This is a genomic window from Nonomuraea corallina (assembly GCF_027620315.1).
Taxonomy (GTDB): Bacteria; Actinomycetota; Actinomycetes; order Streptosporangiales; family Streptosporangiaceae; genus Nonomuraea; species Nonomuraea corallina.
On the sequence record NZ_JAPNNL010000032.1, the window covers coordinates 1 to 50,293 of the forward strand.

The following is a 50,293-nucleotide window of genomic DNA, read 5'->3' on the forward strand; positions in this document are numbered from 1 at the left end:
CGTGCCCCGCGAACTCGTCCAGGCGGCGCAGCATGACGGCCAGCATGGCCGGGAACATCGCCACGTGCGCCGCCATCATCACCCCGTGGCCGTCGATGAGCCCCAGCCACAGCAGCGGGAAGAGCGGCACGGCCGGCGCGAACATGGCCGCGCACATCTCCAGCGTCGATCCCCAGCCGTGCCCGCGGAAGAGCATCCACGCGGCCATGCCGATCGACATGTTGAGCGCCATCAGCAGGTAGGCGGCCTCCGGCTGCGTGTCGTACGAGAAGCTCAGGCCCGCCAGGGATTCGAGCCAAGCCAGCAGGAACATGCCGGCGAACATCGCGATGACCATCTCCACGTAGTGGAGAGTGAATCTGCCCCAGTTGCGGCCCCTGGTGCGTGCTGTCGTCTGTGTCATGTCCACGACTGTGACGGCGCCCGGACGGCAGCACGAGGACGGGCGGCGGGCACGTCCGGAAACTTGGGATGCTCGTCTCCCGGGACGTCGGCCAGGCCCGAGCGGGACATGGCTGAGGTGTCCGCGTGTGAGCGGCGGGTACGCGCCGAGTCGCTGCCCGCCCTGTGCCGTTCAGTCCGTCTGGAGCTCGCTCAGGGTGACGGTGACCTTCTGCCGTTCGCCGTCGCGCGCGCTGGCGCGTACGAACTCGACCTCGACCTTGTCACCCGGCTTGTAGCCGGTGAGGAGTTCGGTGAGCGCGGCGATGGTGGGGGTCTCCTTGCCGCCGACCGAGATGATGACGTCGCCTTCGCGGATGCCCGCCTTGGCGGCGCCGCCACCGCTCTGGACCGAGCGGACGCCGACGCCGGCGGGCTGGCCGGTGTCGCCGATCACCGTGGATCCCGTGATGCCCAGCGCCGCCCGGTGGCTGTTGATCACGCGGCCGTGCTTGACGATCTGGGCGGAGATGTCCGTGGCGGTGTTGCTGGGGATCGCGAAGCCGATGCCCGGCGCCGCGCCGCCGCCGAGCGACGGGTCGGTGGCGGCGAGGGTCGGGATGCCGATCACCTGGCCGGCCATGTCGACGAGGGCGCCGCCGCTGTTGCCCGGGTTGATCGCGGCCGAGGTCTGGATGGCTCCGGCGATCGTCGCGCCGGGGGAGCCGGAGTCCTGGGGCTCGGTGACCGTGCGGCCGACGGCGGAGACGATGCCGTCGGTGACGCTGCCGGACAGGCCCAGCGGATTGCCCATGGCGAGCACGAGCTGGCCCACGCGCAGCTTGGACGAGTCGCCGAACCTCGCCGGGCGCAGGCCCTGCGGGTCGTCCACCTTGATCACCGCGAGGTCGCCGGCCGGGAAGGACTGGACCACCTTGGCGACGCGCGAACCGCCGCCGGTGGCGAGCGTGACCTCCACCTCGGTGGCCTCGCCGATGACGTGGGCGTTGGTCACGATGTGGCCCTGGTCGTCGTAGACCACGCCGGAGCCGAGGCCCGTGGCCGTGGTGATCTGCACGATCGAGGGCAACACCTGGGAGATCACGCGCTCGTACGTCTGCTCCAGCGGCAGAGGGGGAGCGGTGGCGCCGGGTGTGGCGGGGGTGGCCTGAGCGGTCGGCGAGGTGGTCGGCGAGGCGGTGGGTGAGGTCGCGCCAGGAGCGCCGGACACGCCGGCGCATCCGGTGACCAGGACGGCGGCGGCCAGCCCTCCAGCGATCTTGCGCATGTCTCGTAGTCTGCCCAGCTCAAGGCGAAAGATACGCCTTCCCGTACGTCGCCGGTCGGCCGGGCCGTCGGGTGCGGGGGACCGGCGTGGATGGAGGGGACGATACAGAATGTAGTTCTGCTGGGGTTCTGGGGGAAATGTCGCCCCTCGGGGTGACGTAGCCTCGACTCCATGGCGGACGTCGGCGATCAGAACAACGACAACGATGCTCCCACCGCTCCCTTTCGCAAGATCGTCGTGCCTGCGGAGGAGGAAACGATCGTCTTCCGCCGGGACAGTTCCGAAGGAGCCGCACCAGCCCCCGACGCCGGACCGAAGAGCGCGGGTCCCGAACCCGCGACCAGGAGCGGCTCCACGGCCAGCGGCGCCAAGGGCGGTCCCACGGCCAGCGGCTCCAAAGGCGGCTCCACGGCGGGTGGCTCCAAAGGCGGCTCCACGGCGGGGGCCGCGTCGCCGTCCGGTGACCCGTTGCCCGCCGGTCCGCGGGCGCGGGTCGGGCCCGTGCGGGTCGGGTCGGGGCCGGTCAGGGACGGCGGGCTCTCCGGGGCGGGGACGGCCGGCGGGCCGTTCCGGCCGGCCGAGACGTTGCCCGCGACGCCGGGACCACCGCCTCCGCCGAAGGGCGGGCTGCTCAGCCGGATCGGCGACATCCCGATCAAGGTCGTCTACCTGCTGGGCGCGATCGTCGCCACGGTGGCCGCCGTCCTCCTGGTGTTCGTGATCTTCTCCGGCGACGTGCCCACCCGGCCGGCGAACGAGGAGGACGTCGTCCCGGTCGCCCCGGTCCCGTCGGTGTCGGACAGTCCCACGCCCGGCGCCGCCGGCGGAGGGGCGACGCTGCCGGCGGTGCCCTCGCGGCTGGCGTTCGCGGACCTGCCCGGCACGGCCACCGCCGTCACCGGCACCGTCAGCGACGCCAGGACCGGCATCAGCTATCCCCGGCTGGGCGGCCCGTGGCGGGCCAGGTCGTTCGCTCCGTTCGCGTACGCGCAGCGGGTCGGCGAGGTCGAGGTGCCGCAGACCGTGATCGCATCGGCGATGCTGCCGGGCGCGACCCCGGAGACGAAGCCCGCGTCCGACGCCGACTACCGCGCGATCGCGGCCAGGGCCGCCCGCTGGGCGCTGCGTACGCAGTATCCGGAGGGCGCCACCCTGACCTGGACCGGCTCCCGGAAGGCGGCCGGGGGCGAGGGCTGGACACTCGCCTTCCGGGTGGCCTACCCCGACGGCGGCGAGCGGCGTACCGGGCACGCGCTGGTGTCCGTCCTGGAGGTGGGCAAGGCCAAGCCGGCGATGCTGCTGGCCTCGATCCCGGAGAGCGGACGGGCTTACTGGGCGGATCTGAACACGTTGGCGGAGAAAGTTCGTCCCCTCTAGGCCAGAAGCGTCCTCTAGAATATGGTTCTGGCATCTACGGAAACCGCCTGGAGGATGAGCGATGGCGATCGGGTTGAGCGAGGAGCACGAGGCGCTCCACGAGTCGGTGAGCCGCTGGGCGGAGCGCAGCATTCCCACCGACGCGCTGCGCTCCGCCGCCGACGAGCGGCCGGCCTTCTGGCCGGGACTGGCGGAGCAGGGTCTGCTCGGCCTCCACCTGCCGGAGGAGGCGGGCGGCTCGGGATACGGGCTGCTTGAGGCGGCCGTCGCCGTCGAGGCGCTGGCCGAGCGGATGGTGCCCGGCCCGTACGTGCCGACCGTGCTGGCCGGCGCGGTCATCCACGCCTCCAAGCACCACGAGCTGCTGGCCGGCCTGGCCGACGGCACCCGCACCGGCGCGCTGGCCCTGTCCGGCGCCCTCACCGGCACGCGGGCGGGCGACGGCTCGCTGACCGTGTCCGGCGCCGCGGAGCCCGTCCTCGGCGGCGCGACGGCCGACGTGATCGTGCTGCCGGTCGCCACCGACGACGGCGAGCTGTGGGTCGCGGTCGACGCCGCCGCGGCGACCGTCACCTCGCTCCAGTCGCTCGACCTCACCAGGTCCGTGGCCAAGGTCGAGCTGGACGGCGTCACCGTGCCCGCCGACCGGGTGCTCGACGGGGTGGAGAGCGCCGACGTCCGCAACATCGCCGCCGTCCTGCTCGGCGCCGAGGCCGCGGGCCTCGCCTCCTGGTGCGTCAGCTCCGCCGCCGCCTACGCCAAGGTACGGGTGCAGTTCGGCCGGCCGATCGGCCAGTTCCAGGGCATCAAGCACAAGCTGTCGCGCATGCTGGTCGCGCTGGAGCAGGCCCGCGCCACGGTCTGGGACGCCACCCGCGCCGACGGCCAGGAGCTCGACTACGCGGCCGCGATCGCCGGGGTCATGGCTCCGGACGCCGCCGTGCAGTGCGCCAAGGACGCCATCCAGACCTTCGGCGGCATCGGCTACACCTTCGAGCACGACGCCCACCTCTACTACCGGCGCGCGCTCACCCTGCGCGCGCTGCTCGGCCCGTCCGCCGAGTGGGCCGCCCGCGTCAGCGAGCTGGCCCTGCGCGGCGTCGGCCGCGAGATGGAGCTCGACCTGCCGGAGGACGCCGAGCCGCTGCGCGAGGCCCTGCGCGCCGAGATCGCGGAGATCGCCCGGCTGGAGGGCAAGGAGCAGAGGCGGGCGCTGGCCGCCCGCGGCTTCGTCATGCCGCACCTGCCCAGGCCCTGGGGCCGCGGCGCGAGCCCGCTGGAGCAGGTGCTCATCGCCCAGGAGCTGAAGGCCGCCAAGGTCAAGCTCCCCGCGCTGATCATCGGCGCCTGGGTGGTGCCCTCCGTCGCCGTCTACGGCACGCCCGAGCAGCAGGAGCGGTTCCTGCCCAAGACGCTCAGCGGCGAGATCATCTGGTGCCAGCTCTTCTCCGAGCCCGGCGCCGGCTCCGACCTGGCCTCCCTGCAGATGAAGGCGGAGAAGGTCGAGGGCGGCTGGCGGCTCAACGGCCAGAAGATCTGGACGTCGGTCGCGCACGTCGCCGAGTGGGGCATCTGCATCGCCCGCAACTCCAGCGAGGGCTCCAAGCACGAGGGCATCACGTACTTCCTCGTCGACATGAAGTCCCCTGGCGTCACCGTCCGCCCGCTCACCGAGATGACCGGCGAGAACCTGTTCAACGAGGTCTTCCTGGACGACGTGTTCGTCCCCGACGACCTCGTGGTCGGCGAGGTCGGCGACGGCTGGAAGGTCGCCAGGAACACGCTCTCGAACGAGCGCGTCTCGCTCTCGTCCGGCTCCGGCGGCACCGGCGCGTCCGTGCCCGACCTGCTCGGGCTGGTCGGCCGGCTCGGCCGCGAGCTCACGCCCGTCGAGGCGGACCAGCTCGCGGGCGTCATCTGCGAGAGCCACTCGATCAACGCGCTGTCGCTGCGGGTGACGCTCAAGCAGCTCGCCGGCAACGAGCCGGGCGCCGACGCCTCGGTGCGCAAGCTGCTGTCCACCTCGCACGCCCAGCACGTCTCCGAGACCGCCGTGAGCCTGATCGGCGCGCAGGCCACGCTGGCCGCCGACATGAAGCTCGGCGACCCCGGTTACTGGAACCGCGCCGTGCTCGCCACCCGGGCGATGACCATCTACGGCGGCACGACCGAGGTGCAGCTGAACATCATCGGCGAGCGCCTGCTCGGCCTGCCCAGGGACCCCGAGCCGGGCAAGTGACCCCACCCGGTCCCCTCACGGCAGCACCGGCCGTGCGGGGACCGGCGTGCCGTTCTCGGCCGGCGCCGGCTTGCCGACCTTGATCTCGCCGACGCACGCGCCCGCCCCGCCGATCGTCCTGAGGGCCAGTTCGGAGCCCGCGCCGCTGACGGTGGCGTAGGTGACGCCGAGGTCCCGGCCCGCCCGGACCTCGGCCTGGGAGCCGCCCAGCCGGACGACGAGCGTGGTCTCCGCCCCGTTCAGGTACGCGACCCGTACCGTCCACTCGTCACCCGGCAGCGGCTCGGGCAGCGGGAAGACCACCTCGCCGGCGCCGACGGGCGTGCAGGAGGCGCCCGCGGGCACGGTGACGCCGTCGAGGTCGACCAGGTTGAGCCGGCCTCGGGCGTCGAACATGAGCGGGGCGCCGACCGGCCCGGACAGCCGTTCCGTCCAGCTCACGGGGTGGGGGGCGAGCGGGCCGAGGACGGTGGAGACCCGGGCGTACTGGTAGAAGAAGATCGGTTCGGCCACCTTGGCGGGCACGTACGTGTCCAGCACGACCGAGCCGGAGGGCGCCCGGGCCAGCGCGACGCGGGCGGTCTCCACGTAGCCCTCGACGTTCCTGCCCAGAGGGAGCGCGCCGAAGGCGGTCACCGACCAGACCGAGCCCGCCGCGACCACGGCCGCAGCCGGCGCCCAGGCCCGCCGCGACCACGACGGCGGAGGCCGCAGCCAGGGCCGTTCCTCGCCCGCCACCGGGATGAACGCCAGCCCGATCACCACGGTCACCAGGGCCGCCGTCGAGGAGACGTACCGCAGCTCGAACCCGGCCAGGTCGGCTCCCAGCGCGGAGGCCCGCCCCAGCCAGATCGGCACCACGTCGGCCAGCAGCACGTAGCCGAGCAGCATCGTCCAGGCGAGCCAGGCCCGCCGCCGGTGGCGCACGGAGAGCGCGACCGCGACGGCCGCGGCGGCGCAGGCCGCCCACATGAGCGCGGCCGGCGGGGCGCCCAGCGCGTAGTCGTCGCCGATCGGCTGCCAGTCCCACGGCCCGCCCAGCGACGCCGGCACCAGCGACCCGGTCAGCAGCTTCCACGCCGTGCCGGCCGCCACCTCGGCCGACGGCAGCGCGGGCTCGAACGTCACGTTCGTGAGCTGCACCGTCGTGAACAGCTGCCGGAAGAAGATCACCGTGTACGGGACCAGGACCGCCGCGTACAGCAGCCAGACCCGCCTGGTCCCCGACCGGTTCAGCCAGCCGAGGGTGAGCACCAGGGCCAGCACCGGGATGAACGGGGCCTTGACGAAGAAGGCCATCCCGACCACGGTCCATCCCGCCGCCGCGAGCGCGTGCCGGAAGCGCTGGGTGCGGGTGTAGAGGACGTGCGAGCTGAGCGCCATCGCCAGTGCCGTCTGGAACGGCAGGATCTCCACCACCACCGCCCACCACACGGTCGAGGGCAGCGTCATCGGCGTGAGCAGATAGAACCCGAGCGGCAGCAGGATCGCCGGCCGGGACCCGAACAGCACGCGCAGCAGCCGCAGCACCGCCAGCCCGGCCGCGGCCAGGAGGCACACGGTCACGGCGTGGGCCAGCACCTCGTTGTAGACGCCCAGGCGGCCCATCGCCCAGTGGATCGCGAACGGGGCCGGCATCAGGTGGCCCCAGTCGATCCGCATCAGGTAGTCCCAGGTCAGCCCCTGTTCGAGGCCGCGGGCGATGAACATGAAGTCGTCCTGGCGGAAGTACGTGCGGCGGATCAGCTCGAACTTCCACACCAGCGCGGCGGCCACCATGGCCAGCCCCGCGGCGAGCACCATGTCGCCGCGGCCCGTTCTCGCGGTCACCGCCGTCCTCCCCTGGTCCCGGCCCCCACCGCCAGCATGGCGGACCCATCTCCCATATGGCGACATGCTGGGAAAAGCAGTCATCGAGGTGTGATGTCATAGCAGAATGCCTCACCAGGCCAGAGCCGCCCTGGCCGGGGCCGTCCTCGGTCTCACCCTCGCGACCCTCGCGCTCGGACCTGCCCTGAGCTGGGGTTTCGTGCTGATCCACGACATGGTCTTCGTCCCCGACCCGGCCTTCTCCCGCTTCACCTTCGGGCTCGCGGGCGGCGCGCCCCGGGTGGTGCCCAGCGACGCCGTGGTCACGGCGCTCTCCCAGGTCCTGCCGGGGGAGCTGGTGCAGAAGCTGATCCTGCTGGCCGTCTTCGTCCTGGGGGCTTCCGGGGTGGCCGTCCTCGTCCCCTCGCCCGGCCTGGCGCCCCGGCTCGCCGCCGCCGCCTTCTACGTCTGGAACCCGTACGTGGCCGAGCGGCTGCTGATCGGCCAGTGGGCCCTCCTGCTGGGGTACGCGGGCCTGCCGTGGGTGGTCCACGCCCTGTGCCGGGGCCGCCGCCTGGCCGTCTCCCTCCTGCCGGCGGCGACCGGCGGCTTCGCGGCGATGCTGGTCACCGCCGTCACGGCCCTCCCGGTCGCCGCGCTCTTGCGGAGGCCGGCGCGGGCGGGCGCGGCGGACGGCGATCACCGCGGCCCGTGGGCGCGGGTGCTGCGGACCGGGGTCGTGCTGGGCGCCTTCTGCCTGCCCTGGCTGGTCCCGGCGGCCCTCCGGCCGCACGGCCTGGCGGGGGACCCGGTCGGGGTGGAGGCGTTCGCGTCGCGGGCCGACACGCCGTTCGGGACCCTGGGGAGCCTGCTGTCCCTGGGCGGCATCTGGAACGCCAACGCCGTGCCCGTGGGATACGGGGAGGTCGTGGGGGCGGTGGCGCGGCTGCTGCTCACGGTGGTGGGGATCGCCGCGTTCGTCCGGCTGGGGCGCGGGCTGCCGTACCGGAACGGGCTGGCGCTGGCGGGCGTCATCGGGTTCGCGATCGCCGGCGCGGGCGTCACCGAGGCAGGACGGTCGGCGCTGAAGTGGCTGGTCGGCGTCTGGGGCGGGTTCGCCGTCTTCCGGGACGCGCAGCAGTACGTGGCGCCGGTCGCGCTGCTCGCGGCCGTGGGGATCGGACTGCTGGCGGCGGCGGCCGCGCGGGTTCCCGGAGCGGTCGCGGAGGCCGGGCGGGTTCCCGAGGCGGAGCCTGAGCGGGTCCCGGCGGCCGGGCGGGACCGCGGGCGGCGGGCGCCGGCGGGTGTGCTGGCGGGTCTGCTGGTGGCGGTGCCGGTGGCCGTGCTGCCGACGATGGCGTGGGGGGCGCTGGGGGCGCTCGACGCGGTCCCTTACCCCCGGGCGTGGTACGAGGCGAGAGTGACGCTGCGTGACGATCCGGCTCCAGGTGACGTGCTGGTGCTGCCGTTCGAGTCGTACCGCAGATTTGATTGGAACGGCGGCCGGCCGGTGCTCGACCCGGCGCAGCGGTTCTTCGCGGTGCCGGGGCGGCGGGTGGTGACGAACGACGTGGTGCGCGTGGGCGAGCTGGTCGTGCGGAGCGAGGACCCTCGCGCCACAGAGGTAGAACGCGTACTAGAAGGCCGTTCTCCTGACCTGGCCGGTCTGGGATTCAGGTACGTCATAGTTGATGCGGGGACAGTTGAGGAGTGCAAGCGGTTCGCCGACTGGCTCCGGGATGCCGAGGTCGTGGTCGATGCCCCCGAGCTGCGTCTCTACAGGTTGGAGCCGTCGCGTACGCCCTAGTAAGGGGTGCTACCAGCGCTTTGGTAAAAATCCGGTCTAGCTACTAGCGAGTAGCAGTAATTGGTTCTAGGTTTGTGCCCAGTCCCGGACTCTGTCATTTCAGGAGGAACCCCCGTGATCAAGGTCTTTTTAGCGGCGATCATCGGCGTCGCCGTGGCCGCCCTCGTGATGACGATCACCACCGTCTCCCTGACCGGGTCCACCGCCACGCCTGTCAACCAGCCGCTCTACAACTACGGCGTGCGGTAACAGAGCGCCGCCATGTCGCCCTCCTCCGCCAGGGACGCGAGGGCGAGCCGGCGACCACTGCTCGAGATCGTCGTTCCCGCCCACAATGAGGAACGCCGACTTCCCGGGGGGCTCCTGCAGCTGTGCGCGAAGCTTGCCCGCATGCCGTTTCCGACCGCCGTCATCGTCGTCGACAACAACAGCACGGACGGCACCGCCGAGATCGTCCGTACCTGGCCCGAGGGCCAGGTACCGGTCCGGCTGGTGAGCTGCCCCGAGCCCGGGAAGGGGGCGGCGGTCCGTGCGGGACTGATCGAGACCCGTGCTCCGTTCGTTGGGTTCTGCGATGCCGACATGGCCACCGACCTGGCCGCCGTCGACGTCGCGCTCAGCCTTCTCCTTTCCGGTGAACGGGTCGTGATCGGCTCCCGGGCGCACACGTCCTCGAGCGTCGAGAACCGTCACAGCCGGGTCCGCGAGATCGGCGCGGTCGGCTTCCGCGCACTGGCCAGGGCGCTGGTGCGCGGGGTGAGCGACACCCAGTGCGGGTTCAAGTTCTTCGACGGGCCGCTGGCCCGCGAGGTGGCCGCCGAACTCCGCACCCCCGGGTTCGCGTTCGACGTGGAACTCCTCGCGCGCTGCACCGGTCGCGGCTCGCGGGTGCGGGAGATCCCGGTCGACTGGCGTGACATGCCGGGATCGCGGTTCTCGCCGGCCCGGCACAGCTTCGGCATCCTGCTGGAGCTGGGCCGGATCTGGCTGCGGCTGCGGGCCTTCCCGCCCGCGTCCGTCTCGCCCGCCTGGGAACCTCCCCTCGACCCCGTCGGATATCCGTGAACGATTCATGAAAGTGGCCGTCGTCAACTGGCGCGACCCCTGGCACCCCGACTCCGGTGGCGCCGAGACCTACGCCTGGCAGATGGCGAGCCGGATGGCCCGCGCGGGCCACGAGGTGTGCTTCGTGACCGCGCGGGCCCCCGGCCAGTCACGGGCCCAGACCCGCGACGGGGTACGGGTGCGCCGGATGGGCGGGGTGTTCACCGTCTACCCGCTGGTGCTGCTCTGGCTGCTGGCCAGGCGCGGCAGGTTCGACGCGGTGCTCGACTGCCAGAACGGCATCCCGTTCTTCACGCCGTGGGTGCTGCCGCGCCGCACCCGGATCCTGCTGGTCGTGCACCACGTGCACGACCGGCAGTTCGGTCTGCACCTGCCGTGGTGGCTGGCCGCGGTGGGACGGTTCCTGGAGGGGCCGGTATCGCGCTGGACCTATCGCGGGCACGCGAGCGTGGCCGTGTCGCCGTCCACCGTCCGCGCCATGCGGGAGCGGCTGGGCTGGAGCGGCCCGATCCACGTGGTGCACAACGGCGTGACCGCCGGCCCGCCGCCCGAGGTCGTCAGGAGCCCGGTCCCGAGGGTCGTCTGCGTCGGCAGGCTGGTCGCGCACAAGCGGGTGGACGTGCTGCTGGACGCGGTGGCGGAGCTGCGCGAGCGGTGGCCGGACCTGACGGTCGACGTCGTCGGCCGCGGCCCGGAGGAGGCCGCGCTGCGCGCCCGGCTGCCCGAGGGCGTCACGCTCCACGGCTACCTGCCCGAGGAGGAGAAGGAACGCCTGATCGCCTCGGCGTGGGTGCACGTCAGCGCCTCGCAGGGCGAGGGCTGGGGGCTGTCGGTGGTGGAGGCTGCCGCCCTCGGCGTGCCGACCGTCGCGTTCGACGTGGACGGGCTGCGGGACGCGGTACGGGACGGGGAGACGGGCTGGCTGGTGCCCGAGACGGGTTCGCCGGCGACGGACCTGGCCAAGGGCCTCGCCGCCGCCCTGGACGAGCTGACTCGTGAGGGCCCCGACGCCTATAACATGAAATGTCGTGAATGGGCTGGCCGGTTCTCCTGGGACGCCGGCGCCGATCGCCTGATGGCGCTGATCAGCGGTGCGAACCTGGAGGAGCGGTGACGGACAGAGCCCGGCACCGGTTCTGGCTGCTGTTGTGCTGCGTCGGCTTCGCGATCCTGGCGTTCACCACCAAGCCCGGCCACCTGATCTCCGACACCAAGCTCGACCTGGCGCTGAACCCGCTCGGCTGGCTGGAGCGCGCCACCCACCTGTGGGACCTGCAGCACTTCGGTCAGCTCCAGAACCAGGCGGCCGGCTACCTGTTCCCGATGGGCCCGTTCTTCGCCCTCGGCGACCTGGCCGGCGTCGAACCGTGGATCACCCAGCGGCTCTGGCTGACGCTGCTGTTCTGCGCGGCGTTCCTGGGCGCGGAACGGCTGGCCGGCAAGCTCGGCATCGGCACGCCCGGCACCCGGATCGCCGGCGCGCTGGCGTACGCGCTGGCCCCCCGCGCGCTGTCGATCGTCGGCGAGATCTCGATCGAGTGGCTGCCCGCCGCGATGCTGCCGTGGATCCTGATCCCGCTGCTCACCGCCGCCGAGACGGGGCAGCGGGCCAGGGCGGCGGTCCGGTCGGGGCTGGCCGTCGCGCTGTGCGGCGGGGTGAACGCGGTCGCGGTGCTGGCCGTGCTGGTCGCCCCCGTCGTCTACATCCTCACCCGGCCGCGCCCGGTGCCGCGCTGGCGCATGCTCGGCTGGTGGACCGCCGCCGTCTCGGTGGCCACCCTCTTCTGGACGCTGCCGCTGCTGCTGGTGGGCCGGTACGCGTTCTCGTTCCTGCCCTACACCGAGACCTCCGCCGCGACCACGCAGGTCACGTCGCTGACGAACGCGCTGCGCGGCGCCTCCGACTGGGTGCGCTTCCTGCCGCTCAGCGGCGTGTTCGAGCAGCCGCCCGGTTACGCGATCGCCACCTCCGGCGCGATGGTCGCCGTCACCGGTGTCATCGCCGCGCTGGGCCTGGCCGGGCTGGCCCGCCGCGACCTGCCCGCCAAGGGCTTCCTCGTCACGCTCCTCCTGGTCGGGACGGCCGCGGTGACCGCCGGGCACATCAGCGCGCTGGAGCCGGCGATCGCCGAGCCGATCCGGTGGCTGCTCGACGGCCCGCTCGCGCCGCTGCGCAACCTGCGCAAGTTCGACCCGCTGATCCGGCTCGCGCTCGCGTTCGGCCTGGCCCACCTGCTGGCGAGCGTGCTCGGCCGGGCCAGGCTGCCGTTGCGGACGGTGGCGGTGGCCGCGTTCGCCGCGCTGGTCCTGCCGGTCTTCAACCAGGGTCTGGCGTACCCGGGCGTCTTCAAGCAGGTCCCCGACCACTGGCAGGAGGCCGCCGCCTGGCTGGACGAGAACGCGGGCGAGTCCGGCGTGCTGGTCGTGCCCGGCGCCGCGTTCGGCGAGTACGTGTGGGGCCGGCCGATGGACGAGCCGCTCCAGCCCCTGTCCAGCGTCCGGTGGACGGCCCGGCAGATCACCCCGCCGGGCTCGGTGGGGATGAGCAGGCTGCTGGACGCCGTCGACCAGCGGTTGACCGCCGGGCACGGCTCGGCCGGGCTGACCGAGGTGCTCAAGCGCATGGGCGTGCGCTACGTGCTCGCCCGCAACGACCTGCTCAGGGAGCAGCTCAAGGGCGCCTGGCCGGCCCGGATCCACGAGGCGATGAGCGAGTCGCCCGGCATCACCAAGGTGCGCTCGTTCGGCGAGCCGATCGGCGACGTGTTCGGCGACGACGCCGTGGACGCGCTCGACGCCGCGTTCCCCGCGCTCGACCTCTACGAGGTGGCGGAACCGGCCGACCTGGTCACGGTGCGGCCGGCCGGGGAGGCGCTGCGGGTGCGCGGCGGCCCCGACTCGCTGCTCAGCATGGGCGACCTCGGCCTGCTCGGCGACGGGCCGGTCCTGGTGAACGACGACGCCGGCGGGGTCGACGCCCCCGAGGTGGTGACCGACTCGCTGCGGCTGCGCGAACGGCACTTCGGCGAGCTGCGCTCGAACGTCAGCCCGACCCTCACCGAGGACGCGCGGGCCGGCTTCACCGGCGTGCTGGCCAAGGACCTGCTGGAGAAGGGCTGGCTGGAGAACACCGCGACCGCCGAGTACGACGGCATCGCGGACATCACCGCCTCCTCCTCGGCCGCGGACGCCGGCGCGCCCGCCGGGGTCAGCGACCCGTCGCGCGGCCCCTGGTCGGCGATGGACGGCGACGTCGGCACCGGCTGGGAGACCGACGGCGCGCGCTCGCCCGCGGGCCAGTGGCTCCAGGTCGACCTGCCGTCCCGCCGCCAGGTCTCCCGCGTCCAGGTCATGTTCGGGGGCGAGGTCCTGCTCGGCCAGTCGGTGGGCCGGGTGGCCGTGGAGACCGAGGCCGGCCGCCTGGAACAGGAGGTCGAACGGACGACCGACCCGCAGTGGCTGACCCTGCCCGAGGGGCAGACCTCGTGGATCCGGATCACGATCACCTCGATCCTGCCCGGTGACTGGGTCTACGGCCAGCGCGCCGGGATCGTCGAGCTCAGCGTGCCGGGGGTGACCGCCGGGCGGACGATCCGGCTGCCCGGCTCCGGCGAGGTGTTCGTCATGGACCGCGGCCTGGACGCCAGGTCCGGGTGCATGCGCGGCGTGAACCGGTGGGTGTGCAATCCGGCGCGGCTGGCCCGTACCGGGGAGGAGAGCAGCGGCTTCGACCGGACGTTCACCGCTGAGGAGAAGGGGCCGGTCACGCTGCGCGGCACGGCCGTGCTGCGCGACAGCGCGCTCGTGGACCGGTTCACCCGGGTCAGCGGCGCGGTGACCCGCGTGTCCGGCACCTCGCAGCTCAGCGACGACGCGGTGGTCGCGCCCCGGTCCGCGTTCGACGGCGACCTGACCACCACCTGGGTCCCGGCCGACGGCGACCGCGAGCCCGCGCTCACCGTCGCCTGGAAGGGCAAGAAGAAGATCTCCCGCATCCAGGTCGGCAGGCCGGGCGGCGACACCCAGTCGCTCGACGTCGTGGTCACCGGCGACGACGGCGTCTCGCGCGGCGGCCGGGTCGACGAGCAGGGGTACGTGCGCTTCGACCCGATCACCACCACCGAGCTGAAGATCCGGTTCTTCCCCCTCTCGCAGCGCGTGCAGGTCACCGAGCTGGCCATCCCCGGCGTCGCCAAGGCCGGCACCCCGGGCGACATCCCGCTCCGCCTCGCCTGCGGCATCGGGCCGCGGATCGAGGTGAACGGCCGGGTCATCGAGACCCGCGTCGCCGGCAGCCACCGGGACCTGCTGGAGCAGCGGCCGGTGCAGATCACCGGCTGCGAGGAGGCCGAGCTGCTGGAGGGCGACAACCGGGTCAAGGTGGCCGGGTGGGAGCCGTTCCAGGTGGAGAACCTGGCCGTGGGGACCCTGCCGGGGACGTCCCGTCAGGTGGACACGGCGGCGTGGGCCGGCACCTGGACGCAGTCCGTGCGCGAGGTGCGCGTGAGCGCGCCCGAGGACGCCTTCCTGGTGATCGGCGAGAACTTCAACGCCGGCTGGCGGGCGACGGTCGGCGACCGGACGCTGCGGCCGGTCCGGGTCGACGGCTGGAAGCAGGCGTGGGAGCTGCCCGCCGGCACCTCGGGCGCCGTGCGGCTGGAGTACCTGCCCGACCGGACCTACTGGTTCGCGCTCGTCGCCGGGCTGGGCGGGATCGCGCTGCTGGCGCTGCTCTCCCTGGTGCCGCTCGGCCCGCGCCCCGAGCACGTCCGCGCGGCCGCCCCGGCGGACCGCTCGCGGCTGTCGCGCTGGCGGGCGCCGTACGCGGTGGTGGCGGGGCTGGCGTTCGGCTACTGGATCGCGGGCACGCCCGGCATGCTCACCCTGGTCGCCGCCGGGGCGCTGACACTGTGGCTGAGCGGGCGCTGGAAGGGCGCGTACTGGCTGACGGCGGTGATGTTCTGCGCGGCCGCGGGCGCCCAGGCCGCCGGTCTGACGCTGCGCGGGTACGGGATCGACCCGGGGCCGCTGATGGACCAGGTGCCGCAGCTCCTGGCCTGCGCGGCCGTGGGGGCGCTGTTCGGGCGGCTCGTCACGCGGCGGGAGCGACCGGCTGCGGAGCCGGGGATTCCGGCGGCCGAGCAGGTGCTGACCGGCGCCGGCCGAGCGTGAGCGCGACATGTTCGATCAGGTGATAGCTCGCCACGCTCAGCAGCAGCGACACGATGAACGACACCACCGCCAGGCTGACGAAGTCGCCCGTGAACGGCGGGTCGCCGGTGATCTGCCGGTGCACGGTGATGACCGGGGCGTGCCACAGGAAGAAGCTGTAGGAGATGCGGCCCAGGTAGGCCGCGACCGGGTTGCCGATCAGCCGGTGCCGCAGCGAGCCGGGGTCGGGCGCCAGCGCGAACGGCGCCACCACGAGGACGGCCACGGCCGCCTCCAGGGTCACCCTGAGCAGCGACTCCCCGAGGGTCGGCAGGGTGAGCGTGCGCGGGCCGGCCAGCGGCGTGGAGAGCACCGCGTACAGCAGGAAGGCGAGCACCAGCAGCTGGGGCGCGAGCGAGCCGATCACCCGGCTGCCGCCGAGCCAGACCGACAGCACGGCCATCGCCATGCCGCAGGCGAAGTACACCAGGTGGTACGGGAGCCAGAGGGCCAGCTGCGGCATCTCCAGCACCCGGGAGGCCACCACCGTGGCGACCGAGACGACCGGCAGCACCGCGATGCCGCCGAGCAGCCGGACCGGCACGTTGCCGCCCCTGTCGCCGCCCCTGACGGCCCACCGGTGCAGCGCCCAGGCGAGCATCGGCAGCACCAGGTAGAACGCCATCTCGATGGGCAGCGTCCACATCTGGTAGAGGCCCTCGGCGCTGTTCATGCCCGGGACGTAGTTCTGCAGCAGGAGCAGCCAGACCACCCAGCCGGTCCAGTCGAGCGGCGTCCAGGCCCACAGGGCCAGCGAGACGACCAGCCAGTAGACGGGGAGCACGCGCAGTGCCCGCCGCCACAGGTAGAGGCCGGCGGCGGGGCGCGGCGTGCCCTCCACGGCGGCCTTGGCCCACGGCCGGTACAGCAGCAGGCCCGACAGCAGGAAGAAGACCGGCACGGCCATCCCGAGCCGGGACAGCAGCCAGGCGTACATGCCCTCGCCGTACATCACGCCGGTGTTGCTGGCCACGTGGAGCAGCCACACGCCGAGCGCGGCCAAGGCGCGGATGCCGTCGAGAGCGGCGTCTCTCTTCAGTGCTCTCACCCTCCGGGTCCGGTAACCGGAACCACGATAGAACATGTTTCTATCGATTTGGTTGCGGCTCCGGTCCGGCAGGTGACGTCGATCACTCACTGTCATACTTTGATGCAGGTCACATGAAACAGACGACAACACGTTCTAATTTTGCGGAGGTCTCGATGGGTCGTATTTCAACGCTCGTCCTCATCGGGCTCGGCGCGTTTTTCATCGCGCTCGCCCCGCTGCTGAAATTCTGGGCGGCCGAGCAGCTCATCTCCGCGCCCGCGAACCAGTTCGGCATCTCCCACCTGGAGGCGAAGGGCGCGCAGTACTTCTCGCGCCAGGACCTCAAGGTCCTCAACGCCGACCTCGAGATCATCGTCACCACCCGCGGCGACGTGAAGGAGGCCACCGGTGACCGCGTCGTCTGGGACGAGGCCACGGTGGTCAACGACGTGACCAACAGTCGCAGGTCGGTCGACATCTCCGACCGGCGCAGCGCCTTCGACAAGTACTCCGGCGTGGCCGTGAACTGCTGCGGGGTGAACGTCGCCAAGGCCCCGGTCACCCTGGAGGGCCAGATCTACAAGTGGCCGTTCGACGTGGAGAAGAAGACGTACAAGGTCTTCAACTCCACCGCCAGGGCGGCCTTCGACGCCAGGTTCGTGCGGGAGGAGAAGGTCAACGGCATCGACGCGTACGTGTTCGAGCAGGTCGTGCCGCCGACCAAGACCACCACGCAGACGATCCCGGCCAACATCGTCGGCATCACCGACGTGACCGGTGACGTGCAGATCGACCGCTGGTACGACGGCAAGACCACCTACTGGGTCGAGCCCGTCACCGGCTCCCCGGTCAAGCAGGAGGTGCAGCGGCACGAGGTGCTGAAGACCCAGGACGGCGTGGAGCGCGCCGCGGCCTTCGTCGCCACCGCCAAGATGACCGACCAGACGGTGAACCAGTTGGTCGACAACGCCGAGTCCGCCAAGAGCCAGATCAACCTGCTGCGCAACACCATCCCGCTGGTGCTGCTCATCGTGGGCGTCGCGCTGATCCTGGCCGGCGTGGTGCTGGGACGCCGCCGCCGCATCTGACCCCGTTTTTCGAAAGGGCCCGCCCCGTGCGGGCCCTTTTCTTTACCCGGGACCGTTACAACGGCAAATTGAAACGTGTTCTAGATTTAAGTTACTCGCCAGTAAGAGCGAAAGGTCTTGTAGTAGAACGCGTTGCAGTTCGCGGTTCGCGGCCGTATCGTCGGGACATGCGGACCCGTGTGACGGACCTGTTCGGCATCGACCTCCCGATCTTCGCGTTCAGCCACTGCCGCGACGTGGTGGCCGCCGTCAGCAAAGCAGGCGGCATGGGCGTCCTGGGCGCCCTCTACTTCACCCCGGAAGAGCTCGAACAGGAGCTCGCCTGGATCGACGACCACGTGGACGGCAAGCCGTACGGGGTGGACGTCGTCATGCCGGCCTCGTACGAGGGCGCCGACTTCCCGGCGGAGGACCTCGTCGGCCGCCTCCAGGCGATGATCCCCGAGGGGCACCGGCAGTTCGTCGAGAACCTGCTCGCCGCGCACGGCGTGCCGCCCCTGTCGCAGGACGCCGACCCCGGCCGGGTGCTGCTCGGCTGGACGGACGCCACCGCCAGGCCGCAGGTCGAGGTCGCGCTCCGGCACCCGATCGCGCTGCTGGCCAACGCGCTCGGGCCGCCGCCCGCCGACGTCGTCGAGCAGGCGCACGCGCACGGCGTGCTGGTCGCCGCCCTCGCCTCCACCCCGCGCCACGCGCTCAAGCAGGTCGAGGTGGGCGTGGACGTCGTGGTGGCGCAGGGCACCGAGGCCGGCGGCCACACCGGCGAGATCTCCACCATGGTGCTCATCCCGCAGGTGGTGGACGCCGTGGACGTGCCGGTGCTGGCGGCGGGCGGCATCGGCAACGGCCGTCAGATGGCGGCGGGCCTCGCGCTGGGCGCCGAAGGCGTCTGGACCGGCTCGCTCTGGCTGACGGTCGAGGAGGCCGACACCCCCGAGCTGGCCAGGCAGCGCATCCTCGCCGCCACCTCCCGCGACACGGTCCGCTCCCGCAGCTGGACGGGCAAGCCCGCCCGGCTGCTCAAGAACGAGTGGACCGACGCCTGGGAGTCGGCCGAGTCGCCCGGCACGCTGCCGATGCCGCTGCAGTTCATGCTGGTGTCGGACGCGCTGCGGCGCATCGGCCGCTCCGACGCCGCCGAGCTGACCACCTTCCCGGCGGGTCAGATCATCGGCGTCACCAACCAGGTCCGCTCCACCAAGGACGTCGTCTACTCCCTGGTGGAGGAGTTCGCCGAAGCCCTCGAACGCCTCGACCGCATCACCCGCGACTAGCGGCCCCGGTAGGTCGGGGGGCGCTTTTCGCGGAAGGCTCGGGCGCCCTCTTCTGCGTCCTGTGATCCGATGACCGTCCAGCCCAGCTCGTCCGACACCTTGAGGGCCTCCGCCTCCGCGAGGTCCTCGGTGTCGCGGTAGGTGCGCAGGATCGCCTGGACGGCCAGCGGTCCGGACGCCGCCACGCTCCCGGCCAGCTCGCGGGCGGCGGCCAGCGCCTGGCCGTCCGGCACGACCTTGTTCACCAGGCCCATCATCAGCGCCTCCGCGGCGGTGACGGCCCGGCCCGTGAGGAGGAGGTCCATCGCGTGGCAGTACGGGATCTGGCGCGGCAGGCGGACGGCGCAGCCGCCCATCGGGAAGAGCGCGCGCCTGGCCTCGAACAGGCCGAGCGTGGCCGACTCCGCCACCACCCGCAGGTCGGTGCCGACCAGCAGCTCGGTGCCGCCCGCCACCGCGTGGCCCTCGACGGCGCTGATGACCGGCTTGGTGGGCCGGTCCTCGCGGAGCAGGCCCTTCCAGTGGTAGTTCGCGATCCCCTCGGCCCGGGCCGCGACCTCGGGATCCGACGGGGGAGCGGACATCGCCTTGAGGTCGGCGCCGGAGCAGAACGTGCCCTCCGCGCCTGTCAGGATCGCCACCCGGACGTCCGGCTCGGCCGACACGTACGCCCAGGCGCTCGCCATGCCGACGAGCATGTCGAGGGAGAGCGCGTTGCGGGCCTCGGGACGGTTCATGGTGACGATCACCACATGGTGGTCGCGTTCCACGCGGCAGTGGGGGGTGCTGATCGGCAGAAGCTCCACTCACTCCTCCTCAAATCAAGCGCTTGCTCACACCATAGCCGCGGGTTACGCTGCCCGAAAGAAATGAGAACCTGTTCTTTTTTCGCCTGGCTCGGGGCCTCGAACACCTGGTGAGGAGTACCGATGGGCACGCTCGGCTTCTGGCGGCTGGCACAGGCGGACCCCGGCTGGATCGCGGCCGTGGACCCCGACGGCACCGAGCACCGGGCAGGCGACCTCCTCGCCCGCGCCAACCGGATCGTCCACGGGCTGCGCGCGCTCGGGCTGCGGACCGGCGACGGCTTCTGCGGGCTGGTGCCCAACGGCTCCGACGGGCTCGCGCTCTATCTGGCCGCTCTCCAGGCCGGCTGGTACTACACGCCGATCAACTGGCATCTGACCGGGCCGGAGATCGCGTACATCCTGGCCGACAGCGAGGCCAAGGCGTTCGTCGCGCACCCCAGGTACGCGACCGAGGCCGTGCGGGCGACGGACGCCGTCGCCCCCGAGCGGCGCTTCGCCGTCGCGGACCTGCCGGGCTTCCGGCCGCTGGACGAGCTCACGGCCGGCCGGCCGGACACCCTGCCCGGCGACCGCACCGCGGGCGCCACCATGCACTACACCTCCGGCACCACCGGCCGGCCCAAGGGAGTGCGCCGCCCGCTGAGCGGGCTCGACCCCGACGACGGCGCGGAGCTGATGACGTTCCTGCTCGCCCTGTTCGGCATCACCCCGGGGCAGCCCAACGCCCACCTGGTCACCTCGCCCAGCTACCACACCGCCGTCAGCCAGTTCGGCGGCACCGCCCTGCACCTGGGACACACCCTCGTGTACATGGACCGGTGGGACGCCGAGGAGATGCTCCGGCTCTGCGAGCGCCACCGGATCACCAGCTCCCACCTGGTGCCCACCCACTTCAAGCGCCTGCTGGCCCTGCCCGAGGAGACCCGGCACGCCTACGACCTGTCCTCGCTGCGGTGGATGATCCACGCCGCCGCGCCCTGTCCCGTACCGGTCAAGCAGGACATGCTCCGGTGGTGGGGCGACGTGGTCTACGAGTACTACGCGGCCACCGAGGGCGGCGGCACCCTGGCCACGCCCCAGGACTGGAAGGCGCGCCCCGGCACGGTCGGCAGCGCCTGGCCCATCACCGAGCTGCTCATCGCCGACGAGGAAGGCGAGCCGGTGCCCGCCGGCACCCCCGGCACCATCTACATGAAGATGCTGGGCGCCTCCTTCGAGTACAAGGGCGACCCGGCCAAGACCGAGGAGAACCGGCTCAAGGACTTCTTCACCGTCGGCGACATCGGCTACCTGGACGAGGACGGCTTCCTGTTCCTGTGCGACCGCAAGTCCGACATGATCATCTCCGGTGGGGCGAACATCTACCCGGCCGAGATCGAGAACGAGATCATGGTCCACCCGAAGGTCGCCGACGTCGCCGTGTTCGGCATCCCCGACGACGAGTGGGGCGAGCAGATCAAGGCCGTCGTCGAGCCCGCCCCCGGCGCCGAACCGGGCCCGGAGCTGGCCGCCGAGATCCTCGGCTCGCTGGAGGGCCGCCTGGCCAGGATGAAGTGGCCGAAGACCGTCGACTTCATCGAGGAGATGCCCCGCGAGCCCAACGGCAAGCTGCTCAAACGCAAGCTGCGCGCCCCGTACTGGGAGGGCCGCGACCGCGCCATCTGACGACCCAGGAGGGTGCATGTCCGATCCGCTGACCGCGGAGCACGTGCTGGAGTTCCCCGGCGGCTACACCCGATCGACCGGGCCGGTGATCGGCCGGTTCCTCACCGAGCTGCGCGCCGGGCGGATCGTGGGGACGCGCACCGCCGGCGGGCGGGTGCTCGTCCCCCCGCTGGAGTACGACCCCGCCACCGGCGACCCGGTGACCGGCGAGTACGTCGAGGTCGGCCCGGCCGGGACCGTAACCGCCTGCGCCTGGGTGGCCGAGCCGCGGCCGGAGCACCCGCTGGACCGCCCCTTCGCCTGGGCCCTGATCCAACTGGACGGCGCCGACACCGCGCTCGTGCACGCCGTGGACGCGGGCAACCCCAAGGCGGTCCGGCCCGGCACCCGCGTGTGGCCGGTATGGCGGGGCGAACGCCGCGGCCACATCACCGACCTGTCCTGCTTCGCCCCCGAGGTCACCAGAATCGTCTCGCCGGTCCGCGTGCCGTACACGCTCAGGGCGGGCGGCGCGCTCGGGGTGTTCCTGGAGGGGATCAGGCGCGGCGTCTTCATCGGCGGGCGGTGCGCGAGCTGCGGCAAGGTGTACGTCCCGTACCGGCTGTCCTGCCCGCAGTGCGGGGTCGCGATCGGCGAGCGGGTCGAGCTGCCCGACACCGGGACCGTCACCACCTTCGCGATCAACAACCTGCCCGACCCGCGGGCCCCCGAGGTGCCCTTCGTCTCCGCGTACGTGCTCCTCGACGGCGCCGACGTGCCCCTGATCGCGCTCGTCGGCGGGATCCCCGCGCACGAGGTGCGGCAGGGCATGCGGGTCCGGGCCGAGTGGGTGCCCGAGAGCGAGCGGACCGCGTCCATGGCGAACATCCGGTGGTTCGCGCCCACCGGCGAACTCGATGTGGAGCTGTGAATGAGCCGGGTGGCGACATGAGACTGGTGGCGACATGAGCCTGGTGGCGACATGAGACAGGGGGCCAGATGAGAGAGGTGGCGATCGTCGCCTTCGCGCAGACGCGGCACACCGGCCATGACACCGGCCTGTCCGAGCCCGAGCTGATCCTGCCCGTCATCGAGGAGGTGAAGGCGCGGACCGGGCTGAGCCGGTTCGGCTTCACCTGCTCCGGCAGCTGCGACTACCTGGCGGGGGCGCCGTTCTCGTTCGTCTCCGCGCTGGACGCGATCGGCGCGTGGCCGCCGATCTCGGAGAGCCACGTGGAGATGGACGGGGCCTGGGCCCTGTACGAGGCGTGGGTGCGGCTCCAGCACGGCGACGTGGACACCGCGCTGGTGTACGGGTTCGGCAAGTCCTCCCAGGGCGACCTGCGGGCGATCATGACGTTACAGCTCGACCCGTACTATCTGGCGCCGTTGGGCCTGGACCAGCTCTCGTACGCGGCGCTGCAGGCGGCCGCGCTGGGCGCCGGCCGGGACGAGCTGGACGCGATCGCGCGCCGCAGCCGCGCCGACGGCAGGCGCAACCCCTACGCGCTGGACCTGCCGGACGACCTGCCCGGTGGCTCCCCGGTCGAGCCGCTCAAGGAGTCGGACGTCGCGCCCCTCACCGACGGGGCGGCGGCCGTGGTGCTGGCCGCCGGCGACCGGGCCCGCGAACTGTGCGCCAACCCCGCCTGGATCGCCGGCATCGCGCACCGCATCGAGCCGCACTACCTCGGCCTGCGTGACCTCGCCCGGTCGCCGTCGACCGCCGACGCCGCACGCGCGGCCGGGGTCGGCAAGGGCCCGGTCGAGGTGGCCGAGCTGCACGCCCAGTTCACCCACGAGGAGCCGATCCTGCGCCGGGCGCTGGACCTGCCGGACAGCACGGTGATCAACCCGTCCGGCGGCCCGCTGGCCGCCAACCCCGTCATGGCCACCGGCCTGATCCGCATCGGGGAGGCCGCCCGCCGCATCCACGACGGCGCTGCCCGCCGCACCGTCGGCCACGCGACGAGCGGCCCCTGCCTGCAGCACAACCTCGTCACCGTCCTGGAGGCATGAATGGCCGAGCGCTGCGCCGTGATCGGCGTCGGGCAGACGCACTACACGACCAAGCGCAGGGACGTGTCGATCGCCGGGCTGGTGCGCGAGGCGGCGCTGCGGGCCCTGGAGGACGCCGGGCTCACGTTCCAGGACATCGACGCGGTCGTCATCGGCAAGGCCCCCGACCTGTTCGAAGGCGTCATGATGCCCGAGGCGTACCTCGCCGACGCCCTCGGCGCCGCCGGCAAGCCGATGATGCGCGTGCACACCGCGGGCAGCGTCGGCGGCTCCACCGCCCTCGTCGGCGCCGGCCTGATCCAGTCGGGCGTGCACGAAAGGGTGCTGGTCGTCGCCTTCGAGAAACAGTCGGAGTCCAACGCCACCTGGGCCCTGTCCACCCACCTGCCGTTCAGCTCGTCGCTGGTCGTCGGCGCCGGCGGCTACTTCGCCCCGCACATCAGGGAGTACATGCGCAGGAGCGGCGCCCCCGGCCACATCGGCGTGCTCGTCGCCGTCAAGGACCGGCTCAACGCGCTCAAGAACCCCTACGCCCACCTGCGCATCCCCGGCATCGACCGGGCGATGGTCGAGTCCACGCCCATGCTCTGGGAACCCATCCGCTACCTGGAGACCTGCCCGTCCAGCGACGGCGCCTGCGCGATCGTGCTGTCCTCCGAGCGGGCCGCCACCGGGACCCCCGCCTGGGTGCACGGCGCCGCCATGCGCTCCGAGCCGATCTTCCGCGCGGGCCGCGACACCGTGAGTCCGCAGGCCGGCAAGGACTGCGCCGCCGACGTCTACCGGCAGGCCGGCGTCACCGACCCGCGCCGCCGGCTCGACGTGGCCGAGGTGTACGTGCCGTTCTCCTGGTACGAGCCGATGTGGCTGGAGAACCTCGGCTTCGCCGCCGAGGGCGAAGGCTGGAAGGTCACCGAGTCCGGCGCCACCGCCCTCGACGGGGACATCCCGTGGAACCCCTCCGGCGGGGTGCTGTCCAGCAACCCCATCGGGGCGTCAGGGCTGATCAGGTTCGCCGAGGCCGCACTCCAGGTGCGCGGCGCGGCGGGCGACCACCAGGTGGACGGGGCACGCCTGGCCCTCGGTCACGCGTACGGGGGAGGAGCGCAGTTCTTCGCCATGTGGATCGTCGGACGGGAGAAGCCCTAGATGGAGTTCAACCACGCTGACTTGTTCGAGGGACTGGCGGACGCGATCGGGGACAGGACCGCGGTGGTCTGCGGCGCCGACCGCCGCACCTACGCCGAACTGGACGCCGAGGCCAACCGGCTCGCTCACCACCTGCGCTCCTGCGGCATCGGGCCGGGCGACCACGTGGGCATCCACCTGTACAACGGCGTCGAGTACGTCGCCGGCCTGCTGGCCGCGCTCAAGCTCCGCGCCGTCCCGGTCAACGTCAACTACCGGTACGTGGCGGCCGAACTGCTCTACCTCTACCGCGACTCCGACATCCGGGCGCTGCTGTACGACGCCGAGTTCGAGCCCCGGGTGGCCGCCGTCGCCGGGCAGGCGCCCGAGCTACGCCACCTCATCACCGTCAACGGGCAGCCGGGCATCCCCGGCGCGATCCCGTACGAGCAGGCCCTGGGGGACGGCGACCCCGGCCGCGGGTTCGGGCCGCGCTCCGGCCAGGACCTCTACATCATCTACACCGGCGGCACCACCGGCATGCCCAAGGGCGCCATGTGGCACGTCGAGGACCTGTTCATGGCCTTCGGCGGCGGCAACCCGACCGGCGACCCGCGCGCCACCCCGCAGGAGGTCATCGACGAGGCCGTCCAGGCCGGCCCGCTGACGATGATGGCCGCCGCGCCCCTCATGCACGGCGCCGCCCAGATGGGCACCTTCATCGCCTTCTGGCTGGGCGCGACCATGGTGTACGTCCGCGCGTTCGACGCCGACGAGGTGTGGCGGGCCGTCGAGCGGGAGCGGGTGCTCAGCCTCAACATCACCGGCGACGCCATGGCCAGGCCGCTCGCCGAGGCGCTGGAGAACGGCTCCTACGACGTGTCGTCCCTGTTCGTGCTCAGCTCGACCGGCGCCATCCTCAGCGGCACCGTACGCGACCGGCTCCAGGAACTCCTGCCCCAGGTGCTGATCCGCGACAGCTTCGGCTCCACCGAGGCCGGGTACACGGCCGACGGGGTCGACGGGGCCAGGCCCGAGACCGGCCTGCGCTACCGGCCCACCCCGCACACCCGGCTGGTCGTGCTCGACGAGCAGCTGCACCCCGTCCGTCCCGGCTCCGGCGACCTCGGCACCGTCGCCAAGGCCGGCCGCATCGCCTTCGGCTACTACAACGACCCCGACAAGACCGCCCGCACCTTCGTCACCACCGAGAACGGCACCCGCTGGCTGCTCACCGGCGACCTCGCCACCGTCGAGGAGGACGGCACGATCACCGTGTACGGACGCGGCTCCCAGTGCATCAACACCGGCGGCGAGAAGGTGTTCCCCGAGGAGGTGGAGGCGGTGCTCAAGGGGCACCCGGCCGTGTTCGACGCGGTCGTCACCGGGGTGTCCGACGAGCGGTGGGGCAGCCGGGTGGCCGCCGTGGTCGAGCCGCGCCCCGGCCTGGCCGTCACCGGCGACCAGCTCGACGCCCACTGCCGGGAGCAGTTGTCGGGATACAAGGTGCCCCGCTCGTACGCGTTCGTGGACCGCGTCCAACGCTCACCCGCCGGCAAGGCCGACTACCGCTGGGCCAGGGACACCGTACTGGCCGCCCAGGAGCGGTGACGCTATCGGGGCCGGATGTTGTGGTTGCGGGCGAACAGGTTGCCGGGGTCGTACCGGCGCTTGACCGCGGCGAGCCGCTCCCGGGTCCGCGCGGGATAGATCGCGGCGACGTCCTCCTCGGCGGCGGAAGAGAGGAAGCCGGCGTAGGCGCCGTCGACGTGCGGCGCGAGTCTCGCCCAGATCGCGTCCAGGGCGGGGCCGGCTGCCTCGACGACCGGCTGCGGACCCACGACGACGGTCGCGACCATCAACTCCGCCTGGCGATGGGCGTAGGCGGTGGCGTCGGCGGGCACCCGGGACACGGCGCCGCCGACGCCGCGGATCCAGATGAAGGGCGCGCCGTCCGACGTCCCGGCCTCGGCGAGGATTCCGAGGACGGCGGGTACCGACGTCCGTTCGGTGAACGCGCTCCGGGTGACCAGCCGGACGCCCGGCGGCGGGGTGACGCCGTCCACGAGTGTGGCCGCGTAGGGCATCGGGGCGACGTCGTCGGAGATGACCGTGCCGAGCCGGCGGATCGGGTCGATCGCGCCGGCGGCGAGCTCCGGGTCCGCGCCGTCGAAGGCGACGACGATCTCGACGGGCGCGGCGGGCCCGCCCGCGAACGGGTTGGCGACCTCCGCGGCGGACGTGAGTTCCTCCGGTGCGGTGCGGAGGTGGTCCGCCCAGCCCCGGAGCACGGTGGCCGCCTCCGAGGCGGGGAAGGCGATCCTGCCGAAGTGGACGTCCGTCGTCGGGTGCGCGGCGAACTCGAAGGCGGTCACGATCCCGAAGTTCCCGCCGCCGCCCCGCATCGCCCAGAACAGCTCCGGGTGCTCCCTCGCGTCGGCCCGCACGACCTCCCCGCCGGCGGTGACCACCTCCGCGGCGACCACGTTGTCCAGCGCCAGGCCGTGCTTCCTGACCTTCCAGCCGATGCCGCCGGCCAGCGTCAGCCCGCCGACGCCGACGCTCCTGGTGTCGCCCCGGCATCCTGACAGGCAAGAGATCCCGGTCGGCCGGTCCCCGTGACAGCCCGTCAGTGTGACATACATCACAGACGGCAGATGTCACACGGCGGCGGCGGCCGGGATCGTATGCACGTCACGGACACGAGCAGGCGGGAAACCGGCGATGAGCGAACGCGGCGAGCAACCGAAGGACACCACCGGATCACCCGCCCACGCCCACGTTACGGACGCCACCGAGACGTTCCTCACCCACCGCAACCTCCTCTTCACGGTCGCCTACGAGATCCTGAGCTCGGCCGCCGACGCCGAGGACCTCCTCCAGGAGACCTGGCTGCGGTGGGCGGGCGTCGACCTCGGCGCCGTGCGCGATCAGCGCGCCTACCTGGTCCGGATCACCACCCGGCAGGCGCTGAAACGGCTGCGCACGCTCGGCCGCCGCAGGGAGTCCTACGTCGGCCCGTGGCTGCCCGAGCCGCTGCTGACCGCTCCGGACGTGGCTGAGGACGTCGAGCTGGCCGACAGCGTCTCGACGGCGATGCTCCTGGTGCTGGAGACGCTCACCCCGACCGAGCGGGCGGTCTTCGTGCTGCGCGAGGTGTTCGATCTGGCCTATGACGAGATCGCCGAAGCCGTCGGCAAGAGCCCGGCCGCGGTCCGCCAGATCGCCCACCGGTCACGGGCCCACGTCGCCGCACGCCGGCCCCGAGGGGGCGTCTCCCCGGACGAGGCCCGCGGCGCGCTCACGGCGTTCCAGAAGGCGATCGAGACGGGCGATCTGCAGCGCCTGCTCGACGTCCTCGCGCCGGACGTCGTCCTGCTGGCGGACGGCGGCGGACTCAGGAAGGCCGCACCGGCCCCCGTCGTCGGCGCGGACCAGGTGATCCAGGTGCTGAGAAAGATCGGCCCTGCCGCGTCGCTGCGGCAGGCACAGGTCAACGGCCAGCCTGCGCTGATCGTCGAGGCCGGCGGCGTCATCGAGACCGTCATGACGATGCGCGTCGAAGACGGCCTCATCACCGGGCTCTACGCCGTGCGCAACCCCGAGAAGCTGTCACGCATGGAACGGGAGACCGCCGTGAGCCGCTGAGCCCGGGTCAGCGGAGCTGGAACCAGCGCAGGTGGACGAGGTCGTGCTGGACTGACGCGACCTCGCCCGCCCGGCCGGCGCGCTCGTTCAGCGCCAGCCGCGCACGGAGCACGTCACGGTGCATCTCCACGAGTTCCTCGTCGTCCTCACCACCCCGCCCGCTCTCATGCCCGCCATCACGCTCGCCGTGACGTCGGCCGCCGTGTCCGGTGTCGTATCCTGTGTCGCGCTCGCTGTCATATCCGCTGTCGTATCCGGGTTCGTGTCCGCGGTCGTGTCCGCGGTCGTATCCGCGGTCGTATCCGGGTTCGTGTCCGCGGTCGTGTCCGCGATCGTGTCCGCTGTCGCGTTCGCCGAGCAGCTCGCGCAGCGTGCCGTCTGCCGTGCGCAGGGCCGCGTCGGCGGCTTCGTCGCGGCCCAGCCGCAGCTCACACAGGCCGAGCCGGTAGTGCGCCAGCGCGCTCAGGTGGCCGTCCCTGATCACCCGCGTGCCGCGGTGCAGCACCGCGCTCGCCTCCGGAGCCCGGCCCGTCGCCATCAGCGCCTCGCCCAGCATGAGCATGGCCCTGGCCAGATGGCCGGCCAGCACCGGATCACCCGGCGCGTACCGCTCCAGCGCCGCCACCGCCTCACGCAGCGGCGCCACCTGATCCCCGTACCGCTCCTGCCCCCCAGCGCCGCCGCCAGCGACAGATTCGCGCCCGCCCGGCCCGCATGGACGCCCTGCGCGGCCATCCCCGCCGCGATCAGCTCGTCGTACAGCCTGACCGACTCCCGCGCCCGCGCCTCCGCGCGCGGCCCGTCGTCGAGCCGCAGCACGGTGAGCAGCTCCGCGCTCTGCGCCAGCGAGTCCGCGAGCACCGCCCGGTACGTCAGATCGCGGCTCGCCCGCCTGGCGTCCACGATCAGCTCCTCGACCAGCGGAGCCGCCTCGCCCAGCGCGCCCCGCATCAGGTGGCAGCGGACCAGCCGCTGCTTGGCCAGCGCGTGCTTGAGCCGAGCGGACGGAGCCGCCGCGTACCCGTCGACGGCCAGCACGGCGTACTCGACCGCCTCCTCGGCCCGGCCGTCCGCCAACAGGTCGTCCACGATCACCACCGCCACCTCGGCCGCCGCCAGCCGCCGCGCGGGAGTACGGGGGAGCGCCCGATGCCGGTCGACCGCCTCGACCAGATGGGCGAGCGCCTCCCGTCTCCTGCCCATGCGACGCAGCACCCGCCCGCGCACCTCGTCCGCCCTGGCCCGCGCCGCCGCCCGCCCGGCTGGCATCCGCTCCCGCCCGGTCGCCATCCGCTCCTGCGCGGCCGGCATCCGCTTCTGCCCGGCGGGCGGCCAGGCGACGGCCTCCTGCGCGGCCGGCATCCGCTCCTGCTCGGCCATCGACCAGGCGACCGCCTCCAGCGCGGCCCGCGGCCGGTCCAGCGCGGCCAGCGCCGCGGCCAGCCCGGCGTACGCGGCGGCGGCGACGGCCGGTTCGTCCAGCTCGTCGCACAGGTCGGCGGCCCGTTCCAGGTGGGTCAGTGCCTCCACCGGGCGGCGCGCGGCCAGCAGCGTGTCGCCGTAGAGCGTCAGCGTCCCGGCCAACGTCGCCTGCTCCGGGGAGCCGGTCAGCAGGTCGGCGGCCCGCTCCAGGGTGGCGGGCACCGGGCGGGCCAGTTCGTGCTCGATCCGGGCGAGGACGGCGAACGCGACGCCGAGCCGCTCCCGGTACTCCCCGTGGGCGGTCGCCAGCCCCTGGAACACCCGCACCGCCGCCTCGGCAGCCGCCGCCTCGCCCGTGAGCACCGCGTACCGTTCCAGGCACTCGCCCAACGCCGCGTGTAACCCAGGCGCGGCACTGACCGGCACCTCCCGCGTGAACACGTCAGCGAACGCGGCCAGCGGCCCCAGCAGGGCCGGCTCGCCCACGGGACCGTCGAGATGGCCGGCCAGATCGTCCAGCAGGGTCCGCAGCACGTCCTGGCGCGGCAACGGCCTGACCTCCAGCGCCCTGACCAGGAACGGCGTCCCGACGAGCAGCCGCTCGTGCGGCGTCGTCTCCTCCGGCAACGCGCCCATCGCCTCGTCGACCGCTTCCAGCGCGCCTCCGACGTCACCCCGCGCGAACCGCTCCCCGCCCGGTGACCGCAGCTCGACCCCAGGCCGCGACGCCTCCCATCCGCGCTCGCCCGCCACCCCGGTCGCCGACACCGGCCCGCCGTACGACCCGGTCCTTCCCGGCGGCGTCTTCGCTCGGCGGATCCATCCAGCGAGGTCCCGGAGCAGCCGAGCGTCCTGCTCGCCCGCCCCTCCGAGCAGCCCGGCCGCCGTCTCGAACTGAGCCAACCCGTCGGCGGCCCGCCCCAGCTCCACCAGACACGCCCCGAGGGACCGCCGGCACTCGACGACCAGGCGACCGGCCCCTTCACCGGCCCTTTCGCCGGTCCTTTCGTTGGCCCCTTCACCGGGGCCCTCACCGGCCCTTTCGGCGGGGCCTTCACTGAGCCCGTCCGCCACCCACACGGACTCCCGCAGTACGTCCAGCGCCGCCCCGGGCCTGCGGCGGGCCAGCAGGTACTCGCCCAGTTCCCGCAACCGTTCCGCCAGCTCCCGCCGGTGCCGTCCGGGTTCCAGGACCACCAGCGCCCGCAGGTTCTCCACCGCCTCGCCGGCGGCTTCCATCGCGGCCTCCAGCTCCGCCCGCTCCCCACGCACCCGCGACACCAGCCCGGCCGCGGCGGCCAGCACCGTACGCAGTCCCGGCTCCTCCGCCGCGATCCCGCGCAGCCGCACGACCGCCTCCTCGGCGACGACCGCAGCGGCTTCTCCCCATCCCTGCCGCTCCAGTCGCGCCCCGAGCCGGTACAACCGCCGGCACACTTCCTGGTCCGTGACCGCCACGCCGCGCACGGCCCCGACCAGGTAGACCGCCAACCTGGCCCCCAGCCTCGGCAACCGCCTTGCGTCCCGTTCGTCCAGCGGCCCCAGCGCCCCGCCGACGCCCGAGAGGAGCCCAGAGGCGAAACCCGCGGACCAGTCCGTCGCAGCGGGAAAGCCCGCGGACCGGGACGGAGATGCGGACGGAGATGCGGACAGGGATGCGGACGGGGATGCGGACGGGGATGGGCCGGGCAGTACACCGAGGACCGTTTCCAGGTCGTCGACCGTCTGCTGGTCTCCGCCCGCCGACCGGAACCCGGCCACCGCCTCCCGCAGCCGCCCCGTCCCGGCCAGCGCGCACGCCAGGTTGTACCGGGCCCGTTCGGCGTGCGGCCCGTACCGGGGGTCCTCCTCCGCCAGGATCCCGAACCGCGCCACCGCCTCCCTCGCCGGCCTCACCGCCTGCTCCGGCACCCCGGACAGCAGCAGGCAGGCCGCCTGGTTGAACAGCGCCTCCGCGTGGTTCTCCGCCTGCTCGTACGGGGGAGCGGCGGCGAACAGCTCGGCCGCCTTGCCCGCCGCCGCGACCGCCTCAGGCAGCCTCCCCACCGCCGCCAGCCACGCCGACGACGTGGTGAGGGCCGTGGCCAGGTCGGCCCGCTTCCCGTCGCGCAGCCGTTCCACCCGCATCTCGGCGAGTGTCACCTTGAGCGGCCGTACCCAGGGGTGGGCCGCCTGCCAAGGCGGCAGCGCCGCCACCGCCCGCGCCACCTCCGGCTCGCTGCGCAGGAGCCGCAGCGCCGCGTCGATCCGGTCGAGCAACTGTTCACCCGGCCCCGAGGCGGCCTCGGCGAGCATCCGGTTCAGCCGGTGCACGACCAGGGACCGCAGCGCGGCTCGTACCCGCCGCTGATCCGCACCCAGCCGCAGCACGTCCAGCATCCGCGCCAGATGCGCCGCCGTCCGCCCCGGATGATCGTGTACGGCGAGGACCAGCGCCTCCAGCCCCGCCGTCTCCTCAAGCAGTTGCCCCACCACCAGGTCGGGCACGTCCACCGGAGAAGCCGCCCACGCCCCGGACGCCCCGCCGGGCACGTCGGCAGGGGACGGCGTCCACGTGCCGTGGGGCCGCCCGGCCTGTTCGCCGGAGGTCTCGAACAGACCGGTCGCCCACGTGGCGATCCCGGCCGTGCGCTTGTCGTCCATTCCCGGTACGACCGACAGCAGCACGCGCAGTTCCCCGGGCGATGGGGCGGTCAGCACGGCCAAGGCCACCGCGATTCCGGCCACCTCGGCGTCCGGCGCGTCCGGTGAGGTGGACCAGCGCTCCCGTTCCCGGGTGAGGAAGCGGTGGACGAGTTCGTCGCCCGGCCCGATCGCGTGGCCGCGTACCCGCATGAGGGCCGCCAGATGGACCCGCAGCGGGACCGCGTACAGGGGGTCGTCGAGCGGAAAGGGGCGGATCCGGTCGAGCGCGTCCCCCGTGCCGGCGGGCCGGCCGGGGGCGGGCCTGGTGGCGTAGGCGCGGATGGCGGCGGCGGCGTGCTCGGCGCGTTCCGGCAGGGTCAGCGGGTGGTCCTCCAGCCGGATCGTGGTGTGTACGAGCCGTTTGAGACGGCCGCCGGCGGCGGTGTCCAGCCGGCGCCACCAGCCGGCCGAGGGCGGGGCGACTCCAGCGGAGGCGCGGGCCACCAGCAGCAGGCGGACGCGCGGGTTGTGCCGATGGCCTGCCAGGCGGCGGGCCAGTTCGGCGGCGAGCGCCGCCGACGGCTCCGGGAAGTCGAGCACCAGCAGGGTGGGCCGGAGCGCGTCCAGCCGGGCCGCCGGATCCGAGAGCGGCCCCATGAGGGAGGGCGCCGGCACGACGCCGGCGTCCCACCCGGCGGCGGACAGGTCCCGGCAGAGCTCCACCGCCAGCCTGCTCTTCCCCGAGCCGCCCGGCCCGGTGATCAGCGCGACCGACAGCGGCTCCGGTCCGGCGGCCCACGTGCGCAGTGCCGCCAGCTCCGCTTTCCTGCCGACGAACGGCACCACCGCGTGCCGGGCGGCGGGCAACGACCAGTCCGGGCACCCTTGCGGCGGCTCCACCGCGGCGGGCTCCAGCAGGCCGGGCAGCAGCACGACCCGCTCGCTCCCGGACACGTCCTCCACCGGCGCCGCCGTGTCCTCCAGCCAGGAGCGGAAGCCGTCGTCCAGCCAGAGCGCCCCGGCCGGCACGACGTCCGCGTGCCCGTCCCCGTCCCAGGAGACGAGCACGCCGACGAGGTGCCCCGTGGGCTCCGCCAGCAGCGCCGCGCCCGCGAGCGAGCCGGGCGGCGAGCCGCTCAACTCCACCACCGGACGAACGGACCCCACCCCACCCCCGCCACTCACCACAGCTCTCACCGCCACGGTCCCGGCCGTCACGGTCTCGGTCGGGGTTCCCGCGCCGTGCGCGGCGCACCGGACCGCGTCGCCGGTCACCCGTCCCCACCGGACCGGCCCAATGGGGCCGGCCCACGGGGCAGGCGGGCCGGGGCTCGTACGGGAGTCCGGGGCGGAGACGCGGAGCAGGGCCGCGGCCAGGGAGCCGTGGCCGCGCCACACCGGTTCGGCCGCCGCCCGCGACCCGCCTCCGCGTACGTGACAGGGAACGCCGGGATCGACCAGGTGGGCCGAGGTCAGCACGAGGCCGGGGGCGACCACGTACCCGGTGCCCGTCACCTCGGCGAGACCGTCAGGTCCCGAGCGGACCTCGACGACGTGCTCGGAGGCGATCCGTCCGCAGGGGGAATCGCGTGGTGGCCCGTCCATGGCCGCCGCCTAGTCGCCGGGTCCTGGAATGCCCTGACCGGCGCCCGGCCTCAGGAAGAATTCCGCCACCAGCTCACTATCCCACCCCGGCCACGAAATTTCCGGGCTTGTCAGGCCTTCTGCGCGGTGAGCCAGGCCGCCAGCCCCAGGTAGACCAGCCCGCTGCCGACGTCGATCCGCCGCCGGGCCCGCGCCGTGCGGCGCACGCGGGTGGCCAGCGCCGACGACAGCAGCGCGTACGCCCCGTCGGAGGCGATCCCGAGCGTGATCCAGACGAGGCCGAGCACCAGCATCTGCGGCGCGATCGGCCCGGCCGCGGGGTCGGTGAAGTGCGGCAGGAACGCCAGGAAGAAGATCGCCGTCTTGGGGTTGAGCACGTTGACCACGGCCCCCTCCCAGAACGTCCGCCGCTTCGACCGCACCGGCGGCTCGGCCGCGTCCTCGGCGGCCGGCCGGGCCAGCAGTCTGCGGAGCCCGAGCCAGACGAGGTAGGCGACGCCGGCGTACTTGACGATCGTGAAGGCGGTCGCCGAGGCGGCGAGGACGGCGCTGATGCCCAGGGTGGCGGCGACCACGTGGACCGCCGACCCGGCGTGCACGCCGAGCACCGAGACCAGTCCCGCGGTCCTGCCCTGGGCGACGCTGCGCGTGACGATGAAGGCCACCGCCGGCCCCGGCACCAGGAGGATCGCCAGGGTCGCCGCGGAGAAGAGGGCGAGCGTGGTCGGATCCGGCATACGCCCATCGTAGGAGGGGCCGTCAAAGGCTTTCCCGCAGGGCGCCGAGCAGCGCCTCGGTGGCGGGAGGGTGGGGCGGGCGGCCGTAGACGGCGGCGTACACGTGCCGGGTGGAGCCGGGGATGCGGCGCGCGGTCACGGCGGGATGGCGGTGCGCGCGCAGCGCCAGCCCCGGCAGGACGGTGATGCCGATCCCGGCCGCGACCAGCGCCTGCACGGCGACGATGTCGTCGCTGGTGAAGGAGATGCGCGGCTCGAACCCGGCCTTGTCGCACATGTCGAGCAGGTGGCTCCGGCACCGGTCGCATCCCGCGATCCACGACGCTTCGGTGTACGCGGCGAGGTCGGCCTCCTCGACCTCCGGAGGGGGGTCGGCCGGGGCGCGGGCGTCGCCTGTGGTGATCAGGTAGCTCGGGTCGTCCCACAGGTGGATCATCTGGAGGCCGGGGTCCTCCGGCGCCGTGTCGTCGTACCGGAACATGACCGCGACGTCCGTCCGCCCGGCGCGGAGCAGCCGGAGCGCCTCGGGCGGTTCGGTCTCGGTGAGTTCGAGCCGCAGCCGGGGGTGCGCCCTGCGGAGCAGGGCCGCCGCCTCGGGGACGAACGTGCCGAGCGCCGAGGGGAAGGCCGAGAGCCGCACCCGGCCCGACTGCAGCCCGACGTGCGCGGCCAGCTCCTCGGCGGCCGCGTCGAGCCGGCCGACGATGTCGCTCGCCCGCTCGGCCAGCAGCTTGCCCGCCTCGGTCAGCCGGATGCCGCGCCCCGCCCGCTGGATCAGCTTGGCGCCGGTCTCGGCCTCCAGCCGGGCCAGGTGGTGGCTGACGGACGGCTGCGCGTAGTGGAGCTCGCGGGCGGCCGCGGTGAGGGAGCCGGTGCGGGCGACGGCGAGCAGGACGCGGAGCCGGGTGACATCCAGCATTCATCCATCGTATCTATGGGTCGGTACGAATACTTCTGTTGGACCTATCAATGCGTGATGGCGCACGGTAGAAGAGGCAGCCGCTTTTCCCCAAGGAGCTGGAGGCGTCATGGACACCGTCACGATCGCGCGGCCGGGCCTGGCCGAACTGGTGGAGAGGGTCGGCGCGGTGGCCGCCCGCCGCCTGCCCGCCAGGGAGACCGCCTTCGCGGTCGCCGACCTGCTGCGCGAGCGGCTGCCCGGCCTGGACATCCTGACCGAGGAGGAGCGGCTGGGCTCCCCGGACACGTACGTGTCGCGGGTGCTGCACGCGCAGGACGAGTTCTCGATCGTGGCCGTGATCTGGCGTCCCGGCCAGGAGACCGTCATCCACGACCATGTCTCGTGGTGCGCGTTCGCCGTGCTGAGCGGCAACGAGCACGAGACCCTCTACCGGGACGAGGGCGACCGCCTGGTGGAGATCGGCCGCGCCGACAACCGGCCGGGCGAGGTCAGCGGCTTCGCCCCTCCGGGCGACATCCACAAGGTGCGCAACACCAGTGCGGAGACCGGGGTGTCGATCCACGTGTACGGGGCGGACGTCGGCAGGCTGGGCAGCAGCGTCCGCCGGGTGTACGAGCTGCCCGTCACAGGTAGCCGATGAGCCGGTCGGCCAGTTCCTCCGGCCGGGACAGCATGACGCTGTGGCTGCCGCCGATCTCGTCCGGCTCGACGCCCAGCCGTTCGCGCACCATCGGCCGGACGAACTCCGGCGGGAACCACCGGTCGTCCCGGCACAGCAGGTAGCGGGTCGGCACGTCCGGCCACCGGTCCAGCGGCCACGGCTCGACCAGCGCCTTCTCGGCGTGGTCGCGCCCGTGCCGCAGCGCCTCGGCCGCGAGGTCGGCCGGCACGTCATGCATGAACTGGGCGATCGGGTCGTCGATGTCCACCATGCCGAACCCGGTCGCCTCCCACCAGTCGGCGGGCGCCTCCCCGGGCGTCGGCACCATGCCGGCCAGCAGCACCAGCAGCTCGGCCCTGGTCCGGTGGCAGACGACGGGCGCGACGAACCCGCCCCACGAGTGGCCCACGACGACGAGGCCGTCCAGATGCCCGACGTTCTTGAGCACGTCGGCGACCACGTGGTCGGCGTGGTCGATGAGCCCGGCGTCCGGGTCGTCGAGCGGCAGGTCCACGGCGACCGTCCGGTGACCGCGTCCGCGCAGGCAGGTCTCCAGCGGGCGCCACGTCCAGGAGGTCCCGCCGCCCCCGTGGATCAGGGCGAACGTCGCCATCACGACCCCGCGGGCATCTGGCCGGGCAGGCGGGTCTGGAAGTCCAGCACGCCGACCCAGGCCGGCCGGACGGCGATGCGCGCCATGCGGACGCCCGGCCGGTCGGCCTCGGCCACGTTCCTGGCGCCCTGCTCGGGTCCCGCGTAGCGGTGGTGGGCGAGCGCGTACTCCGGCACGATGCCGTCGACGTCGGTCACCTCGGCCCGGCCGCGGATGAGCAGCACCTCGGGCGGGGTGGCCGTGGTGTCGACGGTGATGGCGACCTCCGGCCTGGCCCGCAGCGCTTTGATCTTGGCGGCTCCGGCGAACGTGGCCATGACGAGCTCCTCGCCGTCCCAGTGGAACAGCGTGGGGTAGAGGCGCGGCGTCCCGTCGGCGGCGACGTACGCCACCCGGGCCAGTTCCTTCGAGCCGAGCAGTTTGCGGGCGGTCGGGTGGTCGAGCAGCCGGACGTCTCCCTGTGGAAGGGTGTCCAGAGCGTTCATGGGGCAGCTCCTGTCCTGAGGTTGGTCCTAAACTAGGACCAAGAAGTACTCATTCGCAAGGATTTTCGATGCGGACCTACGACGACCCCTGTGGCGTCGCCCGCGCCCTCGACCACATCGGGGAGCGCTGGGCGCTGCTGATCGTGCGCGAGCTGCTGCTGGGCCCCAAGCGCTTCACGGACCTGCGCGACGGCCTGCCCGGCGCGAGCCAGAACGTGCTCTCCCAGCGGCTGCGCGAGATGGAGGAATCGGGCGTCCTGCACCGCCGCAGGCTGCCGCCGCCCGCCGCGAGCCAGGTGTACGAGCTGACGGAGCGGGGGCGTGAGCTGGAGCCGGTGGTGCTGGCGCTGGCCAGGTGGGGCAGCAGGATGCCGTTCACCTCGACCCGGCCGCTGAGCGTCGACGCCCTCATGCAGGCCCTGAAGTCGATGTTCGACCCCGAGGCGGCGGCCGGCTTCGCGTGCCGGGTCGAGCTGCGGCTCGGCGAACTGAGCTTCCTGGCGACGGTGTCGGACGGAAGCTTCGCCCTGGCCAGGACGGCGGAGGGCGAGAGCGCGCAGGCGGTCGTGCACGCCGGACCCGAGGCCCTGCGCGACGTGGTGTTCCTGGGCGTGCCCGCCGACACGCTCCGCGTCGACGGCGACCGGGCCGTGGCAGAACGCTTCCTGGGGCTCTTCCCCCGCCCGGAGGCGCACGCCTGACGTGCGAGGAGGCCGCCCCCGCGCGCGAGGGCGACCGGCCCGCGGGCTACGACTGCGCCAGCTCCTGCAGGAAGAGCGCCTCGGCGGTCGCCACCCGGCGCAGCTCCTCCAGGTCGACCCGCTCGTTGGGCGCATGGCAGGCGGCGTCCTCGTCCTCCGCGCCGAACAGCAGGATCTCCGCCGCGGGGAACTGCTTGAGCAGCGTGTTGACCAGCGGGATCGAGCCGCCCGCGCCCACGTCACGGGGCGGCCGGCCGAAGGCCCGCTCCATCGCCCTGTTGAGCGCGGCGCGCGCCTTGCCGCCCGAGTCGGCCTGGAAGCCGGAGCCGACGGTGAGGTCGCCGAACGACACCCGCACGCCCCACGGCGCCACCTGCCGCAGGAACTCCGCGACGGCGTCGACCGTGGTCTTCGGATCGCCCGCCGGCGGCACCCGCACGGTCACCCTGGCCCGCGCGACGGGCTGCACGGCGTTGATCGCCCCCGACACCGACGGCACGTCCAGCCCGGTCACGGTGATCGCGTACGAGGACCACAGGCGGTCGGCCAGCGAGCCGGAGCCGACCAGCGACACGCCGTCGAGCACGCCCGCGGTCTTGCGGAACTCCTCCTCCGTCGGCCCCTGCCCGAGGAAGGAGCCGCGCGGCAGGCCCGGCACCCGGACGTCGCCGTTGTCGTCGTGCAGCGCGGCGCACATGCGCATCAGCGCCGCCAGCGCGTCGGGCGCGGCGCCGCCGAACGAACCGCTGTGGACGGGCTCGCTGAGCGTGCGCACCTCCATGGTGAAGGCCGCCATGCCGCGCAGCGAGGTCGTCACCGCCGGGTCGCCGACGCGCGGGTTGCCGGTGTCGGCCACCACGACCGCGTCGGCCCGCAGCAGTTCGGGGTTGCGCTCGACGAACGCCTCCAGCCGCTCGCCCGCGTACTCCTCCTGGCCCTCGACGATGACCTTGACGCCGACCGGGAAGCGGCCCTGGAAGACGCGGAGCGCGGCGACGTGCGACAGGACGCCGGACTTGTCGTCGGCCGTGCCGCGGCCGTAGAGCTTGCCGTCGATGAGCGTGGGCTCGAACGGGGGCGTGCGCCAGGCGGCCGGGTCGCCCGCGGGCTGCACGTCGTAGTGCGCGTACAGCAGGACGGTCGGCATGCCGGGCGGCGCGGGCGCCTCGGCGTACACCGCCGGGAAGCTGCCCTCGACCGGGACGCGCTGCACGCGCGGCAGGCCGGTGCTGCGCAGCAGCTCCTCCACCATGGCCGCGGCGGCGTGCACGGGCTCCTCGGGATGCCCCGGGAAGGCGACCGACGGGATGGCGGCCAGGCGCCTGAGCTCCTCGACGGTCTGCGGCATAGCGGCCGCCACGGCGCTCTCGATCTGGTCAGGAGTCACGGGAAGGTCCCCCGGGGGTCGTTCTCGGTTGGTGGGCGTTCCTCCCAAGCCTACTGAGGCGGCCGCGGTCCTCAGGCGACGGTCCCGCCGAGGGACAGGCGATGGTCAAGGTGTTGCGGATTTCGTAGTCGTTACAGAAAAGCACTGCGGATCCCTGGTCTTGACAGTTTGGTTACGACGCAATCCCTTGGCAAAGTGGCTGGTGAGGCGGCACACTGGGGTGCAGCTCGACACAAGGGATAGATACACATGACGCAGCCTGAACACGACGTCCTGAAGGCCGCGCAGGACAACCTGTGGTTGCACTTCACCAGGCACAGCACCTACCAGAAGTCCGAGGTGCCCACCATCGTCCGCGGTGAGGGCTCCTACATCTACGACATCCACGGCAAGCGCTACCTCGACGGTCTGGCGGGGCTCTTCGTCGTCCAGGTCGGTCACGGACGCGGCGAGCTGGCCGAGGCCGCCGCCAAGCAGGCGCAGGAGCTGGCGTTCTTCCCGCTGTGGTCGTACGCGCACCCCAAGGCCGCGGAGCTGGCCCAGCGCCTGGCGAGCCTCGCGCCCGGCGACCTCAACCGCGTGTTCTTCACCACCGGCGGCGGCGAGGCCGTCGAGAGCGCCTGGAAGCTCGCCAAGCAGTACTACAAGCTCATCGGCAAGCCGCTCAAGCACAAGGTGATCAGCCGTCAGATCGCCTACCACGGCACCCCGCAGGGCGCCCTGTCGATCACCGGCATCCCCGCGTTCAAGCAGATGTTCGAGCCGCTCGTGCCCGGCTCGGTGCGGGTCCCCAACACCAACCACTACCGCGCCGACGAGATCACCGGCATCCCCGGCATGACCCCCGAGGAGTACGGCTTCTGGGCGGCCGAGCGGGTCGCCCGCGCCATCGAGATGGAGGGCCCCGACACGGTGGCCGCCGTCTTCGCCGAGCCGGTGCAGAACGCCGGCGGCTGCTTCCCGCCCCCGCCCGGCTACTGGCAGCGGCTGCGCGAGATCTGCGACGAGTACGACGTGCTGCTCGTCTCCGACGAGGTCATCTGCGCCTTCGGCCGCCTCGGCACCATGTTCGGCGGCGAGAAGTTCGACTACGTGCCGGACATCATCACCTGCGCCAAGGGCATGACCAGCGGCTACGCGCCGATCGGCGCGATGATCGCGCACGACCGGCTGTTCGAGCCGTTCAAGAACGGCGAGGAGATGTTCGCCCACGGCTACACCTTCGGCGGGCACCCGGTCTCGTCCGCCGTGGCGCTGGCCAACCTCGACATCTTCGAGCGCGAGGACCTGCTCGGCCACGTCACCGCGAACGAGCCGCTGTTCCGGGCCACGCTGGAGAGCCTCAAGGAGCTGCCCATCGTCGGCGACGTGCGCGGCTCGGGCTACTTCTGGGGCATCGAGCTGGTCAAGGACCGCGACACCAAGGAGACGTTCAGCGCCGAGGAGTCCGAGCGGCTGCTGCGCGGGTTCCTGTCCCAGGCGCTGTTCGAGGCCGGCCTCTACTGCCGCGCCGACGACCGCGGCGACCCGGTCATCCAGCTCGCGCCGCCGCTGATCGCCGGGCCGAAGGAGTTCGAGGAGATCGGCGGCATTCTGCGAAGCGTGCTGAAGGAAGCGTGGGCACGCCTCTGAACGACAAGATATCCGGTACGGGATCCCGTACCGGATATTTTTTTCTCTGGAACAAGGAGCACCACCCATGAAGATCGGCGTGCCTGCCGAGGTCAAGAACCACGAATACCGCGTCGCCGTCACCCCCGCCGGCGTGCACGAGCTGGTCAGCCGCGGCCATGACGTCACCGTCCAGCGCGGCGCGGGCGAGGGCTCGCACATCCCGGACGAGGAGTATCTCGCCGCCGGCGCCAAGATCCGCGACGACGCCGACCAGGTGTGGGCCGAGGCCGACCTGGTGCTGAAGGTGAAGGAGCCGGTCGCGGAGGAGTACCACCGGCTGCGCGAGGGCCTCGTCCTGTTCACCTACCTGCACCTGGCCGCCTCCCGCGCCTGCACCGACGCGCTGCTGTCCGCCCGCACCACCGCCGTCGCGTACGAGACCGTGCAGGTCAACGGGACGCTGCCGCTGCTCGCGCCGATGTCGGAGGTCGCGGGCCGGCTGGCGCCGCAGGTGGGCGCCTACAACCTGATGCGGTTCAACGGCGGGCGCGGCGTGCTGCCCGGCGGCGTGCCCGGCGTCGCCCCCGCCAAGGTCGTCGTCATCGGCGGCGGCGTCTCCGGCCTGAACGCGGCGCAGATCGCCGTCGGCATGGGCGCCGACGTCACCGTGCTCGACACCAACGTCGACCGGCTGCGCCAGATCGACGCCGTCTACCAGGGCCGGCTCAAGACCCTGGTGTCGAACGCGTACGCGATCGAGCGGGAGGTGCTCACCGCCGACCTGGTCATCGGCGCGGTGCTCATCCCCGGCGCCAAGGCCCCGACGCTGGTCTCCAACGACCTCGTCGCCCGCATGAAGCCCGGCTCGGTGCTCGTCGACATCGCCATCGACCAGGGCGGCTGCTTCGCCGACTCGCGGCCGACCACGCACGCCCAGCCGACCTACGAGGTGCACGGCTCGGTGTTCTACTGCGTGGCCAACATGCCGGGCTCGGTGCCCCACACGTCCACCTACGCGCTCACCAACGCGACGCTCCCGTACGCGGTCAAGCTGGCCGACCAGGGCTGGAAGGAGGCGCTGCGCGGCGACGCCGGCCTCGCGGGCGGCCTCAACGCCCACGACGGCGCCCTCACCAACGAGCCCGTCGCCCAGGCGCTCGGCCTGGCCCACACGCCGGTGGAGGAGGTCCTGACCGCCTGAGCGCTCCCGCCCGTCCGGGGTCATTCCCGGGCGGCGCCGGAGAGCCCCAGCCGGTGGCGCAGCTCGCGCGCCGTCGCCAGCACGTGCTCCACCTCCGCCGGGCTGGGCCACGGGGCGCTGCCGGGGCGCAGCAGCGTGCCGCGCACCGACGCCAGGTGCTCCACCGCGCTCGCGTGCAGGCCGCTCCGCGTCACCAGCCACGGGATCACCTCGCCGTGGTCGAGCAGCGGCCTGGTCACCAGGTCCCAGGTGGCGAGGATCTCGGTCAGCTCCGCCACCCCCAGCGCCGCCCCGCCCCTGCGGTCGGTCGCCAGCGCGGCCAGCTCGGCCCGGGCGGCCAGCTCCGGCTCGGCCGGCCGGTCCCAGACGGGCGGCGGCGGGCCGGTCAGCCACTCCTGGGCCTCGCCGTCGCGCCCCGCCGCCGACAGCAGCCCGGCGAGCTCCAGCGCCGCCCGGTGGTGCCCCGCCAGCGCCGCCTGCCTGAACCAGTGCCGGCCGCCCTTCAGGTCGCCGAACTCGGCGATCAGCAGCAGCCCGAAGTTGAACGCCGACTCCGGGTCGCCGGCCGCCGCGCCCCTGCCGAACCAGTGGCCGGCCCCCTTGGCGTCACCCAGCTCCACGCAGACGAACCCGGCCATCCGCTGACTGTCCAGCCGTCCCGCGTACGCCGCCCGCTCGTACCAGCCCCTGGCGGTGCGCAGGTCGCGGCGGGCCAGCGCGATGGCGCCCAGCTGCGCCGCCGCGCCCGGATGCTCGCTCTTGGCGGCCAGCCGGTAGTAGGACTCGGCGCCTTCGGGATCGCGCCCGGCCCGCAGGAACAGCCCCAGACAGTAGGCGGCGCCCGCGTGGCCCGCCCGGCAGGCCGTCTCCCACCAGCGCACGGTCTCCTCGTCCTGGCCCGCCGAGTAGGCCAGGAAGCCCAGGTCGTAGGCCGACGCGGCGTCACCGTCCGCCGCCGCCCGCCGGTGCCACTCGCGCGCCGCCGCGGGCTCACCGGCGTCCTCGCAGATCAGCGCCAGCTTGCGCGCCGCCGACCGGTTGCCGTCGCGGGCCGCGCGCTCGTACCAGAACCTGGCCCTGCCGGGGTCGCCGCGCTGCTCCAGCAGCAGCGTGGCCAGGTTGACCGCCGCCTCCGGGTCGCCCGCCGCGGCCGCCCGCTCGTACCAGCCGAGCGCCTCGTCGAGCGTGCCGTGCTTCTCGTGCCACAGGCCCAGGTTGTAGGCGCTGTCGACGTTGCCGGCCCCGGCCGCGGACTCCCACCAGTGGCGGGCCGCGCCACGGTCGCCGCGCTGGGCGTAGAGCCTGCCGAGCCGGTGCGCGGCCCGGGCGTCGCCCTCCCGCGCGGCCATCAGGAGCTCGGCCTCGTCGCCCACCCGGGGCGCCGGAACGGCCGGCCTCGTCATATCACCTTGCCAGAGCATGCCAGAAAGGGTGGCATGTGATCGCCCGATCGCGAACGGTAATCGCCGCGCGCCCGGCAGCATTTACCCGCTCCCGCCGCCTACTCCGCGGAGAACGTGATGAATCCGGTGAACATCCCCATGCCGCAGGCGTAGCGGAGGGTGCCCGGCGGCTGCGGCGGCAGCCGTACGGTCGCGGGCAGCGCCAGGTCCCGCCCGGCGAAGACCACGGTGTCGGTGCAGCCCCGGTCGACCCGCTTGAACACCACCTCGACCGGCACCCCGGCGGGCGCCCGCACCGCCGCCGGCCGGTAGCCGTCGCGCAGCGCCCAGATGGTCACCACGGGGCTCCGGTCTCCCGCGGTGGTGGTGGCGGTGGCGGGCAGCCAGCCGCCGAGGTTGATCCCGGCGCCGATCGTCCACAGCCCCGTGGCGGCGGCCAGCACCGCCGCCGCCTGCACCAGCCTCGTACGGGTGACGCGCCGCAGCAGCCAGCCCAGCAGGCCCAGCGCGGGCGCGGTGCCGAGCACGAAGCCGGCCATCACCGCCGCCCCGGACAGCGGCGAACCGCTGGAGATCGCTATCAGCTCCATGCCGATCGTGACCCCGCACGGCACCAGGATCGTGGCGGCGCCCAGCAGCGGCGGGCCGAGGGCGCCGAACGCGCGCCGGGACGGCTCGCACCCGGGGCGGCGGTAGAGCCTGACCGCGAACGCGACCACCATGAGGCCCGCCGCCACCAGCAGCACCGCCCGCGCCTGCGGCGGCGGCTTCACCGCCGAACCGGCCAGCCCGAGCAGCGCGCCCATCGCCGTATAGGACAGCAGCCGTCCGGTGAGGAACCACCCCAGCACGGTACGGTCACGCTCCCCGGTCAGCCCGACGAGCAGCCCCCCTTGCACAGCCGTGCACGAAGCGGTCCCCGCCAGCACCCCGGCCACGACCCCACTGCCGAACAGGGCCGCCGCCTGCATGCTCGTCCTCCCCGCCCAAGGTCCCTACACGGAAGGTAGCGGTCCGAGCCGGACGCGGCCAGTGACAGTTTATTCACTCAGTGTACCGTTTGTCGTTCTCCCCCGAGCGAGGAGGAAGGAGGGATGTACCTATTGTGAATGCGGCGACACGTTGCGTAGTGGGATTGCGGTAGATTCTTGACCTCAGCTTGGTGTCGGAACCTTTCGAGGTGGCGAAGTGCAGGAGAAGCCTGACGCAGTCTGGCACTTCTACCGCACGCCGAATGGCCGCCCTGTCGTCAGCGAAGAGATCAAGGATGTCCTTGGTGATGGTCCCCCAAAGAAGGAACTGGGCGCTCTGCTTAGCAGGATCCAGTACAACCGGGCCCTGCCGCGAGACACCGGATGTCTCGGCCGCGGGCTGTACGAGGCCCGCTTGAGTCATGCGAGCAATGAATACCGCCTCTACTTCGCCCATGGACCGCAGGGCGAGCATGTGCTTCTGGCGCTGGCCTTTCACATGAAGGGAAGCAGGGGAGCTCAGGACCGAGTCATCGACCTCGCCAGGAACCGTCTGGTCGACTGGCTGGAGAGAATATAAGGTGAAGCCGATACGGGGAGGTGGTAGGTGATGGACCCGCGCATCGCCGAGCTTCTGGACATCGACCTGGAGGATCCCGAAGTCCAGCGCGAGAACGCCGCGATTGATCGAGACATGCGGCTGATCGAGACGCTGGTGAGCGTCCGCCGGCAACGCGGTATGACGCAAGCAGACGTCGCGGAACGCATGGGCCGCAGTCAGCCGGCCGTGTCCGATTTCGAACGTCTGGGTGGCGACCCTCACCTCTCCACGATCCGGCGCTATGCACTGGCGATCGGTGTGGACGTGCACCACGTGGTCAGCATGCCCGGAGAGGTCGGCGCGACAAGCTCCACGCCGACCAGGATTCAGGTGTCCGGATGGGAGGCGGAGACGCCGCAGACCTCCGGGACGGCCACCATCGATCTAAGGCGAGCCGGACTGTGATGGAAGGATTTCTCGTCCTCGCCGACTCCGGTAACACGGATCTGACCACCGGTAAGGTCCACCTGCTTGGGGCCGGATGGTCGCTGACCGGTCCAGTGGTGCCCACCTCGGCCGTGGCAGGCTTCTTGCGGATCCCCTGGGACGACGTCAAAAAGGACCTCGACTTTCGTCTCCGACTGGTAGGCGACAACAGAGACCCGGTCAAGATCCCCGCGGCCGACGGAAAGACCAAGCCGGTGATCTTCAACGGCAAACTCGGGATCGTAAACGTCCGGCCGCAAGACGGCGTCGCTCGCAGCATCCCGATGAACCTCTCCTTCTCCCTGAACATCCCTGCGTTGCCCCTCGCTCCCGGCTCCACCTACGAATGGGTCTTGGATGTCGGGGAAACGGAAGTGGCATCTGTCCGCTTCGGCGTACGTCCAGAGACCGCCCACGTCTGAAGGTGCACCTTGCCTCTCACCTGGGCGAGTCACCGCGTGGGCCGGAAGCTGGGCACCATCCGCCGCGTGACGGGAGTCCGCCGGTGATGGTGCTTCCGCGCGTCGTCCCGTACGGCTGAGGATGGCGGTCCCCTACACACAGCGAGGTGCGGGCATGGACTGGCAGACGTGGCACGACGACTACGATCTCTCCGGCTCTCCGCTGGCGCGGCGGCTGCGCGTGGTCCAGGAGCGGATCGAGGCGGCGCTCGACGCCTGCGCCCCCGGTCCGGTGAAGGCGATCAGTCTCTGCGCCGGTCAGGGCCGCGACCTCCTCGGCGTGCTGGCCGCTCATCCACGCCGCGCCGACGTACGAGCGCGCCTGGTGGAGCTGGACCCGCGCAACGCCGCCGCCGCCCGGCAGGCCGCGGCGGCGGCCGGGCTGGACCAGGTCGAGGTGCTGACCGCCGACGCTGCTTTCACCGACTGTTACCAGGGCATGGCGCCCGCCGACCTCGTACTCGCCTGCGGGATCTTCGGCAACATCACCGACGAGGACATCGAGCGCACCGTCGATGCCTGCTCGCAGCTCTGCGCCACCGGCGGCACCGTCATCTGGACACGGCACCGCGACGCGCCCGACGTGGTGCCGCTGATCTGCGACTGGTTCGGGGACCGGGGTTTCGAGCTCTCCTGGCTGTCGGACCCGGAGGCGGGCTTCGGCGTCGGCGCCCACCGCTTCACCGGCCACCCGAAACCCCTGGCCCTCGGCGAACGCCTGTTCACCTTCGTCGACCGCGACACGCTCCGTGAGCCGCGCGCCGAGCCGTGAGTCCACTCGGATGGCATTGAGTCCGGGAGACCATCCCCGCGTGCGCGGGGAGCACCTACACCTCTCGCTGACCTGCGGTTTTACCTGCCTCAGCGGCCATTTTCGAGTACTTTCTCTGATTCGGACATGACGACATCGTGTCCTTGCTTCTGCATCGCAAGGCCGGCGCCGGAGGTGTTGTCAATCTTCGTACGCGTCCAGGCCGGACGATTCTGAAGCACGCGCACGACGTTGTCGACTCTCTGCTCGTATGTGCCCATCGTCTCAGTGACTACCAGGCAGAACAGGCCGGCTGTCCAGGCGGCTACAGCGCGTCACCTTCCAGCAGGCGATCCCATAGCCTTATCGCGTCGCCGGCTTGCAGCCAGGGGCTCTCGCTGATCCTGCTGTCACCGGACCACCTCACCGTGCGGCGGATATGGACCAGGCCGCCCGCCGTGCAGAGTTCGTACACGATCGGCGCGCAGGCGCACGTGTGACTGCGGACCCTGACCGAGCCGCAGCGCGGCATCGGGTCCGACCAGTCGATCTTGAGGTGGCCGTCTCGAAGGGGCGGCAGATGGATTCCGACGCACTCCTCGCGTGGCGTCGCGGACCTACGGGCCATCATGATGCACGCCTACGGGCCGGGCAGGGGTGGGGGACGTGCCGGTTGGGGCAGCAGATCACGCCGATGGTGACGAATCGACCGCCGTGCAACCACTCGCCCCACTGCACGTCCACGCCTCTGGGCAAGAGGTCGCGGGCGGCCTCCAGACGTTCCTCGACCGGGATCCACTCGGGTAGCAACAGTGCCGTGCGCGCCTTGCCGTACTCCTCGGACATCCAGGCCACCGCTGATGCCACGTGCTCGAAGCTGGCCGCCATCCGTGGCGCGGGTTTGAGTAGCCAGTCGCCGGTGCGCATAGGCGGCAGCGTGGAGGTGGGGAATTCGGGTGAGGTGGGGCGGCGGTGGGCTTCGTTGGCGCGCTCCGCTCCGGGGCCGGTCCACTGGTAAGCGTGCCAATGCATGGTGAGGCTCTCCCGATAGGGTTTGGGGGGTGGGTGATCCCTGCTTGCTTGGATCAGGCAGGGATCGCCCGTCTCGCGGGGTGACCTTCACAGGGTGGACAGGCCGGCGGCGCGTAGCTCCTCACCGGTGAACCGGAGCGTCCCGGCGTCTGGGTTCTTCGAGTCACGGAGCGCGTAGGCGTCCTCCACGCCCGGGATCGGCGCGATCAGGACGCAGGACTCCATGTCCTCCTCCTGCTGGTTGCCGCCGCATGCGCGGCTGAACGACACCCCTTCGAGGTGACAGCCGTACAGATCCATTGCCTGTTGTTCCTCTCGTCCGAGCCTCGGAGGCGGGCTCCATCTCCAGCGACGATACCTGTCCCGGCCTAGTCATGCCTAGTCCGAGACCGACCTGTACAGTTTGGTCTATGTATAGAAGTCGATGACGGTTTAGGGTTCGCCTGTGAATTTGCCTGACACACCGTGGACTGACGGCGACTGGAATCCGGAGGTCTACCGCTACGAGCAGATCGCCGACTGGATCCAGAAGCGAATCGAGGCCGGCGAGTACCCTCCTCGGACGGTGCTCTCCGAAGTTCAACTCCAGGGATATTTCAGTACCGGCCGTACGACCATCCGTAAGGCATTCGAGATCCTGCGCGAACGCGGACTGATCATCACGAAGCCTGGCAGGGGATCCGTGGTCATGCGGAGAACGGGCGCTGCGGACTGATGTTCATGCCGCCGAATGCTGGACACTGCCGGTCGCCATGCCAAGCCTGCTGCCAGGATGGATGACGTACGTTTGCGGCGCGGAACGAGGCGCCTTCAGTCTCGCCTTCCTGACGATCAGCGATACGGCTTCGACGCTACGTGCTGGCGATCGGCGCGGATGCGAACCACGCGGTCAGCATGCTTCTCGTACGCGTCCAGGCCGGACAAGTCCGAAACACACGGCCGAACGCTCACAGCCAGCCCGGCTTCACCAGCCCCGACTCGTACGCGATCACCACCAACTGGGCCCGGTCCCTGGCGTGCAGTTTCATCATGGCGCGGCTCACATGCGTCTTCGCCGTGGCCGGGGACATGAACAGCTTGGCCGCGATCTCGTCGTTCGTCATGCCGCCGCCGACCAGGGTGAGCACCTCGCGTTCCCGGTCGGTGAGCTGGTCCAGGCCCTCGGCGGCCAGCGGCTCCTTGGCGCGTGAGGCGTACTCGGCGATCAGGCGGCGGGTCACGCTCGGGGAGAGCAGCGCCTCGCCGGCCGCCACCACCCGGACCGCCTGGATCAGCTCGGCCGGCTCGGTGTCCTTGACCAGGAACCCGCTGGCCCCGCCGCGCAGCGCCTCGAACACGTACTCGTCCAGCTCGAACGTGGTCAGGATGATGATGCGCGGGCCGTCGGGCATCTGCCGGGTGGCGGTGAGGCCGTCCATGCCCGGCATGCGGATGTCCATGAGCACCACGTCGGGGCCGTGCTCGCGGGCCAGCCGGATCGCCTCCCCGCCGTCGGCCGCCTCGGCGACCACGCTCATGTCCGGCTGGGCGTCGAGCAGGGCCTTGAACCCGGCCCGCACCAGCGCCTGGTCGTCGGCGAGCAGCACCTTGATCACGGGTTCTCCTCGGGTAGGGGCAGCCGGGCCGCGACCCGGAATCCGCGGCCGGACGGGCCGGCCGTCAGCGTCCCGCCCAGCGCGGCGGCCCGCTCGCGCATGCCGGGGATGCCGTTGCCGCTGCCCTCCCCGGCCAGCACGGGCGGCGTGGTGGAGCCGTCGTCGGTGATCTCGATGCCCAGGCCGGAGGGTTCGTACGAGAGCCGGACCGTCACCGCCGAGCCGGGGGCGTGGCGGGCGGCGTTGGTCAGCGACTCCTGGACGATCCGGTAGGCGGCCCGTTCGACCTGCGGCGGCAGCGGGCGCGTGCCGGTGCGCTCCAGCTTCACGTCCAGTCCGGAGCGTTCGATCAGCTCGTCCAGGCGGTCGAGGCCGGCGGTGGGGGAGCGGGGCGCGCCCTCGCGCAGCACGTTCAGCACCGAGCGCATCTCGCCCAGCACCTCCTTGGAGGCGGTCTTGATGGTGGCCAGCGCGGTGCGGGCCTGCTGCGGATTGTCGTCGATGAGGTGGAGCGCGGTCGCGGCCTGCACGTGGATGAGCGAGATGTTGTGCGCCAGCACGTCGTGCAGCTCCTGCGCCATGGTCAGCCGCTCCTCGCTGGCCTGCCGCCTGGTCTCTTCCTCGGCCGCCCGCTGCTGCTGGGCGCGCCGCTCCCTGACGATCCTGGTCAGCTCCGCCACCACCATGAGGAGCAGGACGAACGCGGTCACCGCCAGGTCGTGGAAGAGCCCCGTCGGCTCGCCCGACCGGATGTAGCCGTAGGTGATGAAGACCACGATGGTCACCCCGGCCATCACCCACGCCTTGACCCGCTGCCCCAGGGTGACGAGGGAGAACAGCAGGATGATCGGCGAGAGGTAGACCGGCCCGTACGGATAGCCGAGCCAGGTGTAGACGTAGGTGGCCACGAGCCCGGCCGCCGTCGCGCCGGCGGGGAACCTGCGCCGGAGCAGCACGCCCACCGGCCCCACCAGCAGCAGCGCGACCGCCACCGCGTCGATCGGCTCCCGGAAGGGCTGCCCGTAGTACGCGCCGTACGAGAACACGACCTGGGCGACGGCCACCACCACCGCGTTGTACGGATCGAGCCCGAACTTCCTGCCCACGCCCCCACGCTAGGACCCTCGCGGCACCGGCGCATCCACCTTCGGTCGCAGGGGGCCCTACCGCGCGGGACGTAGCTGGGCCATCGTGTACTCCATGCGCCGAGTGATCGTTCCCGCAGCAGCAGTCCTCGTCACCCTGGCCCCCCCCCCCCCCCCC

At 72.5% G+C, this 50,293-nt stretch carries 44 protein-coding genes; 24 read left to right on the forward strand and 20 right to left on the reverse strand.

The window, feature by feature from the left end:
- Together OUY22_RS11065 and OUY22_RS11070 are read right to left on the reverse strand one after the other, a co-directional pair.
- Nucleotides 1-403: hypothetical protein (locus OUY22_RS11065; protein WP_270154767.1), on the reverse strand; the 403-nt coding region annotated here is incomplete at its 3' end.
- Nucleotides 404-574: 171 nt separating this feature from the next.
- Entirely contained in the window at nucleotides 575-1,669 is a 1,095-nt protein-coding gene (locus tag OUY22_RS11070) for a S1C family serine protease (protein ID WP_270154768.1), read from the reverse strand.
- 171 nt (nucleotides 1,670-1,840) lie between these two features.
- Between OUY22_RS11070 and OUY22_RS11075 the strand changes: the two genes are divergently transcribed.
- Both OUY22_RS11075 and OUY22_RS11080 read left to right on the forward strand, forming a co-directional pair.
- On the forward strand, nucleotides 1,841-3,046 hold the full coding sequence (locus OUY22_RS11075; protein ID WP_270154769.1) for a hypothetical protein: 1,206 nt from the start codon (nucleotides 1,841-1,843) through the stop codon (nucleotides 3,044-3,046).
- Nucleotides 3,047-3,107: 61 nt separating this feature from the next.
- Entirely contained in the window at nucleotides 3,108-5,285 is a 2,178-nt protein-coding gene (locus OUY22_RS11080; RefSeq protein ID WP_270154770.1) for an acyl-CoA dehydrogenase, read from the forward strand.
- Nucleotides 5,286-5,300: 15 nt separating this feature from the next.
- Here OUY22_RS11080 and OUY22_RS11085 read toward each other — a convergent pair whose 3' ends face one another.
- Nucleotides 5,301-7,115 carry a hypothetical protein gene (locus tag OUY22_RS11085; protein WP_270154771.1) on the reverse strand — a complete coding sequence of 605 codons (1,815 nt, stop codon included), beginning with the start codon at nucleotides 7,113-7,115 and terminating at the stop codon, nucleotides 5,301-5,303.
- Nucleotides 7,116-7,221: 106 nt separating this feature from the next.
- Here OUY22_RS11085 and OUY22_RS11090 point away from each other — a divergent pair, with 106 nt between their 5' ends.
- The 5 genes from OUY22_RS11090 to OUY22_RS11110 all read left to right on the forward strand — a co-directional run bounded on the left by OUY22_RS11090 (nucleotide 7,222) and on the right by OUY22_RS11110 (nucleotide 15,138).
- Nucleotides 7,222-8,901, forward strand: a complete 1,680-nt coding sequence (locus OUY22_RS11090; RefSeq protein ID WP_270154772.1) for a hypothetical protein — start codon at nucleotides 7,222-7,224, stop codon at nucleotides 8,899-8,901.
- A gap of 114 nt (nucleotides 8,902-9,015) precedes the next feature.
- On the forward strand, nucleotides 9,016-9,150 hold the full coding sequence (locus tag OUY22_RS11095) for a hypothetical protein (protein ID WP_270154773.1): 135 nt from the start codon (nucleotides 9,016-9,018) through the stop codon (nucleotides 9,148-9,150).
- A 12-nt stretch (nucleotides 9,151-9,162) separates the two neighbouring features.
- Nucleotides 9,163-9,966, forward strand: a complete 804-nt coding sequence (locus OUY22_RS11100) for a glycosyltransferase (protein WP_270154774.1) — start codon at nucleotides 9,163-9,165, stop codon at nucleotides 9,964-9,966.
- A gap of 7 nt (nucleotides 9,967-9,973) precedes the next feature.
- Nucleotides 9,974-11,080, forward strand: coding sequence for a glycosyltransferase family 4 protein (locus tag OUY22_RS11105; RefSeq protein ID WP_270154775.1), 1,107 nt, complete (start codon nucleotides 9,974-9,976; stop codon nucleotides 11,078-11,080).
- A complete protein-coding gene (locus tag OUY22_RS11110) occupies nucleotides 11,077-15,138 on the forward strand; it encodes an alpha-(1->3)-arabinofuranosyltransferase domain-containing protein (protein WP_270154776.1) in 4,062 nt (1,353 codons plus the stop codon). Before OUY22_RS11105 ends, OUY22_RS11110 begins: the two co-directional genes overlap by 4 nt.
- Here OUY22_RS11110 and OUY22_RS11115 read toward each other — a convergent pair.
- Nucleotides 15,059-16,225: an acyltransferase family protein gene (locus OUY22_RS11115; RefSeq protein WP_270154777.1), complete on the reverse strand. Its 1,167-nt coding sequence runs from the start codon at nucleotides 16,223-16,225 to the stop codon at nucleotides 15,059-15,061. The genes OUY22_RS11110 and OUY22_RS11115 overlap by 80 nt on opposite strands.
- A 155-nt stretch (nucleotides 16,226-16,380) precedes the next feature.
- Here OUY22_RS11115 and OUY22_RS11120 point away from each other — a divergent pair, with 155 nt between their 5' ends.
- Both OUY22_RS11120 and OUY22_RS11125 read left to right on the forward strand, forming a co-directional pair.
- Nucleotides 16,381-17,295 carry a DUF3068 domain-containing protein gene (locus OUY22_RS11120; protein ID WP_270154778.1) on the forward strand — a complete coding sequence of 305 codons (915 nt, stop codon included), beginning with the start codon at nucleotides 16,381-16,383 and terminating at the stop codon, nucleotides 17,293-17,295.
- Nucleotides 17,296-17,462: 167 nt separating this feature from the next.
- The gene (locus tag OUY22_RS11125; protein ID WP_270154779.1) at nucleotides 17,463-18,569 is read left to right on the forward strand and encodes an NAD(P)H-dependent flavin oxidoreductase; all 1,107 of its coding nucleotides are present in this window, start codon (nucleotides 17,463-17,465) and stop codon (nucleotides 18,567-18,569) included.
- On the opposite strand, the gene OUY22_RS11130 is transcribed toward OUY22_RS11125, so the two are convergent.
- Nucleotides 18,566-19,375, reverse strand: coding sequence for a crotonase/enoyl-CoA hydratase family protein (locus OUY22_RS11130; protein ID WP_270154780.1), 810 nt, complete (start codon nucleotides 19,373-19,375; stop codon nucleotides 18,566-18,568). The genes OUY22_RS11125 and OUY22_RS11130 overlap by 4 nt on opposite strands.
- A gap of 123 nt (nucleotides 19,376-19,498) precedes the next feature.
- On the opposite strand from OUY22_RS11130, the gene OUY22_RS11135 reads away from it, so the two are divergent.
- The 5 genes from OUY22_RS11135 to OUY22_RS11155 all read left to right on the forward strand — a co-directional run bounded on the left by OUY22_RS11135 (nucleotide 19,499) and on the right by OUY22_RS11155 (nucleotide 25,780).
- Complete coding sequence (locus OUY22_RS11135; RefSeq protein ID WP_270154781.1) at nucleotides 19,499-21,043, forward strand: acyl-CoA synthetase; 1,545 nt, start codon at nucleotides 19,499-19,501, stop codon at nucleotides 21,041-21,043.
- A gap of 16 nt (nucleotides 21,044-21,059) precedes the next feature.
- Entirely contained in the window at nucleotides 21,060-21,953 is an 894-nt protein-coding gene (locus OUY22_RS11140; protein ID WP_270154782.1) for a Zn-ribbon domain-containing OB-fold protein, read from the forward strand.
- 68 nt (nucleotides 21,954-22,021) lie between these two features.
- The gene (locus tag OUY22_RS11145) at nucleotides 22,022-23,041 is read left to right on the forward strand and encodes a thiolase domain-containing protein (RefSeq protein ID WP_270154783.1); all 1,020 of its coding nucleotides are present in this window, start codon (nucleotides 22,022-22,024) and stop codon (nucleotides 23,039-23,041) included.
- Nucleotides 23,042-24,190 carry a thiolase domain-containing protein gene (locus OUY22_RS11150; protein WP_270154784.1) on the forward strand — a complete coding sequence of 383 codons (1,149 nt, stop codon included), beginning with the start codon at nucleotides 23,042-23,044 and terminating at the stop codon, nucleotides 24,188-24,190.
- Nucleotides 24,191-25,780 (forward strand): acyl-CoA synthetase, encoded by a 1,590-nt coding sequence (locus OUY22_RS11155; RefSeq protein ID WP_270154785.1) that lies wholly within the window; start codon nucleotides 24,191-24,193, stop codon nucleotides 25,778-25,780.
- A gap of 2 nt (nucleotides 25,781-25,782) precedes the next feature.
- Here OUY22_RS11155 and OUY22_RS11160 read toward each other — a convergent pair whose 3' ends face one another.
- Nucleotides 25,783-26,814, reverse strand: coding sequence for an FAD-binding oxidoreductase (locus OUY22_RS11160; RefSeq protein WP_270154786.1), 1,032 nt, complete (start codon nucleotides 26,812-26,814; stop codon nucleotides 25,783-25,785).
- Nucleotides 26,815-26,893: 79 nt separating this feature from the next.
- On the opposite strand from OUY22_RS11160, the gene OUY22_RS11165 reads away from it, so the two are divergent.
- Nucleotides 26,894-27,817, forward strand: coding sequence for an RNA polymerase sigma-70 factor (locus OUY22_RS11165; RefSeq protein ID WP_270154787.1), 924 nt, complete (start codon nucleotides 26,894-26,896; stop codon nucleotides 27,815-27,817).
- A 7-nt stretch (nucleotides 27,818-27,824) separates the two neighbouring features.
- Here OUY22_RS11165 and OUY22_RS11170 read toward each other — a convergent pair whose 3' ends face one another.
- The 4 genes from OUY22_RS11170 to OUY22_RS11185 all read right to left on the reverse strand — a co-directional run bounded on the left by OUY22_RS11170 (nucleotide 27,825) and on the right by OUY22_RS11185 (nucleotide 35,125).
- Complete coding sequence (locus tag OUY22_RS11170; RefSeq protein ID WP_270154788.1) at nucleotides 27,825-28,463, reverse strand: tetratricopeptide repeat protein; 639 nt, start codon at nucleotides 28,461-28,463, stop codon at nucleotides 27,825-27,827.
- Nucleotides 28,355-33,469, reverse strand: a complete 5,115-nt coding sequence (locus OUY22_RS11175) for a serine protease family protein (protein ID WP_270154789.1) — start codon at nucleotides 33,467-33,469, stop codon at nucleotides 28,355-28,357. Before OUY22_RS11175 ends, OUY22_RS11170 begins: the two co-directional genes overlap by 109 nt.
- A gap of 110 nt (nucleotides 33,470-33,579) precedes the next feature.
- Nucleotides 33,580-34,206 carry a LysE family translocator gene (locus OUY22_RS11180; RefSeq protein WP_270154790.1) on the reverse strand — a complete coding sequence of 209 codons (627 nt, stop codon included), beginning with the start codon at nucleotides 34,204-34,206 and terminating at the stop codon, nucleotides 33,580-33,582.
- 22 nt (nucleotides 34,207-34,228) lie between these two features.
- Entirely contained in the window at nucleotides 34,229-35,125 is an 897-nt protein-coding gene (locus OUY22_RS11185; protein WP_270154791.1) for a LysR family transcriptional regulator, read from the reverse strand.
- 109 nt (nucleotides 35,126-35,234) lie between these two features.
- Between OUY22_RS11185 and OUY22_RS11190 the strand changes: the two genes are divergently transcribed.
- The gene (locus OUY22_RS11190; RefSeq protein WP_270154792.1) at nucleotides 35,235-35,768 is read left to right on the forward strand and encodes a cysteine dioxygenase family protein; all 534 of its coding nucleotides are present in this window, start codon (nucleotides 35,235-35,237) and stop codon (nucleotides 35,766-35,768) included.
- Here the strand turns inward: OUY22_RS11190 and OUY22_RS11195 are convergent.
- A complete protein-coding gene (locus OUY22_RS11195) occupies nucleotides 35,752-36,402 on the reverse strand; it encodes an alpha/beta fold hydrolase (protein WP_270154793.1) in 651 nt (216 codons plus the stop codon). The two genes, OUY22_RS11190 and OUY22_RS11195, sit on opposite strands and share 17 nt — an antisense overlap.
- Nucleotides 36,402-36,887 carry a pyridoxamine 5'-phosphate oxidase family protein gene (locus OUY22_RS11200; protein WP_270154794.1) on the reverse strand — a complete coding sequence of 162 codons (486 nt, stop codon included), beginning with the start codon at nucleotides 36,885-36,887 and terminating at the stop codon, nucleotides 36,402-36,404. Before OUY22_RS11200 ends, OUY22_RS11195 begins: the two co-directional genes overlap by 1 nt.
- Nucleotides 36,888-36,955: 68 nt before the next feature.
- On the opposite strand from OUY22_RS11200, the gene OUY22_RS11205 reads away from it, so the two are divergent.
- Entirely contained in the window at nucleotides 36,956-37,588 is a 633-nt protein-coding gene (locus tag OUY22_RS11205; RefSeq protein ID WP_270154795.1) for a winged helix-turn-helix transcriptional regulator, read from the forward strand.
- A 46-nt stretch (nucleotides 37,589-37,634) separates the two neighbouring features.
- Here the strand turns inward: OUY22_RS11205 and OUY22_RS11210 are convergent, their stop codons facing one another.
- A complete protein-coding gene (locus tag OUY22_RS11210) occupies nucleotides 37,635-38,975 on the reverse strand; it encodes a dipeptidase (protein ID WP_270154796.1) in 1,341 nt (446 codons plus the stop codon).
- Nucleotides 38,976-39,224: 249 nt separating this feature from the next.
- Here OUY22_RS11210 and OUY22_RS11215 point away from each other — a divergent pair, with 249 nt between their 5' ends.
- Together OUY22_RS11215 and ald are read left to right on the forward strand one after the other, a co-directional pair.
- The gene (locus tag OUY22_RS11215; RefSeq protein ID WP_270154797.1) at nucleotides 39,225-40,607 is read left to right on the forward strand and encodes an aspartate aminotransferase family protein; all 1,383 of its coding nucleotides are present in this window, start codon (nucleotides 39,225-39,227) and stop codon (nucleotides 40,605-40,607) included.
- A gap of 67 nt (nucleotides 40,608-40,674) precedes the next feature.
- Complete coding sequence (gene ald / locus OUY22_RS11220; RefSeq protein WP_270154798.1) at nucleotides 40,675-41,790, forward strand: alanine dehydrogenase; 1,116 nt, start codon at nucleotides 40,675-40,677, stop codon at nucleotides 41,788-41,790.
- Nucleotides 41,791-41,810: 20 nt separating this feature from the next.
- Here ald and OUY22_RS11225 read toward each other — a convergent pair whose 3' ends face one another.
- The gene (locus tag OUY22_RS11225) at nucleotides 41,811-43,193 is read right to left on the reverse strand and encodes a tetratricopeptide repeat protein (RefSeq protein WP_270154799.1); all 1,383 of its coding nucleotides are present in this window, start codon (nucleotides 43,191-43,193) and stop codon (nucleotides 41,811-41,813) included.
- Between the two features lie 98 nt (nucleotides 43,194-43,291).
- On the reverse strand, nucleotides 43,292-44,164 hold the full coding sequence (locus OUY22_RS11230; protein WP_270154801.1) for a sulfite exporter TauE/SafE family protein: 873 nt from the start codon (nucleotides 44,162-44,164) through the stop codon (nucleotides 43,292-43,294).
- 217 nt (nucleotides 44,165-44,381) lie between these two features.
- On the opposite strand from OUY22_RS11230, the gene OUY22_RS11235 reads away from it, so the two are divergent.
- The 4 genes from OUY22_RS11235 to OUY22_RS11250 all read left to right on the forward strand — a co-directional run bounded on the left by OUY22_RS11235 (nucleotide 44,382) and on the right by OUY22_RS11250 (nucleotide 46,424).
- Nucleotides 44,382-44,744: a type II toxin-antitoxin system RelE/ParE family toxin gene (locus OUY22_RS11235; protein ID WP_270154802.1), complete on the forward strand. Its 363-nt coding sequence runs from the start codon at nucleotides 44,382-44,384 to the stop codon at nucleotides 44,742-44,744.
- A gap of 30 nt (nucleotides 44,745-44,774) precedes the next feature.
- Nucleotides 44,775-45,170, forward strand: coding sequence for a helix-turn-helix domain-containing protein (locus OUY22_RS11240; RefSeq protein ID WP_270154804.1), 396 nt, complete (start codon nucleotides 44,775-44,777; stop codon nucleotides 45,168-45,170).
- On the forward strand, nucleotides 45,170-45,613 hold the full coding sequence (locus OUY22_RS11245) for a hypothetical protein (protein ID WP_270154805.1): 444 nt from the start codon (nucleotides 45,170-45,172) through the stop codon (nucleotides 45,611-45,613). The genes OUY22_RS11240 and OUY22_RS11245 overlap by 1 nt, the downstream gene beginning before the upstream one ends.
- 154 nt (nucleotides 45,614-45,767) lie before the next feature.
- A complete protein-coding gene (locus OUY22_RS11250; protein WP_270154806.1) occupies nucleotides 45,768-46,424 on the forward strand; it encodes a methyltransferase domain-containing protein in 657 nt (218 codons plus the stop codon).
- An 89-nt stretch (nucleotides 46,425-46,513) separates the two neighbouring features.
- On the opposite strand, the gene OUY22_RS11255 is transcribed toward OUY22_RS11250, so the two are convergent.
- From OUY22_RS11255 to OUY22_RS11265, 3 genes are all read right to left on the reverse strand, one after another.
- A complete protein-coding gene (locus OUY22_RS11255) occupies nucleotides 46,514-46,684 on the reverse strand; it encodes a hypothetical protein (protein ID WP_270154807.1) in 171 nt (56 codons plus the stop codon).
- 346 nt (nucleotides 46,685-47,030) lie between these two features.
- Entirely contained in the window at nucleotides 47,031-47,435 is a 405-nt protein-coding gene (locus tag OUY22_RS11260; protein ID WP_270154808.1) for a hypothetical protein, read from the reverse strand.
- 87 nt (nucleotides 47,436-47,522) lie between these two features.
- Nucleotides 47,523-47,735, reverse strand: coding sequence for a DUF397 domain-containing protein (locus OUY22_RS11265; protein ID WP_270154809.1), 213 nt, complete (start codon nucleotides 47,733-47,735; stop codon nucleotides 47,523-47,525).
- Nucleotides 47,736-47,880: 145 nt separating this feature from the next.
- On the opposite strand from OUY22_RS11265, the gene OUY22_RS11270 reads away from it, so the two are divergent.
- Nucleotides 47,881-48,150 (forward strand): GntR family transcriptional regulator, encoded by a 270-nt coding sequence (locus OUY22_RS11270; RefSeq protein WP_270154810.1) that lies wholly within the window; start codon nucleotides 47,881-47,883, stop codon nucleotides 48,148-48,150.
- Between the two features lie 232 nt (nucleotides 48,151-48,382).
- On the opposite strand, the gene OUY22_RS11275 is transcribed toward OUY22_RS11270, so the two are convergent.
- Both OUY22_RS11275 and OUY22_RS11280 read right to left on the reverse strand, forming a co-directional pair.
- Nucleotides 48,383-49,030: a response regulator gene (locus OUY22_RS11275; RefSeq protein WP_270154811.1), complete on the reverse strand. Its 648-nt coding sequence runs from the start codon at nucleotides 49,028-49,030 to the stop codon at nucleotides 48,383-48,385.
- Nucleotides 49,027-50,136, reverse strand: a complete 1,110-nt coding sequence (locus OUY22_RS11280; RefSeq protein WP_270154812.1) for a sensor histidine kinase — start codon at nucleotides 50,134-50,136, stop codon at nucleotides 49,027-49,029. The genes OUY22_RS11275 and OUY22_RS11280 overlap by 4 nt, the downstream gene beginning before the upstream one ends.
- Nucleotides 50,137-50,293: the final 157 nt, after the last annotated feature.

Bases quoted from the DNA above. Each gene is read 5' to 3' on its own strand.
- OUY22_RS11070 (WP_270154768.1), bottom strand. From the start codon at position 1,669: ATGCGCAAGATCGCTGGAGGGCTGGCCGCCGCCGTCCTGGTCACCGGA.
- OUY22_RS11075 (WP_270154769.1), top strand. From the start codon at position 1,841: ATGGCGGACGTCGGCGATCAGAACAACGACAACGATGCTCCCACCGCT.
- OUY22_RS11080 (WP_270154770.1), top strand. From the start codon at position 3,108: ATGGCGATCGGGTTGAGCGAGGAGCACGAGGCGCTCCACGAGTCGGTG.
- OUY22_RS11090 (WP_270154772.1), top strand. From the start codon at position 7,222: ATGCCTCACCAGGCCAGAGCCGCCCTGGCCGGGGCCGTCCTCGGTCTC.
- OUY22_RS11100 (WP_270154774.1), top strand. From the start codon at position 9,163: ATGTCGCCCTCCTCCGCCAGGGACGCGAGGGCGAGCCGGCGACCACTG.
- OUY22_RS11105 (WP_270154775.1), top strand. From the start codon at position 9,974: ATGAAAGTGGCCGTCGTCAACTGGCGCGACCCCTGGCACCCCGACTCC.
- OUY22_RS11120 (WP_270154778.1), top strand. From the start codon at position 16,381: ATGGGTCGTATTTCAACGCTCGTCCTCATCGGGCTCGGCGCGTTTTTC.
- OUY22_RS11125 (WP_270154779.1), top strand. From the start codon at position 17,463: ATGCGGACCCGTGTGACGGACCTGTTCGGCATCGACCTCCCGATCTTC.
- OUY22_RS11135 (WP_270154781.1), top strand. From the start codon at position 19,499: ATGGGCACGCTCGGCTTCTGGCGGCTGGCACAGGCGGACCCCGGCTGG.
- OUY22_RS11140 (WP_270154782.1), top strand. From the start codon at position 21,060: ATGTCCGATCCGCTGACCGCGGAGCACGTGCTGGAGTTCCCCGGCGGC.
- OUY22_RS11145 (WP_270154783.1), top strand. From the start codon at position 22,022: ATGAGAGAGGTGGCGATCGTCGCCTTCGCGCAGACGCGGCACACCGGC.
- OUY22_RS11150 (WP_270154784.1), top strand. From the start codon at position 23,042: ATGGCCGAGCGCTGCGCCGTGATCGGCGTCGGGCAGACGCACTACACG.
- OUY22_RS11155 (WP_270154785.1), top strand. From the start codon at position 24,191: ATGGAGTTCAACCACGCTGACTTGTTCGAGGGACTGGCGGACGCGATC.
- OUY22_RS11160 (WP_270154786.1), bottom strand. From the start codon at position 26,814: ATGTATGTCACACTGACGGGCTGTCACGGGGACCGGCCGACCGGGATC.
- OUY22_RS11165 (WP_270154787.1), top strand. From the start codon at position 26,894: ATGAGCGAACGCGGCGAGCAACCGAAGGACACCACCGGATCACCCGCC.
- OUY22_RS11175 (WP_270154789.1), bottom strand. From the start codon at position 33,469: ATGGACGGGCCACCACGCGATTCCCCCTGCGGACGGATCGCCTCCGAG.
- OUY22_RS11180 (WP_270154790.1), bottom strand. From the start codon at position 34,206: ATGCCGGATCCGACCACGCTCGCCCTCTTCTCCGCGGCGACCCTGGCG.
- OUY22_RS11185 (WP_270154791.1), bottom strand. From the start codon at position 35,125: ATGCTGGATGTCACCCGGCTCCGCGTCCTGCTCGCCGTCGCCCGCACC.
- OUY22_RS11190 (WP_270154792.1), top strand. From the start codon at position 35,235: ATGGACACCGTCACGATCGCGCGGCCGGGCCTGGCCGAACTGGTGGAG.
- OUY22_RS11195 (WP_270154793.1), bottom strand. From the start codon at position 36,402: ATGGCGACGTTCGCCCTGATCCACGGGGGCGGCGGGACCTCCTGGACG.
- OUY22_RS11200 (WP_270154794.1), bottom strand. From the start codon at position 36,887: ATGAACGCTCTGGACACCCTTCCACAGGGAGACGTCCGGCTGCTCGAC.
- OUY22_RS11205 (WP_270154795.1), top strand. From the start codon at position 36,956: ATGCGGACCTACGACGACCCCTGTGGCGTCGCCCGCGCCCTCGACCAC.
- OUY22_RS11215 (WP_270154797.1), top strand. From the start codon at position 39,225: ATGACGCAGCCTGAACACGACGTCCTGAAGGCCGCGCAGGACAACCTG.
- ald (WP_270154798.1), top strand. From the start codon at position 40,675: ATGAAGATCGGCGTGCCTGCCGAGGTCAAGAACCACGAATACCGCGTC.
- OUY22_RS11225 (WP_270154799.1), bottom strand. From the start codon at position 43,193: ATGACGAGGCCGGCCGTTCCGGCGCCCCGGGTGGGCGACGAGGCCGAG.
- OUY22_RS11230 (WP_270154801.1), bottom strand. From the start codon at position 44,164: ATGCAGGCGGCGGCCCTGTTCGGCAGTGGGGTCGTGGCCGGGGTGCTG.
- OUY22_RS11240 (WP_270154804.1), top strand. From the start codon at position 44,775: ATGGACCCGCGCATCGCCGAGCTTCTGGACATCGACCTGGAGGATCCC.
- OUY22_RS11245 (WP_270154805.1), top strand. From the start codon at position 45,170: ATGGAAGGATTTCTCGTCCTCGCCGACTCCGGTAACACGGATCTGACC.
- OUY22_RS11250 (WP_270154806.1), top strand. From the start codon at position 45,768: ATGGACTGGCAGACGTGGCACGACGACTACGATCTCTCCGGCTCTCCG.
- OUY22_RS11255 (WP_270154807.1), bottom strand. From the start codon at position 46,684: ATGGGCACATACGAGCAGAGAGTCGACAACGTCGTGCGCGTGCTTCAG.
- OUY22_RS11260 (WP_270154808.1), bottom strand. From the start codon at position 47,435: ATGCATTGGCACGCTTACCAGTGGACCGGCCCCGGAGCGGAGCGCGCC.
- OUY22_RS11265 (WP_270154809.1), bottom strand. From the start codon at position 47,735: ATGGATCTGTACGGCTGTCACCTCGAAGGGGTGTCGTTCAGCCGCGCA.